The sequence below is a fragment of the Mucilaginibacter ginsenosidivorax genome, from assembly GCF_007971525.1.
GTDB classification, from domain to species: Bacteria; Bacteroidota; Bacteroidia; order Sphingobacteriales; family Sphingobacteriaceae; genus Mucilaginibacter; species Mucilaginibacter ginsenosidivorax.
Genome location: NZ_CP042437.1, coordinates 2,241,047 through 2,298,717, shown reverse-complemented (window position 1 = coordinate 2,298,717; position 57,671 = coordinate 2,241,047). Strand labels below are relative to the sequence as shown.

General features: G+C 41.6%; 50 protein-coding genes (1 of these 50 cut by a window edge). 39 read left to right on the top strand and 11 right to left on the bottom strand.

What is annotated here, in order from left to right:
- From FSB76_RS09665 to FSB76_RS09625, 9 genes are all read left to right on the top strand, one after another.
- On the top strand, window positions 1-232 hold the final stretch of the coding sequence (locus FSB76_RS09665) for an NADH-quinone oxidoreductase subunit N (protein ID WP_147053376.1). Its footprint begins 1,151 nt before the window's first position; only the last 232 of its 1,383 coding nucleotides appear in the window; its start codon lies beyond the left edge, outside the window; it ends in the stop codon at window positions 230-232.
- 55 nt (window positions 233-287) lie between these two features.
- Window positions 288-935, top strand: coding sequence for a DedA family protein (locus FSB76_RS09660; protein WP_090651803.1), 648 nt, complete (start codon window positions 288-290; stop codon window positions 933-935).
- A 21-nt stretch (window positions 936-956) separates the two neighbouring features.
- Window positions 957-1,502, top strand: a complete 546-nt coding sequence (locus FSB76_RS09655) for an inorganic diphosphatase (protein WP_147053375.1) — start codon at window positions 957-959, stop codon at window positions 1,500-1,502.
- 7 nt (window positions 1,503-1,509) lie between these two features.
- Window positions 1,510-2,850 (top strand): hemolysin family protein, encoded by a 1,341-nt coding sequence (locus tag FSB76_RS09650; protein ID WP_147053374.1) that lies wholly within the window; start codon window positions 1,510-1,512, stop codon window positions 2,848-2,850.
- A gap of 12 nt (window positions 2,851-2,862) precedes the next feature.
- On the top strand, window positions 2,863-3,573 hold the full coding sequence (locus FSB76_RS09645; RefSeq protein WP_147053373.1) for a 16S rRNA (uracil(1498)-N(3))-methyltransferase: 711 nt from the start codon (window positions 2,863-2,865) through the stop codon (window positions 3,571-3,573).
- Window positions 3,570-4,232 (top strand): DUF4159 domain-containing protein, encoded by a 663-nt coding sequence (locus FSB76_RS09640; protein WP_147053372.1) that lies wholly within the window; start codon window positions 3,570-3,572, stop codon window positions 4,230-4,232. Before FSB76_RS09645 ends, FSB76_RS09640 begins: the two co-directional genes overlap by 4 nt.
- Before the next feature lie 130 nt (window positions 4,233-4,362).
- Window positions 4,363-4,860 carry an acetyl-CoA carboxylase biotin carboxyl carrier protein subunit gene (locus FSB76_RS09635; RefSeq protein WP_147053371.1) on the top strand — a complete coding sequence of 166 codons (498 nt, stop codon included), beginning with the start codon at window positions 4,363-4,365 and terminating at the stop codon, window positions 4,858-4,860.
- A 128-nt stretch (window positions 4,861-4,988) separates the two neighbouring features.
- Window positions 4,989-8,048 carry a SusC/RagA family TonB-linked outer membrane protein gene (locus tag FSB76_RS09630; RefSeq protein ID WP_147053370.1) on the top strand — a complete coding sequence of 1,020 codons (3,060 nt, stop codon included), beginning with the start codon at window positions 4,989-4,991 and terminating at the stop codon, window positions 8,046-8,048.
- Window positions 8,049-8,063: 15 nt separating this feature from the next.
- Complete coding sequence (locus FSB76_RS09625) at window positions 8,064-9,455, top strand: RagB/SusD family nutrient uptake outer membrane protein (RefSeq protein ID WP_147053369.1); 1,392 nt, start codon at window positions 8,064-8,066, stop codon at window positions 9,453-9,455.
- Between the two features lie 429 nt (window positions 9,456-9,884).
- Here FSB76_RS09625 and FSB76_RS09620 read toward each other — a convergent pair whose 3' ends face one another.
- Window positions 9,885-11,585, bottom strand: a complete 1,701-nt coding sequence (locus FSB76_RS09620; protein WP_147053368.1) for an SUMF1/EgtB/PvdO family nonheme iron enzyme — start codon at window positions 11,583-11,585, stop codon at window positions 9,885-9,887.
- 237 nt (window positions 11,586-11,822) lie between these two features.
- On the opposite strand from FSB76_RS09620, the gene porV reads away from it, so the two are divergent.
- Together porV and ispF are read left to right on the top strand one after the other, a co-directional pair.
- A complete protein-coding gene (gene porV / locus FSB76_RS09615; RefSeq protein ID WP_147053367.1) occupies window positions 11,823-12,992 on the top strand; it encodes a type IX secretion system outer membrane channel protein PorV in 1,170 nt (389 codons plus the stop codon).
- Window positions 12,993-12,994: 2 nt separating this feature from the next.
- Window positions 12,995-13,477 carry a 2-C-methyl-D-erythritol 2,4-cyclodiphosphate synthase gene (gene ispF, locus FSB76_RS09610; protein ID WP_147053366.1) on the top strand — a complete coding sequence of 161 codons (483 nt, stop codon included), beginning with the start codon at window positions 12,995-12,997 and terminating at the stop codon, window positions 13,475-13,477.
- 79 nt (window positions 13,478-13,556) lie between these two features.
- On the opposite strand, the gene FSB76_RS09605 is transcribed toward ispF, so the two are convergent.
- The 3 genes from FSB76_RS09605 to FSB76_RS09595 all read right to left on the bottom strand — a co-directional run bounded on the left by FSB76_RS09605 (window position 13,557) and on the right by FSB76_RS09595 (window position 18,494).
- A complete protein-coding gene (locus tag FSB76_RS09605) occupies window positions 13,557-17,012 on the bottom strand; it encodes a glycosyltransferase (RefSeq protein ID WP_147053365.1) in 3,456 nt (1,151 codons plus the stop codon).
- 68 nt (window positions 17,013-17,080) lie between these two features.
- Complete coding sequence (locus FSB76_RS09600; protein WP_147053364.1) at window positions 17,081-17,242, bottom strand: FeoB-associated Cys-rich membrane protein; 162 nt, start codon at window positions 17,240-17,242, stop codon at window positions 17,081-17,083.
- A gap of 58 nt (window positions 17,243-17,300) precedes the next feature.
- Window positions 17,301-18,494 (bottom strand): hypothetical protein, encoded by a 1,194-nt coding sequence (locus FSB76_RS09595; protein WP_147053363.1) that lies wholly within the window; start codon window positions 18,492-18,494, stop codon window positions 17,301-17,303.
- Between the two features lie 278 nt (window positions 18,495-18,772).
- Here FSB76_RS09595 and FSB76_RS09590 point away from each other — a divergent pair, with 278 nt between their 5' ends.
- From FSB76_RS09590 to FSB76_RS09580, 3 genes are read left to right on the top strand one after another with little or no spacing between them, the layout of a single operon-like run.
- On the top strand, window positions 18,773-19,774 hold the full coding sequence (locus FSB76_RS09590) for an NAD(P)H-dependent glycerol-3-phosphate dehydrogenase (RefSeq protein WP_147053362.1): 1,002 nt from the start codon (window positions 18,773-18,775) through the stop codon (window positions 19,772-19,774).
- Between the two features lie 31 nt (window positions 19,775-19,805).
- Window positions 19,806-20,117 (top strand): hypothetical protein, encoded by a 312-nt coding sequence (locus FSB76_RS09585; RefSeq protein WP_147053361.1) that lies wholly within the window; start codon window positions 19,806-19,808, stop codon window positions 20,115-20,117.
- 50 nt (window positions 20,118-20,167) lie between these two features.
- A complete protein-coding gene (locus FSB76_RS09580; protein WP_147053360.1) occupies window positions 20,168-20,503 on the top strand; it encodes a hypothetical protein in 336 nt (111 codons plus the stop codon).
- A 413-nt stretch (window positions 20,504-20,916) separates the two neighbouring features.
- Here the strand turns inward: FSB76_RS09580 and FSB76_RS09575 are convergent, their stop codons facing one another.
- From FSB76_RS09575 to FSB76_RS09560, 4 genes are all read right to left on the bottom strand, one after another.
- The gene (locus FSB76_RS09575; protein WP_147053359.1) at window positions 20,917-22,764 is read right to left on the bottom strand and encodes a DEAD/DEAH box helicase; all 1,848 of its coding nucleotides are present in this window, start codon (window positions 22,762-22,764) and stop codon (window positions 20,917-20,919) included.
- Between the two features lie 203 nt (window positions 22,765-22,967).
- Window positions 22,968-23,609 (bottom strand): response regulator transcription factor, encoded by a 642-nt coding sequence (locus tag FSB76_RS09570; RefSeq protein ID WP_147053358.1) that lies wholly within the window; start codon window positions 23,607-23,609, stop codon window positions 22,968-22,970.
- Complete coding sequence (locus FSB76_RS09565) at window positions 23,596-25,542, bottom strand: sensor histidine kinase (protein ID WP_147053357.1); 1,947 nt, start codon at window positions 25,540-25,542, stop codon at window positions 23,596-23,598. The genes FSB76_RS09570 and FSB76_RS09565 overlap by 14 nt, the downstream gene beginning before the upstream one ends.
- A gap of 115 nt (window positions 25,543-25,657) precedes the next feature.
- A complete protein-coding gene (locus FSB76_RS09560; RefSeq protein WP_147053356.1) occupies window positions 25,658-26,128 on the bottom strand; it encodes a DUF4293 domain-containing protein in 471 nt (156 codons plus the stop codon).
- Window positions 26,129-26,260: 132 nt separating this feature from the next.
- Here FSB76_RS09560 and FSB76_RS09555 point away from each other — a divergent pair, with 132 nt between their 5' ends.
- From FSB76_RS09555 to FSB76_RS09545, 3 genes are all read left to right on the top strand, one after another.
- On the top strand, window positions 26,261-26,794 hold the full coding sequence (locus FSB76_RS09555; protein WP_147053355.1) for a DUF892 family protein: 534 nt from the start codon (window positions 26,261-26,263) through the stop codon (window positions 26,792-26,794).
- A 103-nt stretch (window positions 26,795-26,897) separates the two neighbouring features.
- Window positions 26,898-27,695, top strand: coding sequence for a tRNA pseudouridine(38-40) synthase TruA (gene truA, locus FSB76_RS09550; RefSeq protein ID WP_147053354.1), 798 nt, complete (start codon window positions 26,898-26,900; stop codon window positions 27,693-27,695).
- Between the two features lie 201 nt (window positions 27,696-27,896).
- Window positions 27,897-29,645 (top strand): ABC transporter ATP-binding protein, encoded by a 1,749-nt coding sequence (locus FSB76_RS09545; protein WP_147060936.1) that lies wholly within the window; start codon window positions 27,897-27,899, stop codon window positions 29,643-29,645.
- A gap of 76 nt (window positions 29,646-29,721) precedes the next feature.
- Here the strand turns inward: FSB76_RS09545 and FSB76_RS09540 are convergent, their stop codons facing one another.
- A complete protein-coding gene (locus tag FSB76_RS09540) occupies window positions 29,722-29,925 on the bottom strand; it encodes a hypothetical protein (protein ID WP_147053353.1) in 204 nt (67 codons plus the stop codon).
- A gap of 350 nt (window positions 29,926-30,275) precedes the next feature.
- On the opposite strand from FSB76_RS09540, the gene FSB76_RS09535 reads away from it, so the two are divergent.
- The 10 genes from FSB76_RS09535 (at window position 30,276) to FSB76_RS09490 (ending at window position 43,428) form a co-directional block, all read left to right on the top strand.
- Window positions 30,276-31,154, top strand: a complete 879-nt coding sequence (locus tag FSB76_RS09535) for a cell division protein FtsX (RefSeq protein WP_147060935.1) — start codon at window positions 30,276-30,278, stop codon at window positions 31,152-31,154.
- Window positions 31,155-31,283: 129 nt separating this feature from the next.
- Window positions 31,284-31,571 (top strand): DUF3098 domain-containing protein, encoded by a 288-nt coding sequence (locus tag FSB76_RS09530; RefSeq protein WP_147053352.1) that lies wholly within the window; start codon window positions 31,284-31,286, stop codon window positions 31,569-31,571.
- A 122-nt stretch (window positions 31,572-31,693) separates the two neighbouring features.
- On the top strand, window positions 31,694-32,497 hold the full coding sequence (locus FSB76_RS09525; protein ID WP_147053351.1) for an undecaprenyl-diphosphate phosphatase: 804 nt from the start codon (window positions 31,694-31,696) through the stop codon (window positions 32,495-32,497).
- 110 nt (window positions 32,498-32,607) lie between these two features.
- A complete protein-coding gene (gene truB, locus FSB76_RS09520; protein ID WP_225976468.1) occupies window positions 32,608-33,336 on the top strand; it encodes a tRNA pseudouridine(55) synthase TruB in 729 nt (242 codons plus the stop codon).
- A 78-nt stretch (window positions 33,337-33,414) separates the two neighbouring features.
- Window positions 33,415-34,341 carry a bifunctional riboflavin kinase/FAD synthetase gene (locus tag FSB76_RS09515; protein WP_147053350.1) on the top strand — a complete coding sequence of 309 codons (927 nt, stop codon included), beginning with the start codon at window positions 33,415-33,417 and terminating at the stop codon, window positions 34,339-34,341.
- A 443-nt stretch (window positions 34,342-34,784) separates the two neighbouring features.
- The gene (gene secA, locus FSB76_RS09510) at window positions 34,785-38,096 is read left to right on the top strand and encodes a preprotein translocase subunit SecA (protein WP_147053349.1); all 3,312 of its coding nucleotides are present in this window, start codon (window positions 34,785-34,787) and stop codon (window positions 38,094-38,096) included.
- Between the two features lie 192 nt (window positions 38,097-38,288).
- Window positions 38,289-38,753 carry an SPOR domain-containing protein gene (locus FSB76_RS09505; RefSeq protein WP_147053348.1) on the top strand — a complete coding sequence of 155 codons (465 nt, stop codon included), beginning with the start codon at window positions 38,289-38,291 and terminating at the stop codon, window positions 38,751-38,753.
- Window positions 38,746-39,930: a M20 metallopeptidase family protein gene (locus tag FSB76_RS09500; protein ID WP_147053347.1), complete on the top strand. Its 1,185-nt coding sequence runs from the start codon at window positions 38,746-38,748 to the stop codon at window positions 39,928-39,930. Before FSB76_RS09505 ends, FSB76_RS09500 begins: the two co-directional genes overlap by 8 nt.
- 163 nt (window positions 39,931-40,093) lie before the next feature.
- The gene (locus FSB76_RS09495) at window positions 40,094-41,020 is read left to right on the top strand and encodes a hypothetical protein (RefSeq protein ID WP_147053346.1); all 927 of its coding nucleotides are present in this window, start codon (window positions 40,094-40,096) and stop codon (window positions 41,018-41,020) included.
- 443 nt (window positions 41,021-41,463) lie between these two features.
- Window positions 41,464-43,428 (top strand): gliding motility-associated C-terminal domain-containing protein, encoded by a 1,965-nt coding sequence (locus FSB76_RS09490; protein WP_147053345.1) that lies wholly within the window; start codon window positions 41,464-41,466, stop codon window positions 43,426-43,428.
- 113 nt (window positions 43,429-43,541) lie between these two features.
- Here the strand turns inward: FSB76_RS09490 and FSB76_RS09485 are convergent, their stop codons facing one another.
- Window positions 43,542-44,063: an NADPH-dependent FMN reductase gene (locus FSB76_RS09485; protein ID WP_147053344.1), complete on the bottom strand. Its 522-nt coding sequence runs from the start codon at window positions 44,061-44,063 to the stop codon at window positions 43,542-43,544.
- Between the two features lie 312 nt (window positions 44,064-44,375).
- Here FSB76_RS09485 and FSB76_RS09480 point away from each other — a divergent pair, with 312 nt between their 5' ends.
- The 9 genes from FSB76_RS09480 to FSB76_RS09440 all read left to right on the top strand — a co-directional run bounded on the left by FSB76_RS09480 (window position 44,376) and on the right by FSB76_RS09440 (window position 52,657).
- Window positions 44,376-45,179, top strand: a complete 804-nt coding sequence (locus tag FSB76_RS09480; protein ID WP_147053343.1) for a ParA family protein — start codon at window positions 44,376-44,378, stop codon at window positions 45,177-45,179.
- Window positions 45,180-45,183: 4 nt separating this feature from the next.
- On the top strand, window positions 45,184-46,107 hold the full coding sequence (locus FSB76_RS09475) for a ParB/RepB/Spo0J family partition protein (RefSeq protein WP_147053342.1): 924 nt from the start codon (window positions 45,184-45,186) through the stop codon (window positions 46,105-46,107).
- Between the two features lie 327 nt (window positions 46,108-46,434).
- Complete coding sequence (locus FSB76_RS09470; RefSeq protein WP_147053341.1) at window positions 46,435-47,115, top strand: DUF5683 domain-containing protein; 681 nt, start codon at window positions 46,435-46,437, stop codon at window positions 47,113-47,115.
- A gap of 112 nt (window positions 47,116-47,227) precedes the next feature.
- Window positions 47,228-47,977: a 4-hydroxy-tetrahydrodipicolinate reductase gene (gene dapB / locus FSB76_RS09465; protein WP_147053340.1), complete on the top strand. Its 750-nt coding sequence runs from the start codon at window positions 47,228-47,230 to the stop codon at window positions 47,975-47,977.
- A gap of 14 nt (window positions 47,978-47,991) precedes the next feature.
- Window positions 47,992-49,449, top strand: a complete 1,458-nt coding sequence (gene lepB, locus FSB76_RS09460) for a signal peptidase I (protein WP_147053339.1) — start codon at window positions 47,992-47,994, stop codon at window positions 49,447-49,449.
- Between the two features lie 1,323 nt (window positions 49,450-50,772).
- Complete coding sequence (locus tag FSB76_RS09455; protein ID WP_147053338.1) at window positions 50,773-51,324, top strand: hypothetical protein; 552 nt, start codon at window positions 50,773-50,775, stop codon at window positions 51,322-51,324.
- Between the two features lie 89 nt (window positions 51,325-51,413).
- Entirely contained in the window at window positions 51,414-51,608 is a 195-nt protein-coding gene (locus FSB76_RS09450; protein ID WP_147053337.1) for a hypothetical protein, read from the top strand.
- A gap of 26 nt (window positions 51,609-51,634) precedes the next feature.
- Entirely contained in the window at window positions 51,635-51,844 is a 210-nt protein-coding gene (locus FSB76_RS09445) for a hypothetical protein (protein ID WP_147053336.1), read from the top strand.
- Between the two features lie 57 nt (window positions 51,845-51,901).
- Window positions 51,902-52,657 carry an ABC transporter ATP-binding protein gene (locus tag FSB76_RS09440; protein WP_147053335.1) on the top strand — a complete coding sequence of 252 codons (756 nt, stop codon included), beginning with the start codon at window positions 51,902-51,904 and terminating at the stop codon, window positions 52,655-52,657.
- A gap of 1,071 nt (window positions 52,658-53,728) precedes the next feature.
- Here FSB76_RS09440 and FSB76_RS32695 read toward each other — a convergent pair.
- Window positions 53,729-53,857, bottom strand: a complete 129-nt coding sequence (locus tag FSB76_RS32695) for a hypothetical protein (protein WP_262713507.1) — start codon at window positions 53,855-53,857, stop codon at window positions 53,729-53,731.
- A 182-nt stretch (window positions 53,858-54,039) separates the two neighbouring features.
- Here FSB76_RS32695 and FSB76_RS09435 point away from each other — a divergent pair, with 182 nt between their 5' ends.
- The 3 genes from FSB76_RS09435 (at window position 54,040) to FSB76_RS09425 (ending at window position 57,048) form a co-directional block, all read left to right on the top strand.
- A complete protein-coding gene (locus FSB76_RS09435; RefSeq protein ID WP_147053334.1) occupies window positions 54,040-54,561 on the top strand; it encodes a peroxiredoxin family protein in 522 nt (173 codons plus the stop codon).
- 73 nt (window positions 54,562-54,634) lie between these two features.
- Window positions 54,635-56,785 carry a peptidase domain-containing ABC transporter gene (locus tag FSB76_RS09430; protein ID WP_147053333.1) on the top strand — a complete coding sequence of 717 codons (2,151 nt, stop codon included), beginning with the start codon at window positions 54,635-54,637 and terminating at the stop codon, window positions 56,783-56,785.
- Window positions 56,786-56,844: 59 nt separating this feature from the next.
- The gene (locus tag FSB76_RS09425; protein ID WP_147053332.1) at window positions 56,845-57,048 is read left to right on the top strand and encodes a hypothetical protein; all 204 of its coding nucleotides are present in this window, start codon (window positions 56,845-56,847) and stop codon (window positions 57,046-57,048) included.
- Window positions 57,049-57,671: the final 623 nt, after the last annotated feature.

Here is a 57,671-nt window from a genome sequence, read left to right as displayed (position 1 = left end):
TATGTTTACCGGAGCGCTTGCTAAATACCAGTTTTGGCTGGTTATAGTAGCTGTTGTAAACGCCATCATCAGTATTTTCTACTACTTCAGGGTTATTGTGGCCATGTATTTCAGGTCGGCAGACAGGGCCGAACTGGTAGTGCCGGCTTACTATAAAATTGTTTTTGCTATTTCGGCATTGGCGACTATCATCATCGGTGTTTACCCCGATTTTATTTCCTATTTCATTTAATAGTAACTGGGTACTACAAATTGATATAATATTTGTAGTTTTACAGATATAGTGAATGGAAAGTTTTTGGGATTACCTTCAAAATTTAACGGACGCTCAATCCATCATAAGTAGGGGAGGTTTTTATTTCCTGCTTGTTGTTGTTTTTGCTGAAACCGGGTTGTTTTTTGGTTTTTTTTTACCAGGAGACTATTTGCTATTTATGGCAGGCTTGTTGTGTTCTGCAGGCAAGGTTGACGTAAACATATCTACATTGGTGTTATCGCTCATTGCAGCAGGCATATTAGGAAATTTTACAGGATATTGGTTTGGTCATCGAACAGGCCCTGTATTGTTCAATAGAAACGACTCGCTGTTTTTCAAAAAGCGATATGTAATACTGGCCAGTGACTTTTATAACAAATACGGCGGTATGGCTTTGATTTTGGGCAGATTTTTCCCTATCGTTAGGACATTTGCCCCTATATTTGCAGGTGTTGTTAAAGTTGATCTTAAAAAGTTTGCTTTATACAATCTTGTTGGTTGCGTAGCATGGGTGTGCACCTTTACCTTGGGCGGCTTTTTTTTAGGAAAAAGGTTTCCGCAGTTGAAGGATTACATGCAGTATGTGGTATTAGGGCTTATAGTGATTACTACGATCCCTCTTGTTGTTGCTTACGTACGAAAGAAAATTGCAGAGAATAAAGAACAGAATATTAGATAATAAATATACTACAAATACCAAATGAGTACACAACATCCATGGCACCAGGTTTCTCCTGGTGATAACATTCCCGAAATTGTTAACGCTATAATAGAAATACCTAAAGGCTCAAAAGCTAAATATGAAATTGATAAAGAATCTGGTTTATTAAAATTAGATCGTGTTTTGTTTTCATCAGTAATGTACCCGGCTAACTATGGCTTTATACCACAAACTTATTGTGATGATAAAGATCCGTTGGATATATTAGTGCTGTGTTCTATTGATGTATTCCCTATGTCGATAATTGAGGCAAAGGTAGTAGGCGTAATGCACATGGTTGATAATGGCGAGCAGGACGATAAAATTATCGCGGTTGCAAAAAATGACATGTCGGTTAACTATATTAACGACCTGAATGAATTGCCGCCACATGCCATGACCGAGATTGTGCGTTTTTTTAAGGATTATAAAAAGCTGGAAGGCAAAAACGTAACTATTGAGCATTTATTAGGTGTGCGTTATGCGCATAAAGTAATAAATGAGAGTTTGGAATTGTATAAGTCTACTTTTCCGGTAACCCAATAAATATTAGATGGACCCCGCGCATTACGAAATAAGTACCTTTTATTTAATTGCAACCGTATTCCTGGTTTTGCTCAACGGTTTTTTTGTAGCCGCAGAGTTTGCCATGGTAAGGGTACGGGGTTCACAAATAGAAATTAAAGCAAAATCGGGCAGCGGCGTTGCCAAAGTTGCGCGCGGCATACTGCATAATCTGGATGGTTACCTGGCTGCCACGCAGCTGGGTATTACCATTGCTTCACTGGCCCTTGGTGTTGTTGGCGAAGAAGTTGCCACCAATATTGTTATCAGGGCATTTTTGGCAGTGGGGATAACCCTTTCGCCCGGGTTTATTACAGCCAGCCACATTCTTGCCTTTACATTTATTACGGTATTGCATATTGTATTTGGCGAGCTTGCCCCCAAATCAATAGCCATTCAAAAGTCGGTACGTACGGTGCTGGCCATTTCGCTGCCGCTACGGTTTTTCTTCGTCTTTTTTAAACCTTTGATATGGGTTTTAAATGGCTTCGCAAATTTCATTTTAAAACTTTTGGGTATCAATACCCTGGAGGGTGGCGAAGCACACCACAGTTCTGAAGAGTTGCAGTACCTGCTTGAACAAGGTAAAGAGTCGGGTGCTTTAGATTCAAACGAGCACGAGCTGATTCAGAATGTGTTTGATTTTAACGAGCGGGTTGTTAAAAACATTATGGTACCCCGCACCAAAATTTCGGGCATCGATATCACGTCGACCAAGCAGGAGTTGCTGGATATGATTATCGACGAAGGCTACTCCCGGATGCCGGTTTTTGATGACGTTATAGATAAGATCATCGGGATAGTACATGCCAAAGATATTTTGCCGTTGCTTGCACGTAACGAAGAGATAGTGCTGAAAAATATCATCCGCAAACCGTACTTTATTCCCGAAACCAAAAAAATAAACGACTTGATGGCCGAGCTTCAGCAAAAACGTATCCAGATAGCTATAGTGCTGGATGAGTTTGGCGGAACCGCCGGCATGGTTACGCTGGAGGATATTGTGGAGGAACTGGTAGGCGAGATACAGGATGAGTACGATGAGGAAAAGCCAATTGTTGAAAAAGTTAACGAGCGTGAGTTTATTGTAAACGCCCTTGCGCCCATATATGATGTAAACGAACACCTGCCCCACGACTTACCCGAAGACGGCGACTTTGATACCGTAAGCGGCTGGTTAGGCGATATATTTGGTAAGATACCGGATGTGGGTGAACAAAAGGAATCAAATGGTTATAATATCACTGTGCTGCGTAAATCAGATCAGAATATTGAATCTGTTAAACTTGAATTGCTAATAAATGAAGAAGATGCTGTAGATTTACATTAATCTGCTTAGTCAATGCATCTTTTTTATACGCCCGATATTGCCCCCGCGCATCCCCAATATTTTCTTAGCGAAGAAGAGAGCAAGCATGCTATACGTGTTTTGCGGCTGGAGGCTGGCGACGAAGTTCAACTGATTGACGGTCGAGGCGGATTTTATAATGCTGTTATTCACGATGCGCATCCAAAGCGTACCATCCTTAATATTACATCTGTTACTCCGGAGTTTAACAAAAGGAACCATTACCTGCACATAGCTGTAGCACCCACCAAAAATATCGAGCGCCTGGAGTGGTTTTTAGAAAAAGCCACCGAAATTGGCATCGATGAAATATCGCTTATCATCACCCAACGGTCGGAGCGTAAGGAGGCCAAGGTTGACAGGCTTAACAAGATTATCACCGCTGCCATCAAGCAATCGTTAAAAGCATACCACCCTATACTAAATGATGCGGTTAAATTTAACCAGCTGTTGGCGCTGCCCTTTGATGGGCAAAAATTTATTGCTCATTGTGAACCGGGTGATAGGCTCGATTTACGTAAAGTAATAGACCCACAGGGGCGTTATTTGATATTGATAGGGCCCGAGGGTGATTTTAGCCCTGCCGAAATTGAACTGGCTTTGGAAAGCGGCTTTAAACCGATAACTTTGGGTGAGGCCAGGCTGCGTACCGAAACCGCCGCCCTGGAAGCCTGCTTCGAGGTGAATTTTTTAAACCGGCTATGAAAAAACTTAGTTACATCGTCATTGCTTTTGCTGCATTTGTGGCTTTGTGTGGTTTCTGCGCCCCCTCGTATAAACTTGCCCGGCTAAAGTACGCAGGCGGGGGCGACTGGTATGGCGACCGTACCGCATTAACCAACCTGGCAAAATTCTGTAATGAAAACCTGAAAACTAACTTTGATACCGATGACGAGGTTGTTGAGGTGGGCAGTGCATCGATATTTAATTATCCCTTTGTTTTTATGACCGGGCATGGTAACGTGATTTTTAGCGACCAAGAAGCCCGTAACCTGCGCAAATACCTCACCGGCGGAGGTTTTTTGCATATCGACGATAACTACGGATTAGATAAATTCATTCGCCCGCAAATGAAAAAGGTATTTCCTGAGCTTGAATTTGTGGAGTTGCCGCTCAATCATCCAATTTATCATCAAAAATACAGCTTCCCCAATGGCTTGCCCAAAATACACGAGCATGACGGCACCCGCGCACAAGGTTTTGGATTGATATACAAAGGGCGATTAGTGTGTTTTTATGACTACGAGTGCGATCTTGGTAATGGTTGGGAGGATTATGGCACTTATGCCGGCGATACGCAGGAGACCCGTATAAAGGCGCTTAAAATGGGCGCCAATATGGTACAATATGTTTTTACGCAGTAGTTTTTAGACCGAGGTTTTAGGTTGGCTCAACTATTTGCATTTTGTTATAAGGCTAACACTGTTATTTGCTTAACTTTAATTGTTATTACGTTAAGAACTATACTATCCCGTAACTCAAACCCTGCAACAGATGTATCAAATAAAAATAAATGAGAAATATAGTTTTGATGCAGCGAGAGATGTTGACGGTCTGCTTATTAATGATATAGCTACCACGGCCGATATTAAACATATTGGCGAAGGCATCTATCATATTATAGCAGGCAACCAATCCTACAATGCCGACGTAGTATCTTTTAACAGTGCCGATAAAACTGCCCAAATTAAGATAAACAATAATACCTATACAATTACAGTAAAAGATCAGTTTGATATTTTGCTGGATAAATTAGGCCTGAGTAGTTTAACCAGTGCCCGGCTAAGTGAAATTAAAGCCCCCATGCCTGGCCTTGTGCTCAAAGTGTTTGCTGTTGAAGGCGATGAAGTTAAAAAAGGAGATAACCTTTTGGTACTTGAAGCCATGAAGATGGAAAACATTATCAAATGCCCGGCCGATGTTACAATAAAAAAAATCAGGATAAAAAGCGGGGATAAAGTAGAAAAGGGCCAAATTTTGATTGAGTTTTAAAAATTCATCTACTCTTCACTGTAATTTTAGTATTGTATTTGTAAAAAACGCGGGAAATCCTCATCGCTTTAATTGTTTTTTTGCCTTTTTGTTAATAACTTACTTTTTTTAAATTAATATTTAACTCTATGAAGAAAAATCTACTAACAATTTTGTTGTTATTTTCCTGCATTTCATTGGTTTTCGCACAAAACCGCGTTATTACAGGTAAGGTAACAGATCAAAAGGATGGTTCGCCCTTACCCGGGGTAAGCGTGACCGTGAAAGGTGCCCCCAGTATAGGCGCTCAAACAGATGTAAGTGGAGCCTACAAGCTTTCGGTACCTGCCACAGCCAAAGTTTTAGTCTTTAGGTTTATCGGTTATACTCCGGTAGAAACTGCAATAAGTAACCTGGTTGTTAACGCAAGTCTGGCTGTTGATGCCAAGCAACTTAACGAGGTTGTAGTTGTTGGTTACGGTACCCAAAGCAGGGCGTCGTTAACAGGGTCGGTTTCAAAAATAAAAGGTGCCGACATTGAAAATATTCCCGTACCGAGTTTGGAGTCGGCCATCCAGGGCCGTACGCCGGGTGTATATATCCAGGCACAAAACGGTAAGCTGGGACAAGGTATCCAGGTGCGTATCCGCGGTGCTTCATCTGTTTCAGCAGGTAACCAGCCTTTGTATGTGGTTGATGGTTTGCCCATCACTGTTGATGATTTTTCAAGCAATGGGGCGTCAACCAACCCTTTGGTCGATCTGAATCAAAATGATATCGAATCTATTGACATACTAAAAGATGCCTCGGCTGCTGCCATTTACGGTTCGAGGGCGTCAAATGGCGTAGTTTTGGTAACAACCAAAAAAGGTAAAGCTGGCGACACCAAAGTAACCTACAACCAGTATTACGGTTTTAGTAAGCCAACACGCGAACGCGAGTTCTTAAACGCCGAACAGTATGTTACTTTATTAAGATTGGCGGGTGCTGCCGGGGGATATTCAACAACTTCGGTTGAGGCGCGTTTAAAAAGGTATGCTGCCGGTAGTGATAATTACAAGACATATGCAGTAAATACCGACTGGCAAAAAGAAATTACTCAACATGCCCCCGTGCAAAATTATAACCTGGTATTATCGGGTGGTACCGATAAAACCAAGTTTTATATCTCTGGCACCTATAATAATCAAAAGGGTTTCCTGGTAGGCAATGCTATAAACCAGTACAGCTTACGTACCAATGTTAGTAACCAGGCCAACAAATGGTTAGAAGTTGGCGCCAATTTAAGTGTATCGCGCACTAAAAACTATCGTTTATCAAATGACGACCAGTTTTCGACTCCTGAGCAAATTGTTGCATTAAGCCCGATTACGCCGGTTATCGATCCGCGTACAGGTTTAACAAGCGGCGCGCTTGACCCTACAACTGGCACGCCAAACAGTAACTATCCTATTTACTATAACCCATTGTTAAATGCACAAAACGCATATTTTAATACCATAGATTACAGGAATCTTGGAAACGTATATGCGCAGGTAAAACTACTCCCTTCTTTAAGTTTCCGGTCGGAAGTTGGTGTGGATATATTGAATTCAAGCGAAGATAGCTACGCGGGTAGTTTAACCTCGCGTAATTCAGGTACGCCAAATGGTGTTGGTTTTAACTCATCTGTTACGTCGGTAAATTTTAACACCAATAACTTTTTACAATTTATAAAAGATTTTGGTAAAAGCAACATCAACGCGGTGGGTGGTATGACTTATCAACGTCAGCAAAACGATCTTAACTCTATCAGTGGCGATCAGTTTCCGAGTGATGCTTATAAAAAACTAATTAGTTCGGCCGATATCACTGCGGGATCATCATCGTCAACCGCTTACTCATTGCTTTCGTACTTTGCCAGGGCAAATTATAAGTTCGACGAAAAGTACCTGTTATCGGTAAGTGGCCGTATTGATGGTTCATCAAGGTTTGGGGCAAACCACCGTTATGGATTTTTCCCTGCAGGATCTGTTGGCTGGGTTATTTCGCAGGAAGGTTTTATGAAACAGCAGCAACTGGTTTCTGATTTAAAATTACGGGCCAGCTACGGTATAACAGGTAACTCCGAGATTGGAAACTTCCCATCGCGCGGGTTATTTTCTGAATTTGGTTACGCGGGTGTTGCGGGCTCAAGGCCTACCCAGTTGCCAAACCCGGATTTGAAATGGGAAACATCGGCTACTACAGACATCGGCTTAGATGTTGGCTTTTTTAACGGAAGGCTTTCGGGACAATTTGACGTGTACCTACGAAAAACTAAAGACCTTTTACTAAATGTACAAGTGCCTGCAACCTCTGGCTATACAACAATAACCCAAAACCTGGGCAAGTTGCAGAACAAGGGTTTTGAAATGCAGATAGACTCGAAGAATATAGTTGGCAAAGAGGTTACTTGGTCAACCAGCTTTAACTTTTCAGTTAACCGTAATAAAATTACCGATTTAAAAGGCCAGGTTATTACCGGAAGCGGAGATGGCGTAAACCGTGCGGTTGAGGGTCAGCCATTGGGTGTTTTTTATACCGTTGAATTTGCGGGTGCCGATCCTGCCAATGGTGATGCGCTTTACTATAAAAACACTGATTTGGGTGGTGGGAAGCGAGACCGTACAACAACCAATGATTACAACGCCGCAACTCCTGTTGTTGTTGGCGACCCTAACCCTAAATTTATTGCCGGTTTAAATAACACCGTTAGCTATAAAGGAATTGACTTCAGCTTCTTGCTACAGGAAGTAAATGGTGATAAAATCTATAATGGTGGCGGGCAGTACATGTCGGTTGGCTTTAATAACGGCGCCGATAACCAGACTATTGATCAGCTTCAGTCATGGAAAAAGGCCGGTGACGTTACTATGGTGCCTGAGGCGCGCTTATTTGGCGGCAATGGCGTATCGCCAAGTTCGAGATATTTAAGTGATGGATCATACCTTCGTTTAAAAAATATTGTTTTAGGTTATAACTTCCCTAAAGCTATTCTTGAGAAAATAAAACTGCGCAGCTTAAGGGTTTACGCGCAGGCTACAAACTTAGCTACCTGGACCAAGTACAAAGGTTGGGATCCTGAGCTGAATTCGGACGCGTTTTCTGGCAATATTACCCAGAACTATGATTTTTATGCAGCGCCGCAGGCTAAAACAATAACATTTGGTATTAACGTGGGATTTTAATTTAAGTTGAAGAAGATGAAAAAAATAAAATATTCAATTATAGCATTAAGTACATTAGCAATGCTGTATAACTCTGGCTGCCAAAAGCAGTTAGATATTAAACCGCAAAATACCGTCGAATCTGACCAGGCGCTCAAAACATCAAAAGATGTGGAAGGCGTGCTTATTGGAGCATATACTGCGGCAGGTTTAAGAGGACTATATGGAGGACGATTACAAGCAACTACAGATTTTTTGGCCGATGATGGGGATTTCTCCTATTTCGGAACATTTTCTGACTACACCGAACTCAACGACAAAAAGATTACTATTAACAACTTCTTTGTTGAGGGGGTATGGGACAATGGTTACAACACCATTGGCGTATGTAATACAGTTTTGGCTAACCTAAACCTGGTCATTTCAACAGATAAAGCAAGTGTTGAAGGAGAAGCCAGGTTTTTACGCGGGATGACTTATTTTGATTTGGCCAGGGCTTTTGGCAGAGCCTGGAATGACGGCAGTCCGACAACTAACCTTGCCGTGCCTCTTGTTTTAACACCTACTACAACTATACCAGGGATCCAAAAAGTGAAAAGGAATACAGTAGCCGAAATATATGCGCAGGCTATTGCAGATTTGAAAATTGCTGAGGCAAATCTTCCAGATAAATCAACTTATGCAAGTTCGGCAGCAGCGTCGGCTGTTTTGGCACGTATTTACCTCACCCAGGAAAATTATGCCCAGGCCGAGGTTGAGGCATCTAAAATAATAGATGGGGGTGTGTACAGTCTGATTGAGCATTTTGCCGATGAGTTTCAACATCCGGACCAGGCAACACGCGTATTTAATACTGCCGAGGATATTTTTGCTATTCAAATCTCAAATCAATCGGGTTTTAATGCATTAAACGAGGTTTATGCAAGCTCCGATTTTGCAGGCCGGGGCGAAACTTATATCAATCAACAACACTTTGACCGTTACGAAGCCGGCGACGATAGGGCTAATGAATTTACTACTGATCCCTTCACAACTAAGTTTAATAATGCATTTGGAAACGTTGTAACTATCCGGCTGGCTGAGATTTACCTTATCCGTGCTGAAGCGAGAATTAAGAAAGCCGTTCCCGATCTTGCTGGTGCAGCTGCTGATTTAAATAAGGTTAGAAACAGGGCCGGTTTAGCTAATACCACCGCTATAACAGCTACTGCTTTATTTAATGCCATTAAACAGGAGCGACGTGTTGAACTTCCTTTTGAGGGCTTCAGATTAGGTGATTTGAAACGCTACAAAGAAACCACCCGATCTGTAGATGGTGACGGTAATACTGTAGATACATTCAATTGGGACTCTCCGAAATTGGTATTCCCTATACCGAAACGTGAAATGGACGCCAATTCCAATTTAGTGCAGAACCCAGGTTATTAATAAAGAATATCCTAAATAGAATGAAATCCCGGCGTCTTATGTAAGTTGCCGGGATTTTGTTGTTTGGGGGGGATGCAATTTGCCCTGATTAAATGAGCAATTGCAGTTGTCCTGCGTAGATATCTACATATACTTAAGGCTTCGTATATGGCTGAATCATTTAACTGTTAGTTTGTGCCACGCTATATAACTGCGTTGTACAGGTTTTTGGAGAATAATGATATACAATAAGTGGTAAGTATACAGCCATGATGAAGTTATACAGGGTAACTTTCCGGCTCCGGCAGATGCACGATATTTACAATTAAAACCTATGAGGCGTTAGTTATTCAAAATCTTTGGCGATGCGGCTGTACTTTAATGTACCAAAAACAAATAAGGCCATTCAATACTGAACGGCCTTAATACTTAAGTTTAAAATTGGGTATTTTATTTAGCCTTAAATGGCTTTGGTTTTTTTACCGGATAGTGCGGTTTGCCATTAGGATAAACTTCCGGAGCTCCTACTAAGGTCATCGCGCAACGGAAACCGACTTCGGCGCTTGACTCGTCCTCGTCCATAAAGCGGCGGGTAGCGGGGTTCATCCAAAAAGCAAGGTCGTTCCATGAGCCACCTTTATAAACTTTGGAATGGTCATTTACCAATGAGGTTGTACCATATAACGCAGTGCTAACAGTATCTTTTTCGCCTCTGAAATCGGGGTCGTATTTTTTGCCCGAATCTTTAACCAATGATGCAACTGCAGCTTTAGTAGTAGCCGCATTTGCCGGTGTACCAGGAGCTGCCTGGGCGCCGTTAGCAGGCGCAGGTTGTGCAGGTGCGCTGTTAACCGTGTTGGGATCCTGCCCTTGTTGTAATGCCAGGTAATCGGCATATTTCATTTTTTTGTTTGACCTGGCCGGGTCTTTAATCGGCTTGCCATATTTGTCTTTAGCGTATAATCCTTTTGAAGGATCGGCTAAGCGTTTGTTGGTATACTGGTTACCACGGAAAGGATTAAAATCTTCAAATTCTTCAAAAGATGTTTGGCGGTAGGTATCCTGTACCCACTCGTTAACATTACCTGACATTTGATAAAGGCCAAAATCATTTGGCGGGTAGGTACGTACCGGCGCTGTTATGTCGGCTTTATCATTCAGGTAACCACCCACACCCATGTTATCGCCGGCACCTCTTTTAAAGTTGGCCAAAATCAAACCACGGGTTTTACTTTTTGCCGAACGAACACCCATACCGTTCCATGAGTACATTTTCCCGTCGTCAATATTTTCAAACTGAGTGTTGCCGGCCAATGCCAAAGCAGCATATTCCCACTCGGCTTCTGATGGTAAACGGTAAGCTTGTTTTAATATACCATCTTCCATACGCACCGGCCTTACTGCTTTTGCATTTTTGCCTGTGCCGGCGGCAGCATTGGGGCTTAAGTTAGGCAACATTTTTTTACCGTCGACGCCGGCGCCTTTAATCTGTCCGTTAAGATAGATATCAGTATTAAAAGGTTGCGATGACCCGTTTGCAGCGGCAGCGCCACCACCTTTTTTTCCTTTTGCATTTTGATCTTTCCAGGTTACTAAACGCCCGGTTTCACGCAAAATATTTTCATTGGTACGATCGGTGCGCCATGCGCAATAATCCTGTGCCTGATCCCAGCTAACGCCCACAACCGGGTAATCCTGGAATGCAGGGTGACGGAGGTAGTTATCTACGTAAGGATCATTATATGATAGCGGTTTACGCCAAACCAGGGTATCTGGTAAAGCATTATAATATAATTCGCGGTCTTGCGGGAAAGTGATGCTTAACCAATGCAGATAATCCAGCCAATCCTGGTTGGCTACCTCTGTTTCGTCCATATAAAACGATGGTACGGTAACCCTGCGCCTGACATTGTTGTAATCATAAGTAACATCCTGGTCGGCACTGCCGCCCATTACAAAGGTACCACCTTCAATAGGTACCAGGCCCGGACCTGGTGCGGGGTGTGTTTGCCTGTAACGCTCGTAGCCACCGTTATTTTTATTATTATAAACTAAGCCGGTTTTTTGCGATGCCGGTGGTTTACTACAGCTGCTTACCAATGCACATGCGGCCGCAAGGGCTAAAGCAGTTTTAGTAAAAAGTATTTTCATAATTTTACAATTATATTAATGACGTAAATTTAGAAAAAAATGGACACAATGCTAACGCTAATGCGCCTTCTTCTAAATAAATCAAACAATTATCAATGTTTTTAACGAAAAAGTACGGCAAATAGTTGCAATATTTTGTTTTTTTTGGTGGTTTGCTATTAAATATTCCTTCAAAAATCCCGTGTAAATTATGGGCCTGTATTTATCAATTAAAATAATAAAGCTAAATTGCACCCAATGAAGTTTTTTACATTTCGGAATATAACCTTCTTATCATTGTATTTAACGCCATTTGCGGTTATGGCGCAAACAAGTACTGATGGTAGCACATACAGAGGATCGCGTGTTGAGGTGCCTTTTTTGAACATTACCCCCGATTCGCGTTCGGGCGCAATGGGCGAGGCGGGTGTTGCTATTTCGCCTGATGTTAATGCCAATTTCTGGAACCCCTCAAAGCTTGCATTTCTTGAAAGCAATGATGAACTTTCATTGTCTTATTCTCCGTGGCTAAGGCACCTGGTTCCCGATATTAGTTTATCCTATTTAAGCTACGCCCATAAAATAGACGATCGTAATACACTTGGTGCTTCATTGCGTTATTTTAATTACGGCTCGCTTCAATTAAATGACGATCAATCCAATAACCAGGGTACTTATACGCCCAATGAATTTTCGCTTGATGTGAGTTATGCACGCAAGTTTGGCGAAGGTTTTTCTTTGGGCCTAACCGGGCGTTTCATCCATTCGAGTATTTCAAGTGTTTCTTTTGCTACAGCTGGATCAACCCAAACCGGCCGCGCCGGCAATGCTTTTGCTGCCGATGTATCTATGTTTTATAAAACCACTTATGGGGACGATAACCTGTTTGCTTTTGGCGCCAATATATCTAACATCGGTACAAAAATAAGCTATACAACCAACGGGCCTAAATATTTTTTACCTGCCAATTTAAAGCTGGGCGCCGCCAATACCTGGAACCTGGATGAAAACAACCAGATAACGGTTGCTTTTGATGTAAATAAATTATTAACGCCTACGCCGCCTATTAAAGACGCCAATGGTAATATTATAAGCGGTAAAAATGATGATGTATCGGTACCGTCGGGTATTTTTCAATCATTTGGTGACGCACCTGGCGGTTTTAGCGAAGAGCTGAAAGAAATTAGTCTCTCGCCCGGCGCAGAATATTGGTACAATAACCAGTTTGCCATAAGGGCCGGTTATTTATATGAAAACCCAAGCAAAAGCGACAGGCGCTATATCACCCTTGGGTTCGGCCTTAAATATGATATTTTTAAATTCGATTTCTCATACCTGGCAGCCAGCCAGCAAAATAGTCCTTTGGCCAATACCTTGCGTTTTAGTTTGTCGGCAAGTTTTGGCGGAACCTCCAACGTGTCAAAATAATAATGGGTAAAATTAAAGTAGGGTTTGGTTTTGATGTTCACCAGTTACGTGAGCAGCACCCATTTGTTTTAGGCGGTGTTAATTTACAACACCACGCAGGCGCTTACGGCCACTCGGATGCCGATGTGCTTTTGCATGCCATTTGCGATGCTTTGCTTGGCGCTGCCAACATGCGCGATATAGGTTTTCATTTCTCCAATACAGACAATCGTTGGAAAGGTATCAGCAGCCTTATCCTGCTTCAGCATGTTGTTGAACTTATAAAAGAAAAAGGATTTAGTATTGGTAACATTGATGCCATGGTATGTTTAGAAGCGCCTAAGATTAATCCGCACATCCCGGCTATGAAGGTTCATATAGCCAAAGCGGCATCTATCAGCGAAGATGATATTTCTATAAAAGCTACAACTAATGAGCAGCTTGGCTTTATAGGCCGCCAGGAGGGCGTGGTAGCTTATGCGGTTTGCCTGATTGAAAGAGAGTAACCTAAGAGGCAAGGAGTCAAGACAAAAAGCTTTGCAGACGCAGGTGTTTTTTGTCTCGATCTCCACGCAGTTCTTCAGCTTACATGTACCACTTTTTTACTACCCAAAATACAATTGCAGCAATTATCAGCAAGGTAACAATAATATATATTGCTGAGTTATTCTTCTTTTGACCGCCCTTAACGTTTACGTTACCCGTCCGCTTCAGCACGCCCCATCCGCTTAACTCGCCTTTGAGGGCTTTACGCATCGATTTAAACAATACGTAATACATTAGCTGCCTCCACAAGAAACGTTGTGGTATAATGTAAACAAGCTTCCTGTAATCTTCTTTTTCCATACGGAAGGCGATGATGCCCACAATAAAATCGACAACCACAAAGGCCACATAATAGATGAGCATTTTCTCCGGCTTCTCGCCAAACAAGGCAAAGATCATCATCAAATCGGCCAGCGGCGAAAACAGGGGTAATATGATCTGGAAGATGAGGATATTAGGCATACCCACCATCCCGAAGAACTTGTATTTTTTGTTAAACAGCGCGTCGCGGTTTTTCCAAAAACTTTGAATAACTCCAAAACTCCAGCGGAAACGTTGTTTAAGCAACATATCGATAGTTTCCGGAGCTTCGGTATAGGCAATAGCTTCGGCACAATTTCTTACAATGTAGCCCTGTTTAAGTATGCGCATGGTTAAATCGCAATCCTCGGCCAATGTATCATATGTAAAGCCCCCGGCCCGGAAGATAGCTGATTTTCGGAACGCCCCGATGGCACCCGGCACAACCGTAATGCTATTGATGAGGTCAAAAGCACGGCGGTCCATATTTTGAGCGGTGATATATTCTATCGACTGCCAGCGGGTAATGATATTGGTTTCGTTACCCACTTTTACGGTGCCTGCCACAGCGCCAATTTCCTCATCGGTAAAGTAGCTCATTAAGTGATAAATGGCATCGTTTTTAAGTTGCGTATCGGCATCAATACAAACCACAAAATCGCTTGTGGCATGGGTTATCCCAAAGTTTAATGCCGATGCTTTACCTCCGTTTGGTTTAGTTAATATTTTAACCAGCGGATGCCCCTCATAGGCGGCAGATACTACCGCGAAAGTGTTGTCTTTAGATCCGTCGTCAACAAAAATAATCTCAAAAACAGGGTACTCTGTTTTCAATAAGCTTTGGATAGTAGCAACAGCGTTTACCTCCTCGTTATAAGCAGGGACAATAATACTAACAGGCGGCAGGGGCAAATTATTGCCACGCAGTTTTGCTGTTTTTTTGTTCTCGCTGTTTTGCCTGAGCGCCAGTATGGCAATTAAAACAATACGGCCGATGGCCAGAAATATAGCCGACAAAAACACATATATTAAAAACCAGTTGAAGTAATAATAACCATGTACTGCAACATCATACATTGGCCCAAAAATGCCGGTATGGTCGTCTTTTATAGGCGGCATCAGGTCATCTTTGGTCTTGTCAAGCACATCGGCAATGGTGGTAAACTCATAGCCATGTGTTTTAAAGTAATGGATAATAGCAGGTAATGCTTTTACCGTTTCTTCGCGGGTGTCGCCGCCGGCATCGTGCAACAATATCATTGATCCGTTGCCTGCCTGCCTGATGGTGCGGGCAACAATGCTATCGGCTGTTACGCCGGGCTGCCAATCCCAGGGGTCAATAGATTCGCCAATGGTGATGTAGCTTTGCCTGCGGCTTTCGGCAACAGGGATTACTTCGGCCAGGGTTTCGGGCTCGGCATCAGCATTGAACGGCGGGCGGAACAAGATGGTACTACGGCCTGTAACCGATTCAATGATTTTGCGTGTAGCATTTAGCTCCAGTACCACGCGTTGGAGGCTGATGGTTGATATATCCGGGTGGAAGAATGTGTGGTTTCCAATTTCATAACCGTCTTCATAAATGCGTCTGAGGATGGCTATGTTTTTTTCGGCCATGGAGCCCACTACGAAGAACGAGGCCGGAACTTTTTCTTTTTGCAGGATGTCAAGAATACGGGGAGTATAATCCGGGTCGGGGCCGTCATCAAAGGTTAAAACAACTTTTTTGGGCTTGTATCCATACTTACGGATCATATACTTAGTCGGGAGCCTTTTATAAGTTTGGGCTGTGATGGTATAGTTCCCTGTATCCAGTTTTACATCAATCTCGCCGGTCTGAGGCGTGGTTATCAGGTCAAGTACCTCACCATCGCCATCATATTCAACGTTTTTACGGCTGTTTAAACCAACAGACGTTAGTCTGCGCATATCTACACCTGTTTTACGCAGCGAATCGATAGATAGGTTTTTTTGAAAAAACGACCAAAGTCTTGGATCTTCGGTACCCATACGCCACAGCGCCACGCCACCTGTTGCCCAGTCATCGGCCATGCGGATAACGTTGAAGTTAGTAGCGGCATCGGCAAAGTAAATGTCATGGTCAAGGCTGTCCTTATCCATGTAGGCAAAATGCGAGTTGGCCGATATAGGATCGAAAGTGATCTTGCTCTGGTTTTCCTGGGCGGTACTGATGGCCTGCTGATAGCCAATGGATTTGCCGATGCTGGTTTCGCGCCAGTCATAAGCACCGCCTGCAAAGGTTAAAATAATTTTTTCGCTGGGTACTTTGCTACATACATCATCCAGTATCTGTTCAACCCAGTGCTGGTTTGATAAATCGCCGGGATTGCTTAATTCATTATGCTCATCAATAGCCATGATGAACAGGAAATCGTTAACATGTTGCAATCTTACAATATCGTAAGCTTCATCTTCGGGTACTACGTTTTGGGTAACCAGGAAGCCTTTGGCTTTAAGGGTTTTGTAAAGCTCGGTTTGAAAAGTGATGTAGTTTTTGCTGTTACGGTCCTTTATTTCGTCAAGGTCAACATTAATGCCTTTAAACTTATATTTGGTTAGGGCGTTTGTAATGCTATTGATAAAGCCTGCCCGCAAAGCCGGATTTTTAATGATGCGTTCAACATCCTTGCTATCATAACCACCCTGCTGGTTGTTTTTATTTACATAGTTTGATAGCGTGAGTATAATTGGCTTATTGTATTTTTTATTAACGTTAATGAGGCCGGTATCAACTTTGGTAATTACGGTATCAACACCCGGAAGAATAGAAAAGCCTTCGCTTACCACCATATCCAGCTTGGGCATATTGTCAAGCAGCGAATAATAGGCCTGTGGTTCCCAGGGACGGTAAAAGGCAACATTCAGGCGGTCTTTATTGTTGGGGTGCTTGCGCTGGTGTTGTCGTTTGGCGCGTTCAAGCGCTTCAATTTCGCTTTTTTGTATCTTGAAGGACCTGTATTTGGTTGACCGCTTGATTTGCGCAAGCTCCTCTTTCGACATTTTTTTGGGCGCCAGGTCAAGGCTTGGGAGGCTGGGGTAATAGGTGGATTTAATGGTAACTATTACGGCTATTATGCCTACTACCAAAAATGCAAGCAGTATACGGCTGAGCCATTTAAAGCGGTTCCATCTGCCGGGGGTATCTGCCTGAAAAATTTGCTTATTTGAAGCCATTAAGTGAGATTACTTCTGGTTTAAAAGTATAGGTAACAAATGAAGATATGATGAATGGGTGTTGTAACTTACTTATGCGTTTTGCCAGGCTCGATGCCCGAAAAATCAACACCGCATTTACAATTGCCACCGCAACTTTTTTTGGCCGTGAGGCTTTTATACATCATACGGCCAATGTAAAAAACGGCAGCGGCAAAAAGAACAATAACTAAAATTACCTGGATGTTCATGGTGCAAAAATACTTAATTTTTAATATATACGTACAGACGCTTTTAATAGTATATAGTTTAACGTGGCATAAAGGCAATTGTTCCGCCAACCCAGTCAAAATCTTTATTATATCGTACGCCAATCATCTTTCCGCGGCTTAACCGGGCCAAATTTATGGACAGGGTGGGTTTTTTGTCGCCATCCGGCCATAGGTACAATAACCTGATTTCGGCTTTTACACCACCATCGGGCGACTGTACAACCGGCTCATAATTTACTTTTTGCTGTAATATCCAGTTTTCCGGGTCTTTAATACGGCGTATATCATCCAAAGTAACATCAATAATTACACCCTGCCCTGCAAAAGAAAACAGGGGTTTCAATACATAGTTCTCCAGGTCCGTCGGCAGGTAATCTACCTGGTGTAAAAACTGTGTTTTGGGGATGTAATTTCCGCTTAAAAAAGGCATGGTAAATTTACTGATGCGGTAAAACCAGTTAGGATGGGTTATCCACTCCAAATCAAAGGGTTTCCTGATGTCAACAACCGTTTCAAAAATATCCGGATCGTTATCAATTTCATCAAAAATCAAGCGGTTGTAAATACGCTTAATTAATAGGTGTTCACCATCTACCTTGTAAAATAGCTGGTTACCTTGCTGTACCAGGTTGTTTAAAGATACCACTGGAATGCCAAGGAGTTTTTCTGTAAGATAAAAATCGACAGCGGTTTTTTGTTCCGGGGCATTTACATCCATTAAAACAACTTCGGTTGGTTTGCAATGGCCAATAATTGTTCTTTTGAGCAGGTCAATATAAGTGGACCTGTTTAGTCCGGTAAAATAAACGGTTTCATCAGCTGCAATATCAAAAATATCCGCATAAACATCGCCCAGTAAAATCTGGAAGCCATATAACGACGGAAATCCCTGCATCTCTATTAGCTGGGGTACAATATTGCCATGGGCATCTTTACAAATTCCAAAATCAAGCGCTATAAAATGAGGGTGGTTGTTTTCATTGGCAACACGCCACTTATCGGGTATTGCCCGCTCGGTAAGTTCCTTAAAGCCGGGCTTCAGTATAGTGCCGATAATGTCATCACCGGCGGCTATCAGTTTGTCGCGAAAATCGGCCGTCAGAAAAACAGGCGTTTCGGCCACACGGAATTGCACCGTACTGTGCAAACCGTCGTTCAGTTTGGCTAAAAACTCCTGGTATTTGGCGTTGGTAAAGCCTGTGTTAAATGTATTCCTGGCTGATGGGTTCATATGGTAAAAAAAGTTGCCCATCAGCCCCACCCAAACCCTCCCCGGAAGGGGGGGCTTAAAAAAGTCTCCCCTGCCGGGGGAGATTTAGAGGGGGCTGATGGCGGATACGTTTATAAACAAACTTAACCAATTTAGTTTATCATTTTAAAAGCCCTTTAATTTTAGTCGTCAAACACTTTAACCTTTCGCCTTTAACCCTTCACCTTATCTGAATAAAAATTCCTTAATTTGCCTTGTCAATTAAAACTTAAACCTGGCATTACTACTTTATTTATTCAATGTACAAGAAAAAGATAACCGTTGTTGGTGGAGGAAGCTGGGCTACTGCCAACGTAAAAATGTTGGTTGATAACACTACAGAAAAAGAAGTTTTTTGGTGGATGAGGAACGCGCAGGCTGTAGAACATTTGCATAAGTTTGGCCATAATCCTTATTATTTAAGCTCGGTTGAAATAAAGCTGCCTAAAGAAAATATATCAACAGATTTAAAATCGTTGATACAGGCGGCCGATTTTGTATTACTAAATGTACCTGCGGCGTTTTTAAAGGAAGCGTTAACCGGTATTACTCCGGCAGATTTGGCCGGTAAAAAAATTGTATCGGCCATAAAAGGCATTGTGCCCGACGAGAATTTAATTATAGGCGAGTTTTTGCACCAAAAATTTGGTATCCCGTTTGAGGATTTTATAGTGATAAGCGGCCCCTGCCACGCAGAAGAAGTGGCATTAGAAAAACTCTCTTACCTCACCATTGCATCGGGCGATGCAGCTTTGGCCGCGGAATTTGCGGGCATGATTAATACGCGCTACATTAAAACCAACGTATCTGATGATATTTATGGAACCGAGTGGGGAGCTGTATTGAAAAATGTTTACGCTATAGCCGGAGGTATTTGCCATGGAGTGGGATATGGCGATAATTTTCAATCGGTACTTATTTCAAATGCTATACGCGAGCTGGAGAGGTTTGTTGATGTGGTGCACCCCATTAACCGTGATATTAAAGAATCGGCCTACCTGGGCGACTTGCTGGTTACAGCCTACTCACAATTTAGCCGCAACCGTACTTTTGGCAATATGATAGGTAAGGGGTACACTGTTACATCGGCCCAGCTTGAAATGAATATGGTTGCCGAGGGCTATTATGCAGTAAATTGCCTACAGCAGGTTAACAAACAGTACAAGGTGAATATGCCCATTTGCGATGCTGTTTACGCTATTTTGTATCAAAAACGCTCCCCGGTTATTGAAATGAGGCTTTTGGCCGAGAAATTGAGTTAGTTGATACAACAGTAACTCAATTTTACATACCATGAAAAATCTATTCAAAATTGCAATGTTTGCGGCAGGTACCTTTATGATATCGCCGGCATTTGCACAAACCCACAAAGACAGTACAATTGGACATAAAATTTCAAAAACCGCTAAAAAAGTTGGTCACAAAACATCGCAGATTGCGGCTAACGGTGCATCAGCGGTAGTTGATAAGAAGTACGAAGGAAAGGTTGGACCGGGCAACCATACTGTTTATATTGACGAACACGATAAATACTATTACATAAACAAAAAAGGCCACCGCGTTTATGTAAAAAAATCTCAGCTTATTGATAAGCCGGAAAAATAAAAGTTGTATCTTAACAGTGCAGGTTTAGGCCTGCACTTACCAGGTTTGCCATGAAAAAATATGCTTTAGTAATCCCCGCTATTTATGCGCTTACGTTGTTTGCATTTGCATGCAACGGTAATAAGGCAACAAAAAACGAGGTTAATAAAAAATTAATGGGCAAATGGGTATCAAAAGACGGTGCTACTAAACTGGAGATAACAGAAAAAGGTTTTACTACCGATGACGGGCAACCGGTTACTGAAGATTATTTTGTGCAAAAAGATACCATTTTTACGTCGTACCAGGGCAGCCGTCCCTATACCAAATTTCTGATCAAAAGCCTGGACGACCATAAGCTTACCCTGTTTTACCCGGATTCGGATTTGGTTGAGTTTGCGAGGTAGGTAGAAACATCGTCATTGCGAGGTACGAAGCAATCCCCTATATGCTTAGTCCCACATAGCTCGGGATTGCTTCGTTCCTCGCAATGACGGTTCTAATATATTTTAAGCTGCGGTTTGTATCCTCATAAACCGCAGCTTCGAAAGCTTTGAAAACTCCTATAAAAAACAAAAGCCCTCATGCTGGCGGCATTGAAGGCTTTGTTAACAAAACTAAACTAAAACTTGCTTCCTTACCAGGGGAAGCCCATGAAAACTATCTTTCTTTTTAGAGGCAAGAATTAAGAGTCAAGAATCAAGATAAGCTGCAATAGCTTTTTTGATTCCTGGCTCTTTTTAAATTAGAATCAAGTAGTAAAGAAAACCGCGTTTGCAGCTATCTTAATTCTTGATTCTAACCTCTTGACTCTAATATATTAGAATCTTCTTTTGCGTTCCGGGCGATCTTCGCGGGGTTTGCCCGAGAAATCACGGAAGCCACCGCTACGACGATCGCCGCCGCCTGAGTTGCTTCTTTCGCCACCACGGTAACCACCGCCGCCTTCGCGACGTTCGCCACCACGATAACCGCCTTCACGACGGTCTCCGCCACGGTAACCACCACCACCTTCACGACGGTCGCTGGTTCCTTCGCCAGATACTTCTATCCGAACCGGGCGACCTTTATATTCGGCGCCCTGGAAACCGGCATTGACTTTTTCAACATCCTCGTTAGGTACTTCGAAGAATGAATAAACACCTTTAACATCTATTTTACCAACGCTGCGGCCGCTAATTTTTGTTTGGTTGCAAATGTAACCTAACAAATCGCCACGGTTAAATTCATCAACCGAACCTAAGTTTATGAATAAACGGGTGTATGCCGACGGGCCACTTGAAGCACCACGTTCGCCGCGATCACCACGGTCATCCCTATCCCTGCGGCCACCTTCTTCAACGCTTGCGTTAAGGTCTGGCGCGTTTTTGTAATAATCAAGGAAACGGTTAAATTCAATTGATGCAAAGCGTTTGATAAACTCCTCTTTGCTCATATCCTTAAACTCTTCCATAATACGCGGGATATATTGCTCAATTTGCTGCTCATTAACCTGTACGTTATGTACTTTATGAACAATAGAGAATAATTGTTTCTCGCAAACATCAAACCCGGTTGGTATTTCGGCTTTAACAAAGCGCTTACCCAGGGTGCGCTCAATCTGGCGTATTTTACCTAATTCTTTGGCGTTAATGATGCTGATAGATACACCTGTTTTACCGGCACGGGCTGTACGGCCGCTACGGTGGGTGTAGTTTTCAACCTCATCAGGTAATGAGTAGTTAATAACGTGTGTTACATCATTAACATCAATACCACGTGCGGCAACATCGGTAGCAATTAACAATTGCAGGCTACGCTCGCGGTAACGTTTCATTACTTTATCGCGTTGTTGTTGCGACAGATCGCCGTGTAAAGAATCGGCATTGTAACCGTCTTTGATCAGGGCTTCTGCAATATCCTGTGTTTCTATCTTGGTACGGCAAAATACAATACCAAAAATGTCGGGGTTAAAATCAACAATACGTTTAAAAGCGGCATACTTGTCACGGGCACGTACTATATAGTATTCATGCTCGATGTTGGCGTTGCCGGTGTTTTTTGTGCCCATGGTAAGCTCAAATGGCTCGTGCATGTACTTTTTCGCTATACGGCGAACTTCAGTTGGCATGGTGGCAGAAAACAGCCAGGTTTTTTTCTCGTCCGGAGTGGTAGATAAGATATTATCAATGTCTTCCTGAAAGCCCATGTTGAGCATTTCATCAGCTTCATCCAATACTACAAATTTTACCTTCGAAAAATCTATCGCCTTACGGTTAATGATATCAAGCATACGGCCTGGTGTGGCTACAACGATCTGTACGCCGCGTTTAATCTGGCGTAACTGATCCATAATGCTTGCTCCGCCATAAACGGCCACAACGTGAACGTTGTCCATTTTTTTGGAGTAATTTTTAATGTCGTTCGTGATCTGTAAACAAAGTTCACGTGTTGGGCATAAAACAAGTGCCTGTGGATGATTTTCTTCAAAATCCAACAGTTCTAATAATGGTAGGCCAAAGGCAGCAGTCTTACCGGTCCCGGTTTGGGCTAATCCGACAAAATCGTTGCTGCCTGTTAACAATACCGGAATTGACTGTTCCTGGATTGGCGTTGGGTTTTCAAACCCTAACTCAGAGATGGCATTAACAATATCATGACGGATTCCCAGTTCAATAAATGGGTTCATGAATTAAAATAACGAATTTGGCAACATCGCCAAATCGGGCGCAAAGATAGCGCTAATATTTTACAAAAGCAATAAGTATATACAAACAGATTTGCTTTTCATGGATATATTTTCAAATTGATGTTAATTGCCTTTAAAATAGCTATTTAATTGCGGAGTTTGTAATTTATAGGGTTGTTTTTATGATGCCAAATGCTATTTTTCTACTCTACTATCCGGTTACTTAATGCAAAAACAATTAGCTCGGTGATGTTCTTCACTTCCAGTTTTCTGAAAATGTTTTTGCGATGGGTTTCAATGGTAAGGCTGCTCAAAAATAATTTTCCGGCTATCTCCTTGGTAGTTAATCCATTTTTTAGCAGTTGAATCAATTCAATCTCGCGTTTGGTGAGCTTGTATTTTTTGATTAGATCATCACTATATGTTTGCTGAAAAGGTTGCTGGCGGTTATTATGGTAATAGGTTTGGCCTGCCATAACGGTATTGATAATAGTGATCAGTTGCTCGGTGGTAGATGCTTTGGGGATATAACCATGCCCGTATTGCATGCATTGTTTAATAATATTGCGTTCCTCGTACATGGATATAAATATGATGCGGATAGCCGGAAAATCTTTCCGGATTTGCTTAGCCGCTTCAATGCCATTCATATAGGGCATTAAAATATCCATCAGGATAAGGTGGGGCACTTTGGTGTTAAGTAATTGCAATAATTGTTTGCCATTGGTTACCTTGTCAATAACTTTTAGGTTACCTGCCCGTGCCAATGATTGCTCAACCCCGATTGAAAAGGTAGGATGATCTTCGGCGATGATGATTTGGATGGCTGGCTTAGCTGGCGTCATTGTCGGTAATTAAATCGTGTTTCAGGTCAAAGGGTATTGATATGATAAATGTCGATCCGTTTTTGCTGGTATCAATATGCATTTCTCCGTTCAGGAATTCAACCCTCGAGGCGATGTTTTTTAGGCCAATACCTGCTTTATTTACTACAGTGCCCATCCCTATCCCGTTATCTTCAATTATTATCTGGATGCCCGTGCCCAGTACAGCCAGCTGCACGCTGGCTTCAGATGCATCGGAGTGTTTAATAATATTGGTAATTAATTCATTAATAATACGATAAATTAAAATAGCGGTAGTAACCTTATCAATTTTTTCTTCGTCGCCTTCGGTAACCAGCTGAAATTTTATCCTGCCATGGTAGTTAATATCGTCAATCCGGCTTTGCAGGGCTATAAATAGCCCATCCTCCGAAAAATCAGGCGGGAGCAAATCATGTGAAATGGCTCTTACATCTTCTGTAATTTTCGTGATCAGGTCAATTGACCGTTGATAATCTAAAGCCTCCTGTTTTGTTTTGGCCTTTTCCGGATGGTTGCTCAAGTGTAGTTTCAGCGTGCTTAAGGTGGCGCCAACGTCGTCATGCAAATCGCGGGCTATGCGTTCACGTTCCAATTCCTGTATCTTAATAATTTCCCGGGCCCAACTGGTGCGCATATTAAAAGTTTCATTAAGGGCCTGAATGCTATCGTTTTTTTCTTTTTTGTATTTAAAAACGAATATAACCGTAAGGGCCAGTATCTCGAAAGTAAACGCCACCACGATGTTGCCGGGCGGAATAAAAAAAAGCTGGCCAAGCTTTAGTGTGTTTAGTAAAAAGTCAAGAAATGCAAAGAGCAGGAAAATGGTAGATATTGAATAAATAATGGTGTAATAATGTTTTCTTACAATACCTGAAACTACATTAACACCTATCAGCATCAGACCGGCCAGGGTGAGGTAATATGCGGTAAGGCGTACAAAAGCAACAAAAGCATTATTGGCAGGTAAAACAAATGAATTTGCAAAAACGAAGGCAAGGACAACTAACGCTACCACTTTATATACCCTGAAAATTTTATAAAGTAATTTAAAATCTTGTTTTTGGTTGATGAAGATTTGTAAAATATTAATGCCCAGGTAAACAGGTAAAAGCAGGAACATGCTTTTGGGTATATGAACCCAGAGTTTGTATAGCCAATTGGGAAACGTGAATGTATCTAACAAAAACTCATTAATGTTAAATCCGATGAGCGATAATACATATGCCGCATGCCACAGGTGTAACTTGTTTTTAAGGGCAAACCAAAGCAAAATATTAAATACCAGTGCAAACAAAAAATAGCCTATAAATTTGCCCAGCAGGAACGAGTTATGCGTTTCGTATTGTAAATAATCCTCCGTTGTAGTAATATCAGTAGGGAAGTAAATGTTATCGGTATTAATGGCGTGCACCTTTACCAGCAACAGCTTTGTTTGCTGCGGCGCCATGAGTATTTTGAACGATGGACTCCTTACAGGGTACTCGCGTTTATCAAGCGGGTTTAAACTTGATTGTGTGCCATGAAATTTTAAGGGCAGCCTGCCCTCATCAGCTTCGTATAAATCAAACGACAGGTAGTTGTTATAAAAGCTCCACAATATGGGGATTTGGATGGTGGTATCGTTTTTTACATAAACGGCCAGCCAGTAGCTATCACCCGTAAAACCCCGGTTAAACACTTTCCGGTTACGGTCGTGCTTAAATTTATGGGCTTTAAGGCTATCGTAAGCAGCATTGGGGGTTAGTGTGCCGTTGCTATCCTTAAACCAGGTGTAATAGTTGCTCAGGTAATCATTAACGGGGCCTTTAACAAGTAAGGTATCAATATTATTTGCCGAAACGCGTAAGCAGGCGCACAATATTACCGGTAAAATAAAGGCCTTAAGTTTGGCAAATTTTGTTAATAAACCCATTACATAAATTCACATAAATGTAATGGATTTATTACGCTAAATGAAATACCTGTTAACAGGTATTGTAATGGTAGTTGGCTGTAAGCTATTAAAAATGAGGCGGAAGCGTTGTGTGTTATCTAAGCCTGTCAGCAGATTTAATTAGCTTTTCGTCGTTTTTAATACCCTTGGTTGCCAATAAAAGCATAACAATGCTTATAGATGTTAAGAATAATCCAATGCCCATAGAATGCGTATCCAGCTGCACGCCTTCGCCTACTGCTTTTTTTACAGTTTGTGCCATCCAAAAGCTGTAGCCAAACAATGCCAGTATAGCGCCGTAGCAAAAAGCTAACTGTTGTTTGCGGTTTTTGAACAGGAAAATTATAACCAGCGGAATAAGGGCCACCACCGCCGTGACTGCGGTAAGCGCTGTAAAAGATTCGATATGTTTTTGCACGCCGTTAACATCCTGAAAAATGCCGGTGACCGAAATAGTTACAGGGGCGTTATTTACATAAACGTTATGTGCCAGCGGGAAAAAGTAAAGGGCAAACAGCACCAGGCTGGCCGCAAGCAGGTAAATGCTTTGTATTCGTTGTAGCATAATATTATAATTATAGAGGCAAATATAGTTGTTTTAATTATTGCCTTCAGGCATTTTATTGGCTCCGAAAGTTTGCTTTTAATGATAATTATTATAGTATATTTAAACTGATTTTCCAATAATTATTAAGCGATGACTCCAAGTCCTGATAAAAACCTATCGCCACAAGAGGTGAAGTTTGAAAATGTGCATCTTAAAAAAATATTCCTCGAACATTTAAACAGCATTTATTGCGGAAAAGAACACCTTATCCATTTTTTTGACGAGATAAAAACGCTGGCCACCCTTCAGTATTTAAAAAACGCCATACAGGATTGCCGCGATGACGCCGAAAACCAGATAACGAATATAGACAGGATATTTAACACGATAGGCGAAGATCAGTCAAAAATAAGCGTGCTTGGCATGAAAGCCATGACACTGGAAGCCTACATAACCGCCATCCGTACCGGTAAAACGGCTATGGAGCGCGATGTATTCATCGTATTTTACCTGCAACTGGTTGAAGGTATCGAGGTTACTTATTTTAAAGTGCTGAAGAACCTGGCTAAAGCAATAGGTTATAGCAACACTTTTTTAGATAAGCCTTTTAACCAGGCAGTTGAAGATAAGCTGATGTTTGAAGGGATTTACAAAGAATACATTACACAGCCATATGCCGGTTAAGCATTTCTATGTGTTCAAAGGCAACGATTTTGAATTTTTAACTACCAGATACTTTGACCAAATTATGAATACCCAAGCCCGTCATAATAATTAACTTTGTGGCGTGACGGCTAAACAACGCTATTTTATTGAACTGGCTTATGATGGCACAGCCTATCATGGCTGGCAGGTACAACAAAACGCCCATAGCGTTCAGGAAGCTTTAAACAAAGCGCTAAGTACCATCCTGCGCCAACCCATAGAAACAACCGGCTGCGGCCGAACCGATACAGGCGTGCACGCCAAAGAGTTTTTTGCCCATTTTGACGTGGAAGGGGTCGATAGTCCATTGTCAATGGACAATGGTGATGAAACCAAAGGGAGCCATGGACTATCGACTATAGACTATGGACTTAAAATTCGAGGCCTCAACTCTATCCTGCCTGCTGATATCGCTATAAAAAACATCATCCCGGTTAGCCCCGGTGCGCATGCCCGGTTTGATGCTACGTTGCGCTCATACCAGTACCACGTGCATTTTAATAAAGATCCGTTTCTAAGAGGATACTCCTGGCAGTTACGCGATGTGCCGGATATGGAACTGATGAACCAGGCCGCAGCTATGATCATGGATTATATTGATTTTAGTTGTTTCAGTAAATCAAACACCCAGGTAAAAACAAATAACTGTAAAATAAGCCGGGCCGAATGGGTTAAAACCGAACAAGGCATGGTATTCCATATTTCGGCCGATAGGTTTTTGCGTAATATGGTACGCGCTATTGTAGGTACCCTGATGATGGTAGGCCGTAAAGAAATACCACCCGAAGCCGTAAGGCAGATCATAGAAAGTAAAAACCGCTCAAACGCAGGGATGAGCGTACCGGCCTGCGGGCTGTATTTAACAGAAGTGAAATATTAGCCCCCTAACCCCCCGAAAGGGGAACAACAGATTGCTAATTTTATCTATAACTTATAACTACATTTGAAATAAGTGAATAATAACAAACAGGATAACGAAAAAAAAGCAGGCGACTCTGCCAGTCAAAAAGCACCCCCTTCGGGGGGCGGGGGAGGCTCCGTTACCGGGAAAGCGCTTGATTGGAAATTGTTAAAACGGGTAATGCGTTATGTAAATCCCTATAATACCACGTTTGTGATTGCCGCTTTTTTAACAGTGTTTTTGGCCGTTGGTGCATTGTTGCAACCCATCTTGATTCAACGTACGCTGGACGTAAATATCCTGAATGATGATTACGACGGGCTGGTTTTTATGGTTGTCCTAATGGTTGCGCAATTGGTTATTCAAACTGTGGCGCAGTATTACCAAACTTATTTAACCAATACCCTGGGCCAATCCGTTATTCGCGATTTGAGGATTGATATTTTTAACCATATCACCAGTTTAAGGCTAAAGTATTTTGACAGGACGCCAATCGGGATGCTTATCACCCGTACGGTATCCGATTTGGAAACCATTGCCGATATATTCTCTGAAGGGCTGATCAGTATCATGGGCGATATGCTGCTGGTATTTGCTGTTATCGGCCTGATGCTGTTCCAGGACTGGAAGCTTGCGTTAATTACCCTTATCCCAATGCCCTTCCTGTTTGCATCAACCTACGTATTTAAGGAGGCCATCAAATCATCGTTCCAGGAAGTGCGTACCCAGGTGGCACAGTTGAATACGTTTTTGGCCGAGCATATCTCGGGCATCAGTGTCATCCAGCTTTTTGCACGGGAAGACCAGGAGATGCGCAAGTTTAAAGCGGTTAACGTAAAGTATCGTGATGCCAACATCCGCAGTAACTGGTATTATTCTATATTTTTCCCGGTGGTGGAGATTTTGTTTGCCATTTGCATAGGCCTGCTGGTTTGGTATGGTTGTAAACGGATGCTTACTGATGGGCAGCTGGCCAGCTTATCCGCATCAAAAAAAGGAATTACCCCCGGATTAATAACCGGCTTTATTGTGCTGCTTAACATGCTTTTTAGGCCCATACGCCAGTTGGCCGATAAGTTTAATACCCTGCAAATGGGTATGGTAGGTGCCGACAGGATTTTTAAAGTATTGGATACCAACGAAGTTGCTATTGACAACGGCACACTGAAAACCGGCAGGCTGAAGGGGGAAATAGAATTTGACGAGGTGTGGTTTGCCTATAACGACGAAAATTGGGTACTCAAAAACATCAGCTTCCACGTAAAACCCGGCGAAACACTGGCGCTGGTAGGCGCTACCGGAGCTGGCAAATCATCTACCATCAATATCCTTAACCGTTTTTACGAGATAGGAAAAGGCAGCGCCAAAGTTGATGGTCATGACATTCGCGATTATGAGGTTGAATTCCTCCGGTCGCAAATAGCCACGGTGATACAGGATGTGTTCCTGTTTACCGATACCATTGCTAATAATATCAGCCTTAACAATCAATCCATCACCCGCGAGCAGATCGTCGCGGCAGCAAAAGATGTGGGTGCCCACGAGTTCATTGAACGTCTGCCCGGTGGCTATGATTATAATGTAATGGAACGCGGATCGACCCTTTCGGCGGGGCAATCGCAATTGATATCTTTTATCCGGGCGCTGGTATACAATCCGGCTATTTTGGTTTTAGATGAGGCTACTTCGTCGGTAGATACCGAAACCGAGATCCTGATCCAGAATGCCATCAATAAACTAATGCAGGGGCGTACTGCTATAGTTATCGCCCATCGCCTATCTACTATTCAAAACGCAGACAGGATCATCGTACTTGACCACGGCGAGATCATGGAAATGGGAACTCACCAGGAACTCCTGAAAATTGAGCACGGCCACTACCGCAAACTTTACGATCTGCAGTTTAACTCGGCGGGGATAGCGAGATAAGTTGTACGTTTTACGTGCTACGTTTTTAGGGGTATCAACTTAACGTATAACTTAAAACATACCACGTAAAACCCTGTCAATGTTTAGGCACCGCCTTTACCGAGTGTACCGGTTGCTCTTCCCTTTCGTGTTTTTTTGCAATGTTGCCGCCATGTGGTTCGTTGGCATGGTACTGCTTGTCATGAGGCTTTACCTTGCTTTTACCGCCATTATCATTTGGCCTGTCGGTTGGTGTATCCGAAGGCGATTGTTTGTGTTTATCGTTTGCTGGCTTTGTCATAGTTGTACAACAGGGCAGCAATGGCATTTGTTTATTCTGAACCGGAATTTTTGGTATTAAACGAATTATTCGAATTTGCTTAACGCGGGTGAGGTAAAAACTGCTATTAAAATTCTGTTAATTCTTTAATTCGATGAATTCCGGTTCAGACAATTCGTTAATAAATGTTAAAACCTGCACACTATTACATTATTAAACCAATTTTATAAACAATAAACTTTTACCTTTAACCCGTGTTTCTTAATTTCGCACATTATAGATGTGAGATATGAGATGTGAGATATGAGACAAGCTGCTGAACGTGGCTGTTTTAATCTCAAATCTCACATCTCATGTCTCAAATCTCAGACATGGAAGAATTTGAAGCAAGTGCATCGTCAAAAAAGGTAAAAACCATATACATTTCAACTGTATTTGGTATTGCCATGGTGTTGTTAATGGTGGGTTTGTTAGGATTACTGCTAATAGATGCCAACAACATATCGCGCTACGTTAAGGAAAATATTGTATTGAATATTTTTGTTGACGACGCCGCGCATGAAACTGATGTACTGCAGTTGCAAAAACAATTGGATGCCAACCCTATGGTGAAGCAAACCCAATATGTAAGTAAAGAACTGGCCGCCCGTAACCTTCAAAAAGATTTAGGCGAAGATTTTGTGAAATTCCTGGGCTATAACCCCTTATCACAATCGCTGGATATTTATATGAAGGCCGATTTTGCCAACAACAAGGATATCGAAAAATTTAAGGCCGACTTGCTGAAAAACCCCCTGGTTAAAGAAGTTAAGTACCAGCAATCGCTGGTTGATAAGATGAACGAGAATGTGAAATCTATCAGCTTAATCATCCTGGCTTTTGCAGGGATATTCGTTGTTTTATCAGTTGCCTTAATTAATAATACCATCAGGCTGGCCATCTACTCGCAAAGGTTTTTAATTAAATCTATGCAGCTTGTTGGGGCCACTAAAGGCTTTATCCGTAAACCGTTTTTACTATACGGTATTTGGCATGGGCTTTTGGGCGGTTTAATTGCTATTGTTTTATTAGTAGGTACCTTATACCTGGCCTACCAGCAAGTTCCCGACCTGGTTTTCCTGCAAACCTATACCGAATTTGGGATGGTGTTTTTAGGCGTGGTAGGGTTAGGCATATTTATATCAGCCTTTAGCACATTTCTGGCTGTTAACAAGTTTTTACGTTTAAAAATATACGACCTATATAGATAGGTTAAAGGCAAAAGGTTAAAGCCAAAAGGTTTTATCGCGTAGCCAATAAAAAAAACAATATTTAAAAAATATCGAAGCAGTAATTAAATCAATAATTCACTAAATCGATAATTCAATAATTAAAAAAACATGGCACAAAAATTTAAACCAACAACGCCTTTAAAAACATCGGCAACGGCATCGGCGCCAAAAGCGGCAAAAACTATCAGTAATGAGCCAGTAGAGTTTATTTTTGATAAAGGCAATTACAAGTTTTTAATCATCAGTGTGTTAATAGTAGCGTTTGGTTTTGTGCTGATGTCTGGCACTACTGATATTTACAGTAATACCAAAATTGTTATAGCCCCCATAGTTGTGTTAGCGGGTTTTGCTTTAGGTTTTTACGCAATTTTAAAAAAACCGGAAGTTAGCAAGTAATTGATTGGTTGATTAGGTGAAAAAGAACAGACTTTTATCAGAATGTTTGCTGATCTTGCCTCTTTTAAATCACTTAACGTAATCAATTCAATAAATTTAATCTAACCCATCCCAACCCCTACATGGATACCGTTAAACTCATACAAGTAATTGTACTTGCCGTAATAGAAGGAATAACCGAATTTTTGCCTATATCGTCAACCGGGCATATGATCATTGCCTCGTCTGTTATGGGCATCGCCGCCGATCCCTTTATTAAATTGTTTACTATAGCAGTGCAATTAGGTGCTATCTTATCGGTAGTTGTATTGTACTGGAAACGTTTTTTGCAATCATTCAACTTTTACCTTAAGTTGTTGGTTGCATTTATACCTGCAGCGGTTTTTGGTTTACTGTTTAGCAAAAAGATAGATGCTTTGTTGGAGAGCGCACTTACAGTAGGCATTACGCTTTTTGTAGGTGGTATCATTTTGCTTTTTGTAGATAAATGGTTTAATAAGCCTACTATTAAAGAAGAAAAAGATATCAATTATCTTACTGCCTTAAAAATCGGTTTTTTCCAGTGTTTGGCCATGATTCCTGGCACTTCACGTTCTGCATCAACTATTGTTGGGGGTATGAGCCAAAAACTTACCCGCACCGCGGCTGCCGAATTTTCGTTCTTTTTGGCTGTGCCTACTATGTTTGCGGCCACGGCTAAAAAGCTACTTGATTTTTATAAAGAAGGGCACCGTTTTACCGGCGAGGAGATAAAATTACTTGCAATTGGCAACGTAATTGCTTTTATAGTGGCTATGCTGGCCATTAAAACATTCATCACTTTTTTAGAGCGTAAAGGCTTTGTGTTATTTGGCTGGTATCGTATTGTTATAGGCGCAGTGATTATAGGACTCATCATGACCGGGCATAAATTAGATGTGATCTAATTTCTAAATTATTTCAGGAATAACGTATTTGTTAAAGCGATAAGGGAGGGAAAAAATTAAGCAGGCTTGTTTCTGGTTTTTCCATACCTTTGCCGCTTTAACAATATTACTTGAAAAGTACTTACCACAATATCCAGGAATTTGCCGATGGCCAGCTGTTGCTGGTTAACAAACCGTATCAATGGACAAGCTTTGATGTGGTGGGTAAAATCCGCAATTCTTTTAAGCCTTTAAAACTGAAGGTTGGCCATGCCGGTACGCTCGATCCGCTGGCTACCGGGTTGCTTATTATCTGTACCGGTAAAATGACCAAGCAGATTGATACCTTCCAGGCCGAAGAAAAAGAATACACCGGTACCATGGTGCTTGGCGCAACCACGCCATCATATGACATGGAAACCGAACCCGACAATAAATTCGATATCAGCCAACTTACCGAACAGCAGCTGCGTAGTAATTGCGCGCAGTTTACCGGTGACATACAGCAATACCCGCCGGCTCACTCCGCAATTAAAATAGACGGCGAACGTTTGTACGAAAAAGCCCGCCGCGGCGAGGAAGTTGAACGCCGCCTGCGAAGCGTTACCATAAGCGAATTTGAACTTACACGCGTTGAATTGCCCGAAGTTGATTTTAGGGTGGTATGCAGCAAGGGTACTTACATCCGCAGCCTGGTACACGATTTTGGTGCTGCTTTAAATAACGGGGCATACCTATCTAAATTAAGACGTACCCGCAGTGGTAACTACAAGGTGGAGGATGCCTGGGAGGTGATGGAATTGTTTAATACCATTAAAACCTTAAAAACGCCGGTTGAGCCGGTTGCCAACCAGCACTAATTACATTTGCAGGTAAAAAATAACAGGCGGGTATAGCCCGCCGGACTAAAAAATTAAATTTGTGTTTTTACTCATCAAATGAGGATATACAACAATATTGACGAATTTACAGCGATAAACAACGCGGTTGTAACCATTGGCACATTTGATGGTGTGCATATTGGCCACCGGAAAATTATTGCAGGAATTAAGGAGCTGGCGCAGCAAACCGGCGGCGAAACCGTTATCCTTACGTTTTTTCCGCATCCGCGGATGATTCTGCATCCCGAAGATGAGAGCATCAAGCTAATAACCACCATCACCGAAAAGGCTCAATTAATGGAGCAGCTTGGTATCGATCATTTGATCATCACGCCGTTTTCGCGTGATTTTAGCAATCAAACTGCCGAAGATTATATACGCGATGTACTGGTGAAAAAAATTGGCACTAAGAAAATTGTGATAGGATATGATCACCGCTTTGGTAAAGACCGGCAGGGAGGCCTGGAAGATTTGTTAAAACTTGGCCCCGTATATGGCTTTGATGTAGTAGAAATTCCCGAGCAGGATATTGATGAAGTGGCCATAAGTTCAACCCGCATCCGTGCGGCTTTGCTTAATGACAAAATTGATTTAGCAAACGCTTTTCTTGGCTACCCGTTTTTTATAACCGGTAAGGTAGTGCGGGGCGACCAGATTGGAAGGCAGATAGGCTACCCTACAGCCAACATTGTGGTGGAGGAAAAGTACAAGCTTATACCGGCTGATGGTATTTTTGCGGTAACGGTAATAATTGCCGGCGAAAGCTATAAAGGCATGGCTTATATTGGCAGCCGCCCAACCGTAAATGGCCTCACCCGCAACATCGAAGTGAACATCTTTGACTTTGACCGGGAGATTTATAACCAAACCATCCAAATGAAATTTCACCATTATGTGCGCGGCGACGTAAAGTTTGCCGGCCTTGATGAACTGAAGGCGCAGTTGGCGCAGGACAAGGTGGATGTGCTGAAAAGCTTCACCTAAATCCTCTCCAAAGGAGAGGACTTAATGGAAACAGGTAAATAAGGCATTTAAAAAAATAAAGTCTCCCACTTTGGGCTACGGCGTGTACACATCTTTTAACAAAAGAAAATGTCATTTCGAACGAGGTACGAGGAGAAATCCTATACGTCATGCATCCAACCATGCAAATTTGCAAGCATGTCGTATAGGATTTCTCCTCACGCCAACGCTCAAAGCCCTCCCCGGTTCGTTCGAAATGACATTTTTTTATTATTAGTACGTTTCCAAAAGATGTGTACACACAGTAGCCCCTTTGGAGGAGATTATTCACCAGTAATTAGTTTTTTATTTGTGTTCATGAAGGCTACGCCATTTAGAGGGGTTTACGTACCTTTGCCTGTCAATATGACTTTAATTGTCGCTGTGGCGTAATTATTGAGTTTGTTGCATCATATAAAAATAATATGTTAGATTTTATAAGTAAGCTTTTTGGAAGCAAATCAGAGCGGGATGTAAAAAGTATTAAGCCTATAGTCGAAAAAATTAAGGCTGAATATGCAAAACTCGGTACCATCAGTAATGATGAGCTTAGAGCTAAAACAATAGGTTTTAAACAAACAATAGCCGAAGGCCTATCGGGCATCGACAGCGAGATACAAGCCATAAAAGATCGTACCGAAAACGAACTGGATATGGATGTAGCTGAAAAAGTTGAGTTATATACTCAGCTGGATAAGCTGGAGAAAGACCGTAATAAAGAGCTTGAGGATATATTGATCAATATATTGCCCGAGGCGTTTGCCGTGGTTAAAGAAACCGCCAGCCGCCTTGCCGCAAACAAATTTATAGAAGTAACCGCAACCGATTTTGACCGCGAACTGGCTGCACGTAAAAGCAACGTAACCATTAAAGGCGACAAAGCTTTTCACGCAAATACCTGGCTTGCTGCCGGTAACGAGGTTACCTGGAATATGGTTCATTACGATGTACAGCTTATAGGCGGTATAGTATTGCACCAGGGTAAAATATCTGAAATGGCTACGGGTGAGGGTAAAACGCTTGTGGCTACGCTGCCTGCATACCTTAACGCGCTTGCCGGGCAGGGTGTACACATTGTAACGGTGAATGACTACCTGGCACGCCGCGATAGCGAGTGGATGGGGCCATTGTATGAGTTTCATGGTTTATCGGTTGATTGTATTGATAAACATGAGCCAAACAGCGAGGAACGCCGCGCTGCTTACCTGGCCGACATTACTTTTGGCACAAATAACGAGTTTGGTTTCGACTACCTGCGTGACAATATGACACGTAGCCCGGAAGAATTGGTTCAGCGCAAATTGCATTACGCCATGGTGGATGAGGTGGATTCGGTTTTAATTGATGATGCCCGTACACCGTTAATTATATCAGGCCCTATCCCACGTGGCGACGAGCACGAGTTTTACGAGTTGAAACCGCGTATTGAGCGTTTGGTTAACGCCCAAAAAGCGTATGTAAATACGGTATTGAACGAAGCCAAAAAAGCCATTAACGATGGTGACACCGATCCGGAAAAAGGCGGATTGGCTTTATTGCGTGCTTTCAGGGGTTTGCCAAAAAGCAAAGCCTTAATTAAATTCCTGAGCGAAGGCGGTAATAGGAGCACACTGCAAAAGATAGAAAATTATTACATGCAGGATCAAAGCAAGAATATGCCTAAGGTAGATTCGGAGCTTTATTTTGTTATCGACGAAAAAAATAACCAGGTTGAACTGGCTGAAAAAGGTATTGAATTGATTACCTCATCGGGCGAAGATCCTCACTTTTTTGTAATGCCTGATGTAGGCACTGAGATTGCCGAGATTGAAAAATCGACCTTGAGCACTGAAGAAAAAATTGCCCGCAAGGATGAGCTAATGCGCGATTTCTCGATCAAATCTGAGCGGATCCACTCGGTTAACCAATTGTTGAAAGCATATACGTTATTTGAAAAGGATACCGAATATATTTTGGACGAAGGCAAAGTGAAAATTGTAGATGAGCAAACCGGCCGTGTATTGGATGGCCGCCGTTACTCTGATGGTTTACACCAGGCAATTGAAGCTAAAGAAAATGTTAAGGTTGAGGATGCTACCCAAACTTTTGCTACCGTAACCCTGCAAAACTATTTCAGAATGTACCACAAGCTTTGCGGTATGACGGGTACTGCCGTTACAGAAGCAGGCGAGTTTTGGGAAATATACAAGCTGGATGTGGTAGAAATACCAACAAATACCCCTGCAAGCCGCGAGGACAGGCAGGATTTGGTTTACCGTACCATTCGCGAAAAATATAATGCCGTAGCCGATGAAATTGTAAAATTAACGCAGGCGGGCAGACCGGTACTGGTAGGTACAACATCGGTAGAAATATCTGAATTGTTAAGCCGTATGCTTAAACTGCGCGGTATTAAACATAACGTACTGAATGCCAAAATGCACCAGAAAGAGGCCGATATTGTGGCGGAAGCAGGGCAGGCCGGTACAGTTACCATTGCTACCAATATGGCTGGCCGTGGTACGGATATTAAACTGGGGGCAGGTGTACAGGCAGCAGGCGGTTTGGCCATTGTAGGTACCGAGCGCCACGAGTCGCGCCGGGTTGACAGGCAGTTGCGTGGTCGTTCTGGTCGCCAGGGCGATCCGGGTTCTTCACAGTTCTTTGTATCATTGGAGGATAACCTGATGCGTTTATTCGGATCTGAAAGGATCTCGAACCTGATGGTACGTATGGGTATCGAAGAGGGCGAAGTTATCCAGCATTCCATGATCTCAAAATCAATTGAGCGTGCGCAGAAAAAGGTAGAAGAAAACAACTTTGGCATTCGTAAGCGTTTGCTGGAGTATGATGATGTGATGAACTCACAGCGTACCGTAGTTTACACCAAACGCCGTAACGCGCTGTTTGGCGAACGCCTGGATGTTGATTTGAGCAATACTATTTTTGATGTGGTTGAAGATATCACTACCGAATATAAAGAGGCTAACAACTACGACGGATTTAATTTAGAAATGATCCGCCTGTTCTCGGTTGATGTGGAGGTTGATGCCGATAAATTCGCAGTAAATTCAATTAACGCCCTGGTTGATCACGTTTTCCAAACGGTGATGGATTTTTACAAACGTAAAGGCGATGCCGTAGCAGCGCAGGCTTACCCGGTATTGAAAGATGTTTACGATACCCGCGGCCAGTATGTAGAAAATATTGTGGTTCCGTTTAGTGATGGCATCCATGGCATACAGGTTTCTGTTCCGTTGAAAAAAGCAGTGGATAACCACGGTCACGAGGTGTTTAAATCGTTCGAGAAAAACGTTACCCTATACCTGATAGATGATGCCTGGAAAGAGCATTTGCGCGAAATGGACGAGTTAAAACAATCTGTTCAAAACGCGGTTTATGAGCAAAAGGATCCGCTGTTGGTTTACAAATTTGAGGCTTTCAATTTGTTCCGTGGCATGTTGGCCAATGTGAATAAAGAGATTGTAAGCTTCCTGTTCCGCGGAGGTATCCCGGTTCAGCAGCAGGCCGAAGAGGTGAGGGAAGCCAAACCAGAACCAAAACTGGATCTGCGCAAGCTAAAAACCACCAAAGCCGAAATGGTAAGCGAAAGCAACGGTGTGCCGATGGACGATTTTCCGCAGGAAATTCAAAAAGCGACCCCTGTAAGGGTTGAGCAAAAGATAGGTAGAAATGACCCTTGCCCTTGCGGAAGCGGTAAAAAATATAAAAACTGCCACGGCGTAGGGCAAAATTAAGAAGCCCCGCCCGGCCTTTCAGCTGAAGTGGTAAAATCCGCTGATTCTGAAGGGTAAATGACATTCAAAATAAAAGACTGTCATGCTGAGGTACGAAGCATCTATTCGCGAACTTTGCAAGTTTACTGTGCATAACGTAGAATAGATTCTTCACTACGCTCAGAATGACAGTTTGTTGGACAACTACACACCATGAAAAAAGCAGTATTTGATCATAAAGCTAAATCCAGCCTCATCAAGTACTGCTTTTTTTTTATACTAATACTTGCATCAACCCAAACCTTTGCCCAAACCCGCGGTAAGGTTGAGGTAGTTAAAGATCCCCTGGTTGATACCCTGATTGCTAAGCGTTTTACGCTAAACAAAGAAACCGGTGTAGCGCCGGCGGTAACATCATCTTATGGCTACCGGGTACAATTCTTCAGCGGATCGAACCGGAAGGATGCCTATAATGCGCAGGCCCGTTTGCAACGCGATTATCCCGAACTGCGTACCTACATTCTATACAGCGAACCAAATTTTAAAGTACGGGCGGGCGATTTCAGGACTCGATTAGAGGCCGAAAAGCTGATACAGGAATTGCGGCCTTCGTTTTCAAGCCTGTTCATCATATCCGAAAAAATAAACCTGCCCAAAGCCGACACCGACAATGATTAAAGAAAAAATACAGGAACTATCCCAGAAAATATTTGATGATGTGGTAGCCAATCGCCGCCACCTGCATACCAACCCAGAACTATCGTTTCACGAGCAAAAAACATCTGCTTTTGTGGCTGGTAAACTGGAAGAACTGGGCTTAACCTACGAGAAAATGGCCGATACAGGCCTGGTAGCCCTTATTAAAGGTGATTTACCATCAAATAACGTAGTAGCCCTGCGGGCCGATATGGATGCTTTGCCTATTACCGAGGCTAATGATGTTCCTTACAAGTCGCAAAATGTTGGTGTAATGCATGCCTGCGGCCACGATGCGCATACCTCATCGTTACTGGGCACAGCCCGTATTTTAACAGAGTTGAAAAGCCAGTTTGGCGGTACGGTAAAGCTGATCTTTCAACCGGCGGAAGAGAAACTACCTGGCGGTGCCAGCTTGATGATTAAAGAAGGCGTACTGGAAAACCCAAAACCGCAGGCTGTTTTGGGGCAGCATGTAATGCCATTGATTGAGGCCGGCAAAGTAGGTTTCCGTGCGGGTAAATACATGGCATCAACCGATGAACTGTACGTTACTGTAAAAGGTAAAGGCGGGCACGGAGCCCAGCCACAACAAAATATCGACCCGGTAATTATCACCGCGCATATATTAACCGCTTTACAACAGGTAGTAAGCCGCTTTGCCGATCCTAAAAGCCCATCGGTATTGTCATTTGGTAAGGTAATTGCCAACGGCGCCACTAACGTGATCCCCAACGAGGTTTACCTGGAAGGTACTTTTCGCACCATGGACGAGAACTGGCGTGCCGAAGCCCACAAGCGCATGAAAAAAATGGCCGAAGGAATTGCCGAAAGCATGGGCGGCAGCTGCGAATTTAATATTATGCGTGGCTACCCTTTCCTGATTAACGAAGAAGTACTAACCCACGCCACCCGCGGCCACGCCGAAGATTACCTGGGCAAAGAAAACGTATTGGACCTGGATATCTGGATGGCGGCAGAAGATTTTGCCTACTACTCGCAGGCAGCCGATAGCTGTTTTTACCGCTTAGGTACCCGTAACGAAGCCCGCGGCATCACCTCATCAGTACATACCCCTACATTTGATGTGGAAGAAGATGCATTTAAAATAAGCACCGGATTGATGGCCTATTTGGCTATTAAGCAGTTAGGGAATTAACACCAGCTTTGTCATTGCGAGGAACGAAGCAATCTCGTAACTATGCCAGTTCGCTCCTGCATCGTTACGAGGTTGCTTCGTTCCTCGCAATGACATAGTCGGTTATATTGTGGCGGGCATCAACATGTAACAAACCCCTAAACCAAACCGTCAATAGTTAGTGATGAAGAAATTATTATTATTTGTAGCGTTTACTATTTCCGGCAGTTTTGCTTTTGCGCAGCAAATACAACGTTTTAATCCCGATACCATCCGCACCATTGTTATCGATTCTGCAGTAGATATCCGTTCGCATAAACTACGCGCGCAGGATTTTATTGACGCGGTGATGGCCGATACCAGTTTTTACAGGGCTTTTCAGCATATGAAAAAATATGCCTTTACTGCCGAAAACCGCATTTACACCTACGATAAAAAAAACAAGGTTGACGGCAAGGTTTACCGCAAGCTTAAGCACAGTAATATAGCTGGTCAGCATAAAATTGAATATATAACCAGGCAGGATAGCGGTACCGTTTATAAAAAAAACGGCAAATACAATTTGTACACCGTTGAAATGTTCGATTACATTTTCATGAACGCGTACAACTCCGATTTTGTGGAAGGCGATGGCTTACCAGGCGAAAAAGGTAAAAACGAGAGTTATAAAGCCAAGCTTAAAACGCTGGTGTTCACGCCAGGCCGCAGGGTTACCGGTATCCCGTTCATCGGCGATAAAACGGAGATATTCAGCAGGGATATGCAGCAGTTTTACTACTATGAATTTGCCCGGGGCAAATACCTTGATAGCATTCCTGTTTATCGTTTTAAAGTTAGGTGCAAACCCAGCACATCTGATGGCGACACCATGATTAAGGAAATGACCACCATTTTTGACGAGCGCACGTTCGAGATTCTCGGCCGTTACATCGACCTTAAATTCAGCAACCTGTTCGTCGATTTTAATGTGCAGATGAACATCGAACTCAATAACTTCAACGGGCAACTGCTACCCATTAAAATAACCTACCAGGGCAACTGGGATATCCCTTTCCACAAAGAGGAGCGCGCAAGCTTTTTGATAGTACATAAGGATTATAAAAGGGAGTAGGGGCTATTAAACTGATGTCATTGCTACGCTATGCTTATAATGACGTGTTTGTAAGTTCATGACTATGATATAAACTACCGTCATTGAGGTACGAAGCAATCCCCTACATGCCAAGTCTCACATAATTCAGATTGTTTCATACCTCAATGATGGTAGTTTAGGGCATTCGTTTAACCCAATTGCTCATAAAGATTTTTTTAAGGTTTTACCTGATGGATACTCGCGATGACATAATTAGCAATGTCATATATCCTTTTAATACCGGAGGATTTTTACGTGATATTTCTTTGTGGTTAATTTTTTTAACATTTATTTGTTTAGATAACCATCTGTTTTGTAAGTATTTCAATATAATGCCGCACAGTGTGTTATTTATACACGCCGCTTCGATAAAAAAATATATTTTTGATGGATAACTTTTTAAGTTAAACCAATTGAAGCGCTTGCGTATCCTTAAATTAATTTTGCTTTTTGCTGCTATCCTTGATTTTACACTGGTGCATGGCCAGTCGGCAACTTGTGCGGGCAGTTTGGGCGATCCGGTAATTACCGAAACCTTTGGATCAGGCCCAAATCCGGGGAGTGCGCTACCGGCAGGGATCACCAATATGTCGTTTTCCAGCTACTGTCCTAATGATGGCTCGTATACTATTGTAAATGCCACTAACATATATGGCGGCGCTACCGGTAATTGCCATCCGGAGGCCTGGCAAACTGTAACCCATGACCACACTGGTGATGCCAACGGTTATATGATGATGATTAATGCATCCTATACGCCCAGTATATTTTTTACAAAGACCACTCCCGCCGTGTTATGCGAAAATACCACGTACGAATTTTCGGCATATATACTGAACCTGATAAAGGCGGGCTCAATAGCCATCAGGCCAAATATTAAATTTACTATCGAAACTACCGCTGGCCTGGTGTTGGATTCATTAGTTACCGGTGATATTCTGGAATCAACCAGCGGCGACGACTGGATACGCAAGAGCTTCTTTTTTACAACCCCGCCAAATACCAGCCAGGTGGTTTTAAAAATGACCAACGAGGCCCCCGGCGGCAACGGCAACGATCTGTTGCTCGATGATATCAACTTCAGGGCATGCGGACCTATAGTGCAAACAGGTTTTTCTACTGTAGATGCTAACCAGCCGCAAAATCAATGTGTGGGCGAAAGCAAAACTTATACGCTTAAATCGAAGATTGGGGCCGGATACACTAATCCTAAAATGCAGTGGCAGGTAAACAAAAATGACGGGAATGGCTGGCTTGATATTGCCGGGCAAACAACAGATACTTATGCTTTTATTGTAGGTAACAATACACCTGGTGTATACCAATACAGGCTTGCCGCGGCCGGAGGCTCAAACATAAGCTCGCCTACATGCAGGGTGTTTTCGGAGCCGCTGAGTGTTACGATAAACGCTTATCCTGTTGTACCAGATGTGTTGCCCGTTCACGAATGCGAGGGCAAAACAGTAACGTTAAACGTATTTGGAGGAGCAACTGTTGATTGGACCGGCCCCGGCATTACCGCTGCTAACAAAAATCAAAACCCACTGATACTTACAAATGTAAAGCCTGCTGATGCAGGTACTTATAGCTTTATAGTTACATCGGCTGCCGGCTGCTCTACCTCAAAATCGACAACAATCACCGTTATCCCTAAGGCGGTTATTACCTTAAATGCTCCAACAGTTACCATTTGTAAAGGCGCATCTACTAATTTAAGTGCGAGTGCCCTGGGTGCCATCAGCTACAAATGGACGCCTGGCAAAGGTTTATCTGATAGTACTATTGCTAACCCCGTAGCTTCGCCTGCAGACACTACAATATACAAGGTGATAGTCACCAACACTATTGGCTGTACCGATACCGCTGCTTTAACTGTTAATGTACTGCCAACGCCGGTTGCCGTTACGCAAACTAAACAAAGTATGTTCCAGGACAGGCCAATTACCCTGGTAGCATCGGCACAGAGCGCAGACGTTTTCAATTGGACACCCACTACCGGCCTTAGCGATGCCAATGTGTTAAACCCCGTTGCCAACCCGGCCGATGATATCACTTATACCTTGCATGTAAAATCGAGCTATAATTGCGGCGAGGATACCAGCAGTGTTTTTGTAAAAGTTTATCATAAAGTGGTTGTGCCTAACGCATTTTCGCCCAATGCCGACGGGGTGAACGATAGCTGGGAAATTGAAGGCCTTTTTACCTACCCCGAAAGTGTAACAACGGTATTTAACCGTTACGGACAGCAGATATTTAAGAGCATTGGCTACGCTAAACCCTGGAAGGGCACCTACAACGGCGCCAAATTACCGCCCGGCACCTATTACTACATCATCGACCTTAAAACCGGCCAGCCTAAGCTAACGGGGTGGGTATTAATACTGTGATTTAACTGATTTTAGGTGATTTCGCTGTTTTGTTGCAATAACGCTGACTTTTTTTGATTCCGGGATTGATAATAAACAACCCAATTGGTGAGGCCACCACTAATCAGTGAAATCTAAAACAAGATGAATTTGTCTATCTGCTCGTTGGTAAACTTTATGGTATCGGCGTTAAGCAAATGTCCGGTTTCGTTAAACTCCTTATGGATGCCCGATATGTGGAGTTTTAGTGCCATTACATTCAGGTGTACATAGTGGCAAACACCGGTAAAATGATCAATACCCCTGATGTTGCCATATTTGCCGGATGATACGCCAACCAACGCTGCCTTCTTATCATAAAAGCTCGCCGGAAAGTCGCAGGCGTCAATGAAAACTTTTAGTACCCCCGGGTAGCTGCCATTGTACTCGGGTATCACAAATATAAACTTATCGGTTTGGGTAATAACTTTTTGAATGTTGGCAAATTCCGGGCTTCGCTTGCCGTAAAGGTCGGTTTCAATAAGGTTGGGCGGCAATTGCGCCAAAGATAGTACACCCGCTTCAACTCCTTTTTCCTGCAATTTTTGCTGATAATATTTGGCCATTTTTAAGGTAGAACTGCCGGGGCGGTTAGTTGATGCGATGATTGTTATCATTGGTAATTATTGAATTATTGATTTATTGAATTATCGAATTACAAGGTATTCAGTGTTTAAACTGCTGATATGGATGGTATTAAATATAAAAGAGATATAGCGTTGTCTTGCTCATTCATCAATCAATAATTCAATAAATCGATAATTCAATAATTGCTAATTATGTTTGTAAATTGACTAAACCTGTGGATTTCGTAATTGTTTAATTCCGTATCTTTATCACCGGATAAAAACTTTACGAAAGTAGAAATTTCTGACCCTACTTTACGTTTATATAAATCATTGTAACATCAAAATTTTTTATACTATAGAATGAGTAAAATTATTGCTTTAGCCAACCAGAAAGGTGGCGTAGGAAAAACTACATCATCTATAAATCTGGCTGCAAGTTTGGCTGTATTAGATTTTAAAACATTATTGGTTGATGCCGATCCGCAGGCAAACTCTACCTCGGGTATCGGTTTTGATCCACGCAACATAAAGAACAGTATTTACGAGTGCATCATTAACCAGGTTGATCCGCACGAGGCTATCCAGAAAACGGAAACCCCTAATCTTGACTTGCTGCCCGCCCATATTGACCTGGTAGGCGCCGAGATTGAAATGATTAACCTGAGTGGCCGCGAATACAAAATGAAACAGGTATTTGAAGCCGTGCGCGACGAATACGATTTTGTTATTATCGATTGTTCGCCTTCGTTAGGTTTAATCACCATCAACGCGTTAACCGCTGCCGATTCGGTAATTATACCGGTACAGTGCGAGTACTTTGCATTGGAAGGTTTAGGTAAATTGTTAAACACCATCAAAATTGTACAATCGCGCCTTAACCCGCAGCTGGAAATTGAAGGTATATTGTTAACCATGTACGATGTGCGCCTGCGCCTGAGTAACCAGGTGGTTGATGAGGTAAAAACGCATTTTGAGGATATGGTTTTTGATACCATTATACAGCGTAACACCCGTTTAAGCGAAGCACCAAGCTTTGGTGTATCTGTTATTATGCACGATGCTACCTGTAAAGGCGCCATTAATTATTTAAACCTGGCCCGCGAAATTATCCAGAAAAATGGCCTTGTAAAAGCCGAAGCAACAACGGTAACAGCAACAGTATAAGTAAATGAGTAGTGAAAGAAGAAATGCCCTGGGCAAAGGATTAAGTGCGCTGTTGAATGACTCGGTAAACGTACAACCATACCAAAACAAAAGCACCAAAAAGGAAGAGGCATCAACTTCGGCCGCCGAGGTGAGCAGCCTTGGCTCGGTTAATGAGATCAGACTGGATGAGATAGAAGTAAACCCTTTTCAGCCCCGTACTGATTTTGATGAGCTTGCTTTAAATGAACTGGCCGACTCCATTAAGCTGCAGGGCCTTATACAGCCTATAACCGTTAGGCGTATCAACGCCCATAAATACCAGCTGATATCCGGCGAACGCCGTTTTCGTGCATCAAAACTGGCCGGGCTAACCCAACTGCCTGCTTATGTGCGTACTGCCAACGACCAGCAAATGCTGGAAATGGCCCTCATTGAAAACATCCAGCGCGAAAACCTGAATGCTATTGAAGTAGCCCTGAGCTTTCAGCGGATGATTGAAGAATGTAACCTGAAACAAGAAGAGCTGGGCGACAGGGTAAGCAAAAACCGGTCGACGGTTACTAACTACCTTCGTTTATTAAAATTGCCGCCAAGCATCCAGGCATCTATCCGCGATGGTGCGCTTACTATGGGCCATGCCAAGGCTCTCATCACTATTGACGATCCGGCCAAACAATTATATCTGCATCAGCATATTATTCAGCAAGGCTTATCGGTTCGTAAGGTTGAAGAATTAGTTAGGGAAATGCAGAAGGCCCCCGTAAAAAAGGAAGGCAAGCAACCCGAGCCTGTTTCATATCAGCTACAAAAAATACAGGACGATTTAGCTTCAAAATTCAGTTCGCGGGTAACGCTTAAGTTAGGCGCCAAGGGCAACGGGGTTATCGAAATTCCTTTCTTGTCAGAGGATGACCTTGGCCGTATCCTCGAGATGCTGGATTGGTAGGTTATGAGAATCAAGAGTTAAGAGTCAGGAATCAAGATAGAAGATAGCCTGACTCCTATACAATGCTGATAGACATAATTAAAATACAAAAAATAAAAAGCCGGCTGCTGATAAATTCTTATCAGCGGCCGGCTTTTTTTATATAATAGTTAATGTGTATATAATAATTACTGGCTAAACCTGTTAATGATTTGTTTAATAAGGTGTTTTTGTAACGGCGGGATATAGCTTCTTAATCCGGCTATAAAAATTACCTTTGTAATCAAATAAAAGCGGGCCTCTTATCAAGTTTTAAAAGCCTGGGTTTATTTAAATTTTATCAGCTGCATGTATAAATATTTGTTAATTATTGGTTTTGTTATGCTATTTGCTTTTGCGGCCAACGCGCAGCAACAACATGCAGATACCACATCGGTAGCCAAAAAAGATACTTTTAAAAAGGCGTCGGGCACCGCGCCGGGCTCTTTTGCACCGCCTATAAAAAAAGAGAAGGAATACCACCCCGATAGTACCCACAGCCCGCACAAAGCGGTAATGCACTCGCTGATGATACCCGGCTGGGGGCAGTTGTATAATCACCGCTGGTGGAAAGTGCCTATCATTTATACAGGGATAGGCCTGTTGGCTTCGGCAGTAATATTTAACCAGCATTACTATAACGAGTTTAATATACTTGCCCATTATTATAAAAGCGGCGTGGCGCCGGTAAAAGGCGACGCCTATTACGATGAGTACATAGCCTACACCAATAATAAAGTGCCCGCCCAGAATATATATGATGCGCTTGACAGTTACCGACGCAACCGCGATTTAAGTATCCTGGGTATTTTAGGCGCATGGGGTATTCAAACCATTGATGCCTATATTGATGCCAAGTTTATCCACTCGTACACGGTTGATAACAACTTTGCTTTTAAGGTTAGCCCGGGAATGATTAACCAACCGGTTTATGCGCAAACTGCTTTTGGTAGCTATATTCCGGCTGTAAAAGTTACCTTTACGTTTTAGGAGCATGGGTGTAGTTGCTATCAATTAAGAAATTAGACTATTATTGTCTTTTATCTTAATTCTTGACGCTAACAGCCCGACTCTTGATTTTATCTCAATACATACATTCAAAATGAAAATAGCGTTACTGGGCTACGGAAAAATGGGCAAAATGATTGAAAAAATTGCCCTTAGCCGCAATCATGAAATTGTTTTAACCATCGATCAGGATAACCTGCATGAATTAACTGCCGAAAACCTGCAAAAGGCCGATGCTGTTATTGAATTTAGCATGCCCGCAACGGTTTTGGGCAATATTAAACATTGCTTTAACGCAGGCGTACCCATAGTAGTAGGCACCACCGGCTGGTATGATAAGCTTGATGAGGTAAAACAGCAGTGCGCGGAAAGTGACGCCTCGTTAATGTATGCCACCAACTTCAGTGTAGGAGTTAACATATTTTTCCATATTAACCGGATGCTGGCTAAAGTGATGAACAACTACCCATACTATGATGTACAGGTAGAAGAAATTCACCACATGCAAAAGCTGGATGCCCCGAGCGGCACCGCTATCACTATTGCCGAAGGTATAATCGATAATCTTGACTCCAAAAAAGATTGGCTGAATGTGCTGACAACCGACGACCGCGCAGACGATCAAAATCCGCTGCCAGATCAGTTGTTGATAGAATCATTGCGGATTGATAGCGTACCCGGCACCCACACCGTTATCTACGATTCGGAAGTGGACACCATCGAATTTAAGCATACCGCCCATAACCGCAGCGGCTTTGCCCTTGGCGCGGTTTTAGCTGCCGAATGGATACAGGCTAAAAAAGGCTTTTACACGGTTGATGCTATGTTCGATTTTAAAAGCTAATCCCGTTTTTGTCAATGGATATAGCGGGTTACGCAGGCGTTTATTTACTGTTGGCCCCTGTATTGTTATTGATGCAGGTTGGGCTTTGGAAGCTTTTTAAAAAAGCCGGCCGTCATGGCTGGGAATCCTTGATTCCAATATACGCTACCTATGTAATGCTTAAAATAAGCGGTAGGCCCGCGTGGTTGCTACTATTGTTATTGATACCGGGTATTGGGGTTATTGTAGCTATTGGCATCACCATTGATTTTGTAAAAAGTTTTGGCAAAACAAAAATGCGCCAGATTGCCGGCGCGGTACTTTTGCCATTCATATTTTTGCCCAAATGGGGTTTTGATAAAAATACCCGGTACCTGGGCCAATCGGCCAGCGATGAATTTCGCGAAGAATATCACCATTTGTTACGTAAATCATCGGCTCGTGAATGGGCCGAAACTGTTTTTTTTGCGGTGCTTGCAGTAACGCTTATCCGTTTGCTGCTTATCGAAGCTTATACCATACCATCTTCATCTATGGAAAGCTCGCTTATGGTGGGCGATTACCTGTTTGTGAGTAAGCTTAGCTACGGTGCCAGGTTGCCTATGACACCAGTTTCGTTTCCGTTTACACATAATACCATGCCCGGCATGGGTATCAAATCATATTGGGAGGGCATCAAGCTGCCCTACTTCCGGTTGCCGGGTCTTGGCGATATTAAAAGGGGCGATGTGGTGGTTTTTAACTTCCCGATGGAGGCCGATTCGCCATGGTACCGCCCGGTTGATAAACGCGAGCACTTCATTAAACGCTGCGAGGCAATACCCGGCGATAATGTGCGGCTAATAAGTGGCCAGGTGTATATTAACGGCCGGCCTGTACCGCCGCCGCCCAATGCCGAAATGGAATATGCCGTGAATACCGACAGTAACACATTTAACTTTAATCCCGAACTGATATATAAACTTCACATATCCAATATACAACCATTTACCCGTACCAACTATGTGATGAACATGACGCGCCTATCATCGCTGGCGTTAAAAAAAGTAGCGGGTGTTAAATACATCAGGCCTAACATCCAGTTTGGGGGCGTGTATGATCACGAAGTATTTCCGCACAGCCCAGTCCACCGGTGGAACGTAGATAACCTTGGCCCTTTCACCGTACCCAAACGTGGCCTCACCATAAAATTAGACACCCTTAACCTCCCCATTTACCGCCGCGCCATCGAAGTTTATGAAAACAACAAGCTACAGTTAAACGGCAGCAGTATTAGTATTAACGGCCGCCAAACCAATACCTACACTTTTAAAATGGATTACTACTGGATGATGGGCGATAACCGCCACAACTCTATCGATTCCCGTTTCTGGGGTTTTGTGCCCGAAGACCATATTGTAGGCAAAGCCATCTTTGTGTGGATGAGCTGGGATACCAATGCACCCTTTGCCGATAAAATACGCTGGGATAGGGTGATGCGGATAATCAGGTAGAGATTGTAGATGTACAGATTTCAAATTACAATTATCGCCGGTAACATAAGGCGCCCCGGTTTGTGTGTTTATATAATAACCGCCCGGGCGTTTAATAGCTGCCTGGTAATTGTCAAAGGGTATAATAACCACTTTAGTTTGTGCGGCCTCGGTACCATTGGCAAACACGCTTACCGGGGAATCCTGCAATAGGGTCGTTATTGTTTGCGGCAAGGCTTGCATTAACACTAGCTAATTTGGAAGTGCTGAAGCCAAAACCCATTGGCGATTAACCCCCCCCCCGGCAACTGCATTTGCCCTTTGAATTATTCAAATCACAAAGCATCCGCCCGGAAGCCTTGACCCAAAGAATGTGGCGCAGGGCTTTTAGTAGCAAAAGGCCTGTGGTCTCTTTACAACATTGATTAAAAATTAAAGGAAACAGTAAGATTCGATATCGGACGACAGGTGTTGGATGTTCAATCGTTGGTAATTTCTTGACTTAATAACAGTACGGATGTGGCGGTTTAGGACTTATTTTCCAGTGTTAGGGATAATGGTCTGGATTTTTTGCTTGCTTGCAAGTCATAAGTTCCGGCTGTCATCTACTGCTGTATTTAATGCAAATTGTTGGTATACAAAAAATTAACGGAAAAGTATAAATACCTCATTATTGTATTTAAAAGGTATTAGATATTAAAATTTACTACTGTTTTTATCGTGATTTATTAAAGTTACCAATTGATATTATGATATATACAATAGCGTAAATGAGACACCAGGCTATCATGTAAAATACTTCGATTTGAAATTATTTTAATTTTACATTAATTAAAAATGGAAAAATTTCGCAGATACTTATCAATACCATCATGCCCCAACCCTAAATAGCCAACTCCATTATAAATCTTCATGAATTTTTTTGTATAATGTTTTATGTTTATTAAAAAGTAATTTTAATAAATTAATTTCAAATCGGATATAATTTTGAAAAAATTACCATTATAAACTTAAATATTCGCTATTGTGAATTAATTTTTTGATAGTTCGAATTATTTTTATTTAGATATATCTATTAATTCTGAAAATTAGTATTTTCCAATTTGGGCTCAGGAAAACAAATTGAAAAAAAAAATACTATGTTTTTCTTGAAAATATTTTTTTTTATTGAAAACGATTATATATCTTGTGACGTTCAATTTTTAATTAACACTTAAACTTATTTTCCTTATGAACCTAATACTTGTCACTTACAAGGATTTTAATTCACTTAAAACGTACTATTTGTTTATAATCTTTTGTATATGCGTAGTTGCTTTAACTGCTGTATTTAATTTTATATTAATGTCAGATACGGTAATATATAACTATTATTCACAGCAGCTTGGCGCAGATAGGATAGAGGAGTTTATTAACCTTCAAAAAAAATATCAGTATTTAGGGTATATCATATTGCCAATTTGTTACTCAATTAAATTCTTTTTAATCAGCATGTGTTTAATGGTTGGAGCTATTTTTAGCAACTTCAAAATAAGCTTTTCAAAGATTTTTAAAATCGTCATTATCAGCGAAACCATCTTTCTTATCCCTCTCATTATTAAAATAATTTGGTTCTCTTTTTTTAAAACACGTTACACCTTATTAGACCTCCAGCTTTTTTCGCCGTTTTCATTACTAAGCCTGGTTGATATTGCTAACGTTAAGAAATGGTTCTATTATCCGCTTTCAACAACCAATATTTTTGAAATCATTTACTGTTTTAGCCTGAGTTATTGCTTAAGCAATCAATTGGGCTTGCCAATTAAAAAAACAGGGGTTACAGTTATATCGTCATACGGAGCAGGTTTGCTTGTATGGACCATTTTTATAATGTTTTTGAGCATTAACCTGAGTTAATACTCAATGAAAATACTTATGAAGTAAACTTCATAACAGCGGAAACCGAAAAGCTGATAGAGTAGGTACAATTACAACTTAATTTTTTTATGAAATCTTTGGAACTTGAGAAGATGGCGTTAATCAATGGTGGCTCGAAAGACGGGCTTGCCACAGGTGCCGGAGTTGCATGTGGTCTTGCAATTTCAGGTGGTGTATTTGGTGGTTTTGGCATTTTTGTAACCGGTGCCATATTTGGGCCAACCTGTATTGGATTGGCTATTGGAGCTGCTGTTAGTAACTAATTATTTAACCTTAAAAAACAAAAAAAATGAGAAATCTAGAACTTATCGAACTCGAAGAAATTCAGGGTGGGTCTGCAGCGGCAGGTTTTTGTGCAGGCTTAGCGGCTGGTGTTTCAGTAGCAGGCGTTGCAACATTATTAGGAGCAACTGTGGCAACAGGCGGCGTAGCTGCCTGGGTAGTTGCCGGGGCTGGCGTTGGATGCGCCGCTTATGGTATTTACTCGCTATTCTCTTAAATTTTTTGAGGGGTTGGAAGATGTTTTCCAATCCCTCTTAATTGCGCATACACGGATATGATTGAACTAAAAAATATATGCAAAGCGTTTAGCGAAAAAAAAGTGTTAGATGGCATTAATATTACGGTTAACCAGGGGGAATGTTTGTGCCTGATTGGGCCCAATGGTGCCGGGAAGAGCACCATTTTAAATGTAATACTTGGCATATTGACACCCGATTACGGGGAATTACAGATAATGGGAGAAACATACTATGATAAAAGTAATACTATAAAGGGGAAAATTGGGTGTATGCCCGAAAAATCGTTATTAATTGAGGACCTATCCGGATATGATTTTTTAATGCTGCACGGGCTGCTGTTGAGCATGAAAAGGATAGATTTAAAAAATAAGATAAATGATTTAATCGATCTGTTTTTTGACGATAAGAGCTTAATCAATAACACGATATCTACTTATTCAACAGGGAATAAAAAACGCCTTGAATTTTGTGCCGCATTATTAAACTCGCCCGGTATTCTTATTCTTGATGAGCCTTTTAATGGACTTGACCCGGTATTTGTTGATAAATTGATACGGGTTTTTAAATTAATGATGTTAAAGGGAAAAACCTTACTCATCTCAAGCCACGATCTCTCTTATATTAAAGAGTTAGCTACAGATGTAGCCCTTATTAGCCACGGTAAGATTATCATAAAGGAAAAAAAAGACAACTTTTACGCCCAGGGCGAAACCGTATTGGAGAATTTTTTTAAATACTTACCCAAAGAACACATAAGGCCTGATGAAGTACTACTCCCCAACTGGATTTAAATTACGTCAATTATTTTCTTTATTAAAATTTTTATCAATACTGCTATCCAAAAAAAAGGTAATTGTAAGCCATAAAAAAACCGACAGAGTGTTGGTGGGCCTAATAATTCTGCTGATAGTTTTTGATGGTTTTATATTCGGCAAGTTAAACGACTTGTTACTTGCAAAGCATGTTAAATTTAATTTAATATCGGCACTTTCACTGGCTACCGGGGTAATTATTATTGTAAAATACATTTTTCCAACATTCAGGACTATTCGTTTTGTTGATAATCCTTATTATAACTTAAACCCGGTTATAAAATATTCGGTGAGTCTTTTTCGCGACTTGTTCTCGTTTTTTTATATGGTGATATTGCTTTTTTTTATTTGCTTCGCCGCCTTTTCCAAATCTGTTGTCTTTACAGACGTTTTTGCTGTTTTACTGTTGTTATTCGTATATTTTCATATAAACCGTGCCATAAGATCTGTTTTCGAATCCAGGTTTAACATTAGTCATATTGTTTACCTTTTTTTGAGCATATTAACTGTTTGGCTATACTTTTTAAAATTTTCCAATTTTTATTTGTTAACGCTATTGGTGTTAATTTTTATCGTTTCCTATCATTCTTATGGGCAGATTGCTGTTCAGTCCAAGGCATTATCCATAAATATCAAATCAAGAAATACTAATACGTCAACCATAGTATTACGATATTTATTATCGGCTAATAAAATTCGGTCTAGCATAATTCTGTTGTACCTGGTAAAATTGGTTTATTTACTCGGTACGTCAACAGGCCTGTTGAAATTTATGGCTGGATACCAGTTTTTTTACCTTGTTTGTATTTTACCCATATTATTGTTTACCTATCTCTTTAACAACATATTCGCATTTGGTGTTGATTTATATCGTAACGTTTTTTTTAGCAGGAATATTCATAAAACTATAATCAGAACCTATGTATATCCATTAATAATGGTGTTGCTGCCGTTAGATTTATTGATTGATATACTAATATTCATTTTGCAGGCTGTTTGGGGCCGGTACTTTAAAATTATAGTTCCAATTGATTATCGCTTCTTTCTACTTTACTTCTCAGTTTGTTTAAGTTTAATAGCTATGTCGCTGGTGTTCTCTTTAAAATATCCCAAAACATTAGTCGACTCCATAAACAAACAAACCAATACAAATTTTATCAGCTCGCTTATAACGCTCATTGTTGGGATAATAGCAGCGGTAGCTTTATACTGTCAAAACACTGTTCTAATTTGTTCAGTTGCTTTGTTAAATGTTGCTGTCTGTATAGTTTTCGCTGGCTATTTTTTTAGGCAGGCAGCAGCTAATTTTAATAAACCTTTGATTTCAACCTAAAGTATAATCGAACCTCTTTTTAATAAATATGAAGAAAAAAATCATAGCGGTCTGTTTAGGCATTATTGCCATAGTTGTATCAGTATTACTGTATAGTATAATTATAAAAATGAGGTTTAACTCAAAAATGGAATCACAGTTGGGCGTTCCTCCTAACATGAAATTTCGGCTGATGCAGGATAGTACCAAATATTTTCTTTCAAAAGATATCCCCAAAAAACGTCCATGCATTATTATTTACTACAATACCATGTGTGGCTCCTGTCAGTATGAAGCCGGGGAGTTGGTAAAACATCAAAGTGCATTTAGTAATACTTCAATAATAATGGTTTCCAATGAGCCCTTCGCACAAATTGATAGCTATTTTAAAGGATTTAAACTTGGCAGCTTAAAAAATTTAACCATGCTAAAATCTGATGACGATGAGTTTTACAAGGCTTTTGGCTCCCGCAGAACCCCTGGTATCTTCATTTATAATAAAGATTTAAAGCTTGTTAAAAACTATTCAGGTGAAACAAAAATTTCTGCGCTTACCCAATGGTTAAATTAAGAGCAGATGCAATTAAAGCAACAATATTTCAGATAAATTAACAATTATTTGTTTGCAAAATAATTATGCAGGTATGAATAAAAAGATTAGAAAATCATTCACTAAACAGCATGATCAATCTGATTGCGCTGTCGCATGCTTACTTTCTGTAGTCAGATACTATAACGGCGATGATTCTTTTGAAAATATAAGACAAATAAGCGGAACCTCCGTTCAAGGTACTACCATGCTCGGCCTTTATAGGGCTTCGCAATCGCTTGGGTTTAATGCCGAGGCATTTGAGGTTGATGACATAGCCGAAATAAAAAAAAATGATGGTCCTTGTATATTGCATGTTTTGGTAGATGGCTATCTGGAGCATTACATAGTTTTATATCAATATGGACCGTCTGGATTTTTAATTGGCGACCCCGCAAAGGGCGTTTCTGAAATATCAGAGGCCGAACTTTTAAAAATTTGGCAAAAAAAATACATGCTGCGGCTGTCTTGTAACGAAGCCTTTAATGAAAGGAAAACTAAAAGAGGCAGTAAGTTGGCGTGGATTAGGGGATTGATTGATGATGATTTAACATTGTTGTTTGCTACTGCCTTTATGGGCTTAATAATCGCTGCACTGTCTCTTTGCATGCCCATACTTTCGCAAAAGCTGATAGATAATGTTTTACCCGAGCATAATACATTTAAATTATCGATTAGCTTGATTTTGGCAACTATCCTGTTAGTAACAAAAAGCGGGGTGAATTACCTCAGGTCGGTAATGTTGTTGAAGCAGGGTGTAGCATTTAACAACCGTATTACTAATAAATTTTACAGCCTGCTATTGTCATTGCCTAAGAATTTTTTCGCCAATAGGAAAACCGGCGATTTAATATCGCGGTTAAACGATACTTACAGGATTCAACAAACCATTAGTTTTTTGGCAGGTTCGGTTGTTATTGATTTACTTATTGTTATAGTTTCTGTTTTTTATGTTTTTAATTTTGGCGTCGTCATTGCGCTTTGCACTTTAGCAAGTATTCCTCTTTCTTTTGCGTTATCAAATATATATTCTGATAAAATATTAGCCGGACAAACAGATGTAATGAAGGCCTATGCCCGGAATGATAGTAACTATATTGATTCTATCCAAGGTATTGAAGTTATTAAAATGTCGGGACTTGAAAAAGGGTTTAGCCGGGTTACGCAGAACTTTTTTAAAATGTTTCAATCCGAGCTTTATAAACTTGGAATAACCAAAACCAGGTTAAATTGGTGGTCAGAAATTATTGGGATAGTTTTATTGATGACCATTTTGACCTGTAGTTCGCTATTGGTGATAAGTCATCAACTTAAAATAGGCGAGTTAATGGCTATACTAACAGTAACATCGGGCATTATATCGGCAGTTGTTCGCCTGGCCATGTCAAATATTCAAATTCAGGAAGCTAAAGTTGCCTTCAATAGGATGTATGAATTTGTTTATTTAGAAGGAGAACAAAGTTTAAATCCGGATAGCGGCGCGGTTAAAGGGGGCAGCATTAATTCTATTGTTATAAAAGATATATCATTCAGATTTATTGGGCGCCCAAAGTTGTTAGATAAAGTTTCTTTTGAGCTAAACAAAGGGCAAATTTTTGTTATCCTTGGAAAAACAGGTAGCGGCAAAAGTACTATCTTTCAAATTTTGCAAAAATTTGCCTTTATCGAGTCCGGGCAAATTACCATAGATGGTCATGATTTGAATGCTTATGATAATGCCAGCTGGCGATCAAATGTTGCGGTAGTGCCCCAGGATATTAAGTTTTTTAACTGCAATCTGCTTCAAAATATAGCCTTGAATTTTGATATCCAGGAACCAGGCCCAGACCTTACCTATTTGCAGGAGGAAATGGTTAAAGTTTATAAATTTTGCGTAGAGTACGGCTTTGATAAGTATTTTAGTTTATTTCCGCAAGGATACGGCACTTTATTGGGTGAAGACGGCGTCAGTTTGTCAGGGGGGCAAAGGCAGTTGGTCGCCTTTGCCAGAGCGCTTTATCGCCAACCCCAATTGCTTTTACTTGACGAGGCTACGGCATCAATGGATAGCGAAACCGAAAGCTTTATTATCAAATTGCTGGATAACTTAAAGCAAAAAATGCTAATAGCTATGATTACACACAATATCGGCTTAGCAGAAAGTCTTGGCCCTATATATAATATCGATCAAAAAAAATATTTAATTAAGGCTGATGTTGTTATCTGAGGGTTAAATTTGGTTGTTTTTTTATATTTTAGAGAAATGTTTGTTAATAATTAAATGCTATGAAAATTTGGGGAATGTTAGGAGTTATAGGAGCTGGGTTAATATTGATTGTTGCGGTTTTATACCTGGTTCCAAACCTGAGGATGGAATATCCCGGATTGTACAAATACTCATGGAAAGTACTTATAATTTGGGGGATAATATTTGCAGGATATTATCTGATGTTTTTACTGAAAAACAAGTATAATGTTGTTGATAAATAGGGCGCAGCACTTGAAGATGAGCAAGTTTAATGCCCCAATAGCAACCACTTATAAAAGAATCCATTTTTAGAGAAAAGCTGAACGCTTAACTTAAGATAATGCAGATGTGCTATCAGAAACTGGTAGCCCTCGGGCATTTCAATTTTTACCCGGCTGTTTCCGCCGAACACCTTGAGTTTTTAACCAAATTGGCATTATTTGTTGCAAAGCAGTCCGTGATGATTACTATTAGTTTTGTTTTGGCTTTTTCGGAAAGCGAAATACATAGTAAAGTAGAATACTGACCATAACTAAATTTATCTGTTCCTTATTTCGATTTCGGGGTATTTCTTATTTGGCTTTTGATATATGTGATGCAATTAGTTATTCGCTCTGCAGGTAAATTTTACTGACCCCATTAGCGGATACCGTTCGCTTAAATAATCAACCCGCCGCATAATTCTGTAGCTAAGGCAGCCACCCTGATAATGTGGTGCATACTCGATATCATGCACCAGGATTGATGGAAAAATGCAATTTTGTGCCTTTCAGACTTCCCAGCAAAAGACTTTTGTCCTTAATCTTCATATTGCCTTTTTGAAATTGCATATTTGCATCGCAAAGCGGGTAACATATCGCTTACA

Excerpts from the sequence above, each read along its gene's own strand:
- FSB76_RS09660 (WP_090651803.1), top strand. The coding sequence starts at position 288 with ATGGAAAGTTTTTGGGATTACCTTCAAAATTTAACGGACGCTCAATCC.
- FSB76_RS09655 (WP_147053375.1), top strand. The coding sequence starts at position 957 with ATGAGTACACAACATCCATGGCACCAGGTTTCTCCTGGTGATAACATT.
- FSB76_RS09650 (WP_147053374.1), top strand. The coding sequence starts at position 1,510 with ATGGACCCCGCGCATTACGAAATAAGTACCTTTTATTTAATTGCAACC.
- FSB76_RS09645 (WP_147053373.1), top strand. The coding sequence starts at position 2,863 with ATGCATCTTTTTTATACGCCCGATATTGCCCCCGCGCATCCCCAATAT.
- FSB76_RS09640 (WP_147053372.1), top strand. The coding sequence starts at position 3,570 with ATGAAAAAACTTAGTTACATCGTCATTGCTTTTGCTGCATTTGTGGCT.
- FSB76_RS09635 (WP_147053371.1), top strand. The coding sequence starts at position 4,363 with ATGTATCAAATAAAAATAAATGAGAAATATAGTTTTGATGCAGCGAGA.
- FSB76_RS09630 (WP_147053370.1), top strand. The coding sequence starts at position 4,989 with ATGAAGAAAAATCTACTAACAATTTTGTTGTTATTTTCCTGCATTTCA.
- FSB76_RS09625 (WP_147053369.1), top strand. The coding sequence starts at position 8,064 with ATGAAAAAAATAAAATATTCAATTATAGCATTAAGTACATTAGCAATG.
- FSB76_RS09620 (WP_147053368.1), bottom strand. The coding sequence starts at position 11,585 with ATGAAAATACTTTTTACTAAAACTGCTTTAGCCCTTGCGGCCGCATGT.
- porV (WP_147053367.1), top strand. The coding sequence starts at position 11,823 with ATGAAGTTTTTTACATTTCGGAATATAACCTTCTTATCATTGTATTTA.
- ispF (WP_147053366.1), top strand. The coding sequence starts at position 12,995 with ATGGGTAAAATTAAAGTAGGGTTTGGTTTTGATGTTCACCAGTTACGT.
- FSB76_RS09605 (WP_147053365.1), bottom strand. The coding sequence starts at position 17,012 with ATGGCTTCAAATAAGCAAATTTTTCAGGCAGATACCCCCGGCAGATGG.
- FSB76_RS09600 (WP_147053364.1), bottom strand. The coding sequence starts at position 17,242 with ATGAACATCCAGGTAATTTTAGTTATTGTTCTTTTTGCCGCTGCCGTT.
- FSB76_RS09595 (WP_147053363.1), bottom strand. The coding sequence starts at position 18,494 with ATGAACCCATCAGCCAGGAATACATTTAACACAGGCTTTACCAACGCC.
- FSB76_RS09590 (WP_147053362.1), top strand. The coding sequence starts at position 18,773 with ATGTACAAGAAAAAGATAACCGTTGTTGGTGGAGGAAGCTGGGCTACT.
- FSB76_RS09585 (WP_147053361.1), top strand. The coding sequence starts at position 19,806 with ATGAAAAATCTATTCAAAATTGCAATGTTTGCGGCAGGTACCTTTATG.
- FSB76_RS09580 (WP_147053360.1), top strand. The coding sequence starts at position 20,168 with ATGAAAAAATATGCTTTAGTAATCCCCGCTATTTATGCGCTTACGTTG.
- FSB76_RS09575 (WP_147053359.1), bottom strand. The coding sequence starts at position 22,764 with ATGAACCCATTTATTGAACTGGGAATCCGTCATGATATTGTTAATGCC.
- FSB76_RS09570 (WP_147053358.1), bottom strand. The coding sequence starts at position 23,609 with ATGACGCCAGCTAAGCCAGCCATCCAAATCATCATCGCCGAAGATCAT.
- FSB76_RS09565 (WP_147053357.1), bottom strand. The coding sequence starts at position 25,542 with ATGGGTTTATTAACAAAATTTGCCAAACTTAAGGCCTTTATTTTACCG.
- FSB76_RS09560 (WP_147053356.1), bottom strand. The coding sequence starts at position 26,128 with ATGCTACAACGAATACAAAGCATTTACCTGCTTGCGGCCAGCCTGGTG.
- FSB76_RS09555 (WP_147053355.1), top strand. The coding sequence starts at position 26,261 with ATGACTCCAAGTCCTGATAAAAACCTATCGCCACAAGAGGTGAAGTTT.
- FSB76_RS09545 (WP_147060936.1), top strand. The coding sequence starts at position 27,897 with ATGCGTTATGTAAATCCCTATAATACCACGTTTGTGATTGCCGCTTTT.
- FSB76_RS09540 (WP_147053353.1), bottom strand. The coding sequence starts at position 29,925 with ATGACAAAGCCAGCAAACGATAAACACAAACAATCGCCTTCGGATACA.
- FSB76_RS09535 (WP_147060935.1), top strand. The coding sequence starts at position 30,276 with ATGGAAGAATTTGAAGCAAGTGCATCGTCAAAAAAGGTAAAAACCATA.
- FSB76_RS09530 (WP_147053352.1), top strand. The coding sequence starts at position 31,284 with ATGGCACAAAAATTTAAACCAACAACGCCTTTAAAAACATCGGCAACG.
- FSB76_RS09525 (WP_147053351.1), top strand. The coding sequence starts at position 31,694 with ATGGATACCGTTAAACTCATACAAGTAATTGTACTTGCCGTAATAGAA.
- FSB76_RS09515 (WP_147053350.1), top strand. The coding sequence starts at position 33,415 with ATGAGGATATACAACAATATTGACGAATTTACAGCGATAAACAACGCG.
- secA (WP_147053349.1), top strand. The coding sequence starts at position 34,785 with ATGTTAGATTTTATAAGTAAGCTTTTTGGAAGCAAATCAGAGCGGGAT.
- FSB76_RS09505 (WP_147053348.1), top strand. The coding sequence starts at position 38,289 with ATGAAAAAAGCAGTATTTGATCATAAAGCTAAATCCAGCCTCATCAAG.
- FSB76_RS09500 (WP_147053347.1), top strand. The coding sequence starts at position 38,746 with ATGATTAAAGAAAAAATACAGGAACTATCCCAGAAAATATTTGATGAT.
- FSB76_RS09495 (WP_147053346.1), top strand. The coding sequence starts at position 40,094 with ATGAAGAAATTATTATTATTTGTAGCGTTTACTATTTCCGGCAGTTTT.
- FSB76_RS09485 (WP_147053344.1), bottom strand. The coding sequence starts at position 44,063 with ATGATAACAATCATCGCATCAACTAACCGCCCCGGCAGTTCTACCTTA.
- FSB76_RS09480 (WP_147053343.1), top strand. The coding sequence starts at position 44,376 with ATGAGTAAAATTATTGCTTTAGCCAACCAGAAAGGTGGCGTAGGAAAA.
- FSB76_RS09475 (WP_147053342.1), top strand. The coding sequence starts at position 45,184 with ATGAGTAGTGAAAGAAGAAATGCCCTGGGCAAAGGATTAAGTGCGCTG.
- FSB76_RS09470 (WP_147053341.1), top strand. The coding sequence starts at position 46,435 with ATGTATAAATATTTGTTAATTATTGGTTTTGTTATGCTATTTGCTTTT.
- dapB (WP_147053340.1), top strand. The coding sequence starts at position 47,228 with ATGAAAATAGCGTTACTGGGCTACGGAAAAATGGGCAAAATGATTGAA.
- lepB (WP_147053339.1), top strand. The coding sequence starts at position 47,992 with ATGGATATAGCGGGTTACGCAGGCGTTTATTTACTGTTGGCCCCTGTA.
- FSB76_RS09455 (WP_147053338.1), top strand. The coding sequence starts at position 50,773 with ATGTCAGATACGGTAATATATAACTATTATTCACAGCAGCTTGGCGCA.
- FSB76_RS09450 (WP_147053337.1), top strand. The coding sequence starts at position 51,414 with ATGAAATCTTTGGAACTTGAGAAGATGGCGTTAATCAATGGTGGCTCG.
- FSB76_RS09445 (WP_147053336.1), top strand. The coding sequence starts at position 51,635 with ATGAGAAATCTAGAACTTATCGAACTCGAAGAAATTCAGGGTGGGTCT.
- FSB76_RS09440 (WP_147053335.1), top strand. The coding sequence starts at position 51,902 with ATGATTGAACTAAAAAATATATGCAAAGCGTTTAGCGAAAAAAAAGTG.
- FSB76_RS32695 (WP_262713507.1), bottom strand. The coding sequence starts at position 53,857 with ATGAGCGTTATAAGCGAGCTGATAAAATTTGTATTGGTTTGTTTGTTT.
- FSB76_RS09435 (WP_147053334.1), top strand. The coding sequence starts at position 54,040 with ATGAAGAAAAAAATCATAGCGGTCTGTTTAGGCATTATTGCCATAGTT.
- FSB76_RS09430 (WP_147053333.1), top strand. The coding sequence starts at position 54,635 with ATGAATAAAAAGATTAGAAAATCATTCACTAAACAGCATGATCAATCT.
- FSB76_RS09425 (WP_147053332.1), top strand. The coding sequence starts at position 56,845 with ATGAAAATTTGGGGAATGTTAGGAGTTATAGGAGCTGGGTTAATATTG.